A 57,671-nucleotide genomic window follows, 5' to 3' on the forward strand; every position below is an offset into this window, starting at 1 on the left:
TAAAATTTGTTGCTCCGCGAAAGGATAAAAAAGCATTTGATTCATACATATCACGAGTAGAATCCTCCATCATTGACCGATTTAATAGTCCACAAGGCGTTTTTTCAGAACAAATAAGATTGAAGCAATACAGCCATAACTCTCGTTCTATAAAATTTGATGCCGATATAGTCAATAATCAGGATCTGGATAAATCCTATCGTTTTTACCAAAAACGATTCTCAAATGCAGCCATGTTTAATTTTATATTTGTGGGTAATATCGATTTCTTACAAATGGAAATGTTGTTAAGCACCTACATTGCAAGCTTACCTACCATAGACAAATATGATAAAGCAATAATTCATGACAACCTGAGAACGAAAGGAAAATTAACGGTTAAAGTTGAAAAAGGCTTGGTTCCAAAAGCCACAGTGCTGATTAACTTTTATGGTGATTCACTCTGGTCACACAAGAACCAAATGAATTTAAATGCCTTAGAATATGTACTCAGTAGTATTTTACGTGAACGTATCAGGGAAGAAAAAAGTGGTGTGTACGGTATTAATGTAAAAAGTGCGTTTTCAAGATTGCGCAATCAATATTCTACTAACATATCCTTTACCTGTGATCCCAACAGGATTGAAGAACTAGTGGCTGAAATACATAAGGTAATCAAAAAACTTAAAGTGAGACAGACCGAAGATAAATATATTGATAACTACATCGCACAAAAATTAAAAAGCAGAGAATCAAAGCTCACAACCAATGGGTTTTGGAAACATTACTTACAATGGAATGCCGACGTTAACTACCAACAACTCGGGTTAAATGAATTTGTTTCGTTAGTACACAATATGCAGAAGGAGGATGTGAAAGATGCTGCCAATAGTTATCTAAATATCGACGATAGTTTGACAGCCACTCTGCTTCCCCAAACAACGACTAAAGCTAGTGAGAATTGATCGAGCTCCTAGCTCCATTTATCCTGAGACTTAAGAGATATTCTTAACCCGCAACTCTTTAGGCACTGCAAATTCAATGTTTTCTTCACGACCGGGTCTTTCGATGGCCGTGGTAGCTCCCCATTCTGTTAAACGGTCAACCACCCCCTGCACTAACACTTCAGGTGCTGATGCACCTGCGGTGACACCAATATTTTTTGCATTTTCAAGCCATGCCTGCTGGATACAATCGGCGTCTGCTATCAAATAAGCTGTGGCACCAATTTTTTCAGATAGTTCTCTGAGTCGATTAGAATTAGAGCTATTCTGTGCGCCTACGACTAACAATAAATCACAGTCAGAAGACAATTCTCTCACTGAGTCCTGACGATTTTGAGTAGCGTAACAAATATCATCTTTACGGGGCCCTTCGATGGCAGGAAATTGTAGCCTTAATGCATCAATCACATCAGCAGTGTCATCAACCGATAAGGTAGTTTGGCTACAATAATAAAGTGTAGACGCGTTTTTAACAGACAATGTTGCCACATCTTCAACCGATTCCACTAAATAAATACCGCCATTGGGATTATTATATTGTCCCATAGTACCTTCCACTTCCGGATGCCCATGGTGACCAATTAAAATACACTCAGTCCCTTTTTTACTGGCACGCATCACTTCCATATGTACTTTGGTGACCAAAGGACAAGTGGCATCAAACACTTTTAAACCGCGGGCATCAGCCTCGATGCGCACAGCTTGAGAGACACCATGGGCAGAAAAGATCACAATACTATCGTCTGGCACTTCAGATAATTGATCTACAAATACCGCACCGCGTTCTTTCAGGCCATCGACAACAAATTTGTTATGTACCACTTCATGACGCACAAAAATAGGCGCAGGAAACATTTCCAAAGCACGTTCGACAATAGTAATAGCACGGTCTACACCCGCACAAAAACCTCTTGGATTAGCAAGATGGATCTGCATATTTCTCCTTATAACCTATCAAAATTAGAGTTAATTGACTGACAGTATTTCTACGTCAAAAGTAATCACCTGACCTGCCAAAGGATGATTAAAATCTACTGTTACCGAGTCTCCCGTGACTTCTCGTATGATACCAGGCAACTCTGTGCCATCAGGCTGAGTAAAAGCGATAATCATACCTTCTTCGGCAGGCGTCTCTGCATTAAATTTACTACGCTCAAGGTGGTGCAAATTATCAGGGTTAGGCATACCAAATGCATCATCAGCTTCTAAGGTAAATGATTTTTTATCACCGGTTTGAAGACCTAATAAACAATCTTCAAAACTGAGGGTAAGACTGCCATCCCCCACCACTAACTTAGCAGGTTTATTATTCACTCGAGTACTATCTGCGGCAGAACCATCGGATAATTTCAAGTCAAAATGTAAAATCACTTCACTACCTTGTTTTATCAACTTTTGCTCTAGCTCAGCCATTTTTTTCCTCTTTGTTCTTAAACATATCAATAATCAATAAGACGGCACCAATACATATAGCACTGTCGGCTACATTAAATGCTGGCCAATACCAATCTTGATAATACACCACTAAAAAATCTATTACGTATCCATGGACTAATCGATCATAAGCATTGCCTATGGCACCGCCAATAATCAGACTAAAGGCGATGGGCAATATGATTTGTTGTTTAGTGGTTTGTTTTAACCACCACAGCACCAAAACACTGACAGCAAAGGCAATAATAGTGAAAAACCAACGCTGCCAGCCACCAGCATCATGTAAAAAACTAAAAGCAGCGCCGTAGTTATATACATGAGTAAGATTAAAAAACGGCAATATCTGAATGGCTTGATAGAGTTCAATATGCTCTAGCACCAAAACTTTAGTGTATTGATCCGTCACTAACACCAACACAGACAACCATAAAAATCGCCATCCTGTTTGAGTAAAAATCTTAAGCATAGGCGCGTTTTTCGCCTTCGCCTTCAACATTATCCACACAGCGATCGCACAGCTCAGGATGAGCAGCATGATTACCAATATCTTCACGGTGATGCCAACAACGACTGCATTTTTGTGCTGATGAAACAGACACCGCCACCGACACCCCCTGCACTTCCGTCGCCACCGCATTTTCTGGTGCAGCATGACTTTCGATGACTGTCGCCGCAGAAGTGATCAAAACAAAACGTAACTCATCCTCAAGTTTACTAAGTAAAGTAAACAAATCACTGTTTACGTACAAAGTGACTTCTGCTTGCAGTGAGCCTTTGATTTTCCCCTCTTTGCGAGTCAATTCAATACAACGGTTCACTTCATTTTTAACTGCTAGCACTTGTTGCCAAAAATCGTTGTTAAAATCACCAGATAAAGTGACTTCATCTAAACCGTCATACCATTTACCAGTAAAAACAAATTCGTCTTGTTGCCAAGGCATTTCTTGCCATAATTCTTGGGCGGTAAAGCTAGTAATAGGAGCCATCCAGCGCACTAATGCCTCGATAATATGATACAAAGCACTTTGACAAGAGCGACGAGCGAGGCTATCGCCTTTTGCTGTATATTGCCTATCTTTCACTATATCCAGATAAAAACTGCCCAACTCAATAGAGCAGAACTGCATTAACTTTTGGGTGACTACCAGCATGTCATATTTTTCGTACGCTTCAATGATTTCTTGCTGGATACTGTGAGCACGACCCACCACCCACTTATCAAGTTCCACCATATCTTCGATGGGCACTAAATCTTTACTGGGATCAAAACCATTTAAATTAGCTAATAAAAAGCGTGCTGTATTTCGAATCCGTCGATACGCATCAGCAGAACGATTTAAGATTTCATCTGATACCGCAATTTCACTGCGATAGTCGGTAGATGCCACCCATAAACGCAAAATATCTGCGCCTAGTTTGCCTGTCACTTGTTGAGGTGCAATAGTATTACCTAAAGATTTTGACATCTTTTTACCATCACCATCAACGGTAAAACCGTGGGTCAGGACTTGCTTATATGGTGCATGGCCTGTTGTGGCAACAGACGTTATTAGAGACGACATAAACCAACCACGATGTTGGTCAGAACCTTCTAAATATAAATCAGCAGAAGCTGGGATATCATCACGTTGGTCAACCACAAAATAATGGGTCACACCTGAATCAAACCACACATCTAAGGTGTCTGGTACTTTAACGAAGGTGTCTGCATCTTCGCCTAATAATGATTCTGGATCGATATCCCACCAAGCTTGAATACCTTTTTGTTCCACCAACTCGGCCACTTGCTCGAGTAACTCATTGGTGCGCGGATGTAATTCACCTGTGTCTTTATGAACAAAAAGTGCAATAGGAACGCCCCAAGTACGCTGCCGGGAAATACACCAATCAGGTCTTCCGGCAACCATGGTTTCAATGCGGCTTTCACCCCATTCAGGGATCCATTGAGTGTTATGAATTTCTTTTATCGACGCTGCACGTAAGCCATTTTTATCCATACTGATAAACCACTGCGGCGTAGCACGGAAGATAAGAGGTGTTTTATGCCTCCAGCAATGAGGGTAGCTATGGTTATACACATGGTGATGCAATAAGGCGCCATGCTCTCTTAACACTTCAACCACATGGTCATTGGCTTTAAATACATGTTCACCAGCAAACAACTCAGTGCCTTCTAAATATACGCCGTTAGCGCCAACAGGGTTAGCGACTTCTAGACCGTAGTTTTTGCCGACATTAAAATCTTCAACGCCATGGCCTGGAGCAGTGTGCACACAACCTGTACCGGCGTCGGTGGTAACATGCTCACCTAAAATCAGTGGCACTTGAAAGTCGTAAAAAGCATGGTGTAATGCTTTGTTTTCTAAGTCTTGGCCTTTACACACACCTAAAGTTTCATAGTTTTCAAAGCCAAAACGCTGCATACAATCTGCTAATAAGTCGGTAGCAATCACTAAACACTCTTGACCTTGCTCGCCACTGACCTGAACTAAACTGTATTCTAGCGTCGGATGGACACATATTGCGCGATTTGCAGGTAAGGTCCAAGGTGTCGTTGTCCAGATAGCGACCGATATATCACCAGAAACCTTAGCAGAAAAACATGCAGCAACCGCGTCAGCATCCACAGCCTTAAAACGCACATCGATAGAAGGTGAGTTTTTGTCTTGATATTCTACTTCGGCTTCAGCGAGAGCTGAACCGCAGTCAGTGCACCAATGTACTGGTTTAAACCCTTTCTCAAGATGACCTGAACGTACAACATGACCAAATTCACGAATAATGTTGGCTTCTGATTTAAAGTCCATCGTTTTATATGGATTATCCCATTCGCCCAAAATACCTAAACGGATGAAATCCGCCTTTTGACCGGTAATTTGTTTCTCAGCATAGTCTCGGCATTTTTGCCTAAACTCAGCAGCTGTGACTTTTTTACCCGGTTTCCCGACTTTTTTCTCCACCATTAATTCAATCGGCAGACCATGACAATCCCAACCTGGCACATAAGGCGCATCAAAATCAGATAAGGTTTTAGACTTAACAATAATATCTTTAAGAATTTTATTAACCGCATGACCAATATGAATATCACCATTTGCATAAGGAGGGCCATCATGCAAAATAAAAGGGGTATGGCCTTTTTTGGCGTCACGAATTTGCTGATAGAGTTTTTTCTCTGTCCATTGCGCAAGCATTTTGGGCTCACGTTGCGCTAAGTTACCGCGCATAGGGAACTCGGTTTCAGGCAAATTCAAGGTATGTTTATAATCACTCATTGCTGGTTAAATCCAAATTGGTCAATTGTTACATTAAAATGTTAAAAGGCTGTATTACACTTCATCCTTGAAACTGCACGTTCTTTGGCTGCACTCATTCACCCCTATCGCCAACCGCGTTGCACTTAGTGAACTAAGCTCATGGGATCTGATTCATTTGCCGCCGCCGCGCAATTCCAATGATTTTGCGTATAGCAGTGTTTTTGCCGCTAACGCATCTTTTTTTATTTGTTGATGAAGTAACTCAAAAGAGTCGAACTTCATTTCTTGTCTGATTTTACTCACTAAGGCCACAGAGATGAATTGACCATACAAATCACCGCTAAAATCAAACATGTGTACTTCTAACTGTGAACGTTGACCGTTCACAGTAGGCCTGTGGCCAATATTCGCCACGCCTGAATAACGTTTATCTGCCACGGTGACGGTGACCGCAAACACACCATTAACAGGGGCCTTACAACGTTTCAATAAAACATTAGCGGTAGGGAAACCAATAGTTCGCCCTCTTTTATCACCATGCAATACTTTGCCAGCAATGGTAAAGGGTCTACCTAACATCTGCTGAACAAGGTCAAAATCGTTATTGCTAAGGGCATCGCGAACCGCAGTTGAGCTAATACGACAATTTTTAAGACGAAAACTCTGGGTGCTGACGACGTCGAATTGGCATTTCTCACCTTCTTCTATAAGGGTGGAAAAGTCACCTACCCGGCCTTTACCAAAATGAAAATCATCGCCTACTACTAAGTATTTAATACCCAGTTTATCGACTAATAAACCTTTAACAAAATCAGTGGCACTAAAAGAAGCAAAATGTCGGTCGAATACTACGCACAACAAACGGTCAACGCCTAAGGCTTTTAACTGAGTATATTTATCGCGAAGTAAACTTAATCGGGCAGGCGCCTGCTCAGGGGTAAACAACTCTTCAGGTTGTGGTTCAAATAGCATCACCGTCGATGGCAAACCTAATTCTTTAGCTTTTTCAACGACTTGACTAAGCACAGCTTGATGACCTAAATGCACCCCGTCAAACTTACCTATTGTTAATACACAACCGCGATGTTTATCACGAAGATTATGTAGACCACGTATCAGTTCCACTGCACTCTCTTTAAGCTCAAAGGCTTGCTTTAAAAGCCCAAAGGCTTGCTGAAAATCAATTAAAGGCGCGGATTATAACTGACTATAGGCCGATTGAAAGCAGTAACCTTGATGAATGTTCACTTTTAAACAAAGGCACGCCTTAATAGCATTCGTTGCTGTTATTTTGTGACGACTTTCGACGCTGAGAAAGTCTGCTTTCTCACTCCTAATATTAAGAGGCTAATGACAAATACCACGGCCCCAAGTGAGATTAATTTTGCTAATTCAAATATTTTTTCGATTAGGGAGAAATCAACCCAGAAAGCGGCCACAGGGTTAAGCATGAAAATAACAATCCCCATTAAGGTGCTAGCAAACACAATTTTAATAATAAGAGTAACTGTCTGTGATGAGGCGATGTAAACACCGCGCTTATGCAATGCGCCATAGAGAAGTAAAGCATTCATCAAGGCCGAAAGAGACGTTGCCATAGCCAAACCTACGTAGTCAAATGGCCAAACTAGAATTAAGTTAAACAACATATTCGCAGCCATACACCAAATACCAAACTTCACAGGGGTTTTGATGTCTTGCTTAGAGTAAAAGCCCGGTGCCAACACTTTAACCAACATAAAACTCAATAAACCAAATGAATATGCCATCAAGCTATGTGAAGCATAAACGGCATCTTGTGGCGTAAATTCACCACGCTGAAAGATAGTCAATAACATAGGCTCTGCCAGCATAAATAACCCTGTAGCGGCGGGAATACCCAATAGACAGACCATTTTCACTGCCCAATCAATGTTAGCGCTAAACGCTTTATCATCCTTAGATACATGATTGTGTGACAAGGTGGGTAAGATAACGGTCGCTATGGCAATGCCAAATAATCCCAGTGGAAACTCTAGTAAACGGTCAGAGTAATACAGCCATGATATCGAGCCGGTTCCAAGAAAACTTGCAATAACAGTATCAAATAATAAGTTAAGTTGACCAACAGAGACGCCAAAAAGCGCGGGAATGATTAATGTGCGTACTTTGATAATATCAGGGTCAGACCATCCCCATTTGGGTTTAACCAATAATCCTGCTTTAAATAAAAACGGTAGCAAGAAAAGTAATTGAAAAAAACCACCCAAAAATACTCCCCAAGCTAAAGCAAATGCAGGCTCATCAAATCTTGGAGCTAAATAAATTGCGCAACTAATAATGGCGACATTGAGCAGTACGGGGGTAAAAGCGGCGACAGCAAACTTGTTTAATGTATTAAGAATGGCACCGGCTAAACCGGTTAAAGAGACAAATAACAGATAGGGAAAGGTTATTTTTAGCATTAACGATGCCAGTTCAAACTTTTCTCCTGCTGGCTCGTCATTAAGATACTCAACAAACCAACCCATTCCAAAAAGCGCTGCCAGTATTGGCGAACCAACCACACCAACAATAGTCACTATGGTCACTATTACGCCTAAAGTACCGCTGACTTTGGCAACAAACTGCTTAAGATGTGCTTCATCACCTTCATGCTTAACATCAGCTAAAACAGGTATAAATGCCTGTGCAAAGGCTCCTTCAGCGAATAAACGCCGCAGAAAATTGGGGATTTTGTTGGCGAACAAGAAAACATCAGCATTAGCACCTGCCCCCATTAAGTTGGCAATGACAGCGTCTCTTACTAAACCCAAAATGCGGGAGATAAATGTCATGGCGCTGACAATCATGCCTGATTTAAATAACTTACCTGACACCCAGTTCTTCCTAACCAACAAAAGCGTTATTATGCTTCAACAACTAACAAAGAGTCTAATGATTCAATCAGGCTTAGAAAGACTAATTTATGTCTGTAAAACAATTTGTTAATAATTAAATTTAAAAAAAAACATTATTTGCCTCTAAAACCCGCGAAACTAATTGACATAAACCGACTTGATCCTCATAATCCGCACCCTTGAATTTTGACTAGAATTTTTTTGGGAGTTCCAACTTGGCTAACATCAAGTCTGCTAAGAAACGTGCCATACAAGCGGAGAAGCGTCGCCAACACAACGCTAGCCGTCGCTCTATGACACGTACATCTTTGAAAAAAGTACTTTCTGCAATCGCCTCTGGTGATAAAGAAGCTGCTCAAGCTGCATTCACTGCAGCTACACCTTTAATTGACCGTATGGCAACTAAAGGTTTGATCCATAAAAATAAGGCTGCTCGTCATAAGAGCCGTCTTGCAGCACAAATTAAAGCCTTAGGTTAGATTTGTATTGTTTAAAAAAAAGCGCCTATGGCGCTTTTTTTATATCTGAAATTTAGAAATTCATCTTAATTCTGGCAGCAATTTTTCTGCCCATGCAACAACCTCCACTTCCGGTTCAAGAGTTTCACATGCATCAATTTGCAGTAATTCTGAAATCGGCTTGCCTTGCAATTCAGTTAATAATTCGAAAATTTGTCGCCCTGCACCGCAATATGTTTCACCATAACTACTATCGCCTAGACCTGCCACAGCAAAAGGTTTCTGCTCCATCAATGGAAATTGGTCACGCAGGTCTTGAACAAAAAACTCTAAATTAGGCGGTATATCACCCTGCCCTGTGGTTGAGCTAATAAATAACATAGACGAGACCTGTTTAAAGTCGTTCAGTGTGGGATCAGTGAACACTTCAGATCCCATCCCGTGTCCATTCAACATTGTATTCACTTCTTCTGCCACATGTTGTGCATTGCCATAGACCGTTCCTACAAAAATACCAATTTTACTCATATTAAAAATCCTAATGATGTTGTACTAATTTATGTAATTGGGTTTTAGGTGATGCCCTGCATAGCTACAATTTGTTTAAACTGTGTAATTGATGGTGACTAACTTGCCATTTTTCCAGTAAATTAAAAATATTATTATCTAAATCGCAACGTAAAACTAACGGAGCTTTTGATACAGGATGCATTAAAAGCATAGATTTGCAGGTCAAAGCTAATTGATGAAATTTAAATTGTTGCCGTACGAATGTATTGTGTTTACCGTCACCGTGGGCGGTATCTCCGACAATAGGATGGTTGATATGGGCTAAATGTCGCCGAAGCTGATGTTTACGACCTGTTTTGGGCGTTAATTGCACCAATGAATATCGAGCCGATGCGTATTTTCCCACAGCGAAGGGCAATTCAAATTTATCTAGTCGATTAAAACCTGTCACTGCCTGTTGCGCTGGTTTATCTAGCTTAGTCATTTTATCCGCTATTTTGTCGAGCTTTTCCTTGAGTGCATAATCTATTTCACCTTCATCCATAATATGACCTCGAACAATCGCCAGATAGGTTTTCTCAATTATTTGGGCGGCAAACTGCTCGCCTAATTTTCTAGCAATATCAGCAGATAAGGCAAACACCAACACACCTGAAGTGGGTCTGTCTAATCGATGCACAGGAAAAACATATTGACCGATTTGATCACGTAATAACTGTATCGCAAAGTGAATCTCTTGCTTATCTAGCATACTGCGGTGCACTAATAGCCCTGGTGGCTTATTAATGGCAACCAAATATTCATCTTGATAAAGAATAGAGAGCTGCATGTTATGAAAGGGCAGAAATTGAATCAATTTGTTTTATCACTTCCATAAGCTTTGGCTTATTATTAGCGGCGCCAAAACGTTGCTCTGCCATTGGCAGCAGCTTAAAATTATCCGGTAAAGCACTTTGGGAATGCACAATGACAGTCATTTTTGGAATAAAAACAAACTGTAACCATTGCTCGAAAAACAAAGTATCTAAAGCAAAAGGCAACTGACTTTTAAGGGCCTCGACTGAAGGAGCAGCACTCGACCACAACATCTCCTCACGCAGACTTTGTTCAAGTTTTATGATCAGAATTTCGACTTCTTTATGACTACGTGGCATGATCAACTATTACTACCTCAGAAAACAACCTATACGTTTATTTTCTGACCGATTTGAGTTAAATAAGCAATTTTACGTAAGAATAACATGAGTCAGATCAATACTATCAGCGAATTTTTACTCCAAGCAGGCACAGACTATCGCGTTTTTGACATGGCCCGTGGTATCAGGCCACTTGAGTCTCAATTTTTTTTAGAAATTGAAAGTGCCACCTTGCCAGCTCCCTATCCCAGACAACAGCATGCTTGGTTTGGTATTTTATTTTTTAACAAACAAATGAGTAATGAAAGCTATATTTGGTTTGTTAAATTACCTCTAGATGAACAAGGCTTAGTCATTGGGGCCGCAAGACAACAGTTTTTGCAAATAGTAGTAGAAGCTTTGGGGCAGACGCTAGACAAACAAAACAATACAACTAATCAGTTGCCTGAAAACCCTTTTACATTTGTTCCCAACCAACAACAACTGGCTGACTTTAATAGTATCGGGCGAATTGAATTAGATATCCCCCTGTCAGAGCACTTAGATTTAGTTGAACAATATTTAACACATCCTGAACAGCACGACTGGCGCAAGGTTCCTTTGCAGGGCATAGCTGATTTTACCGCGTCTTTAAAGCAAGGCGAACGCAGGCATCTGTTATTAAAACAATTCTCGACCTTAGCCCCTGACATGCAATATGCTTTGTGTGCATCGTTAGAGAATCATCAGATAGATGAAGATATTAGTTTGTTGTTAATTAATTGGTATCACCAAGATGTGAAAAATGAAAAAAGACTACACTGTGTACTCCGAGGACTGTGTCAAAGCCAAGCCAAGGCAGCAGTCAATTCGTTCATATCGTCAGTACTCAATTCCTCAAACGGGCTAAAAAGTGCAGTGTTAATGTTGATTGCCGCTAGGCATTGGCAATATCTAAAAGAATCAGCAACCCTGAGTATTTATGTCGAACGATTGGTAGTTTGCGAAAACGAGCCCTTCATTGGGTTGTATTCTGACTTAGTGCAAATACCAGAAATACGGGAAGCTATGTTAGGGGTTTTACGCTGGCCTGAAAAGAGCACAGAGCTCACGCAGGCTATCGGTCAGCTATTTGGTCAAAATACACCATGAATTTATATGATTTAATATTACTTATTGGCATTTTTCTAGTGGCAGCGATGTTTTGGCGTATTCGAGCCATATCCGAAGCTGTCAAAACACAGCTAGATGCCTATTGTGAAAGACAACAGTTGCAATTAATTAGTGTGGCTAGGGTAAAAACCCGTCTCGGAAGTTATAGAGGCAAGCTTGATATCCACAGTGACTTTGTCTTTGAGTTTTCTGGAAATGGAGAAGATAGTTGCCAAGGTCAAGTGAAGATGATTGGTCTAAAAGTACAGAATATCGATACACCAGCCTATCGAGTTGAGTGATTTTTGGGTGTAATGATAATGGACTATTTGTGTTGTGAAAAAGTGGGCAGAAATGAAAAAGGCATGACTTGAAATTTTCAAGCCACGCCTTTAAAGAATTTTGAGGGTCCTTCTCTGCTGTCCGTTGCAAAATCTATCCTGAAAACATCCGTATTACGCCCTTTCCCTCCAATCTCAATCATCCCGATGAGCCACTCATCCTGAGTGTGTCCTTATCCTTTTCATCCCATGCGTCCTAATGGGGCACCTTACTGGTGTATCCTTAATCCTTTGACTTGTTGTTCCTTCTCAAGTCTCACATCACTGTGTGTCCTAGTCCATAAGCTTTACATCCTAGCAAAGCGCTCATCCTGAGTTCCTATCCTTTATCTCGTATCCTATACGAGGCACCGTCCATTGTGTTCCTGATCCTTAAACCTTACATCCTTGCAAAGCACTCATCCTGAGTTCCTGTCCTTTTATACTGCAACCTTGCCGCATTTCCCTTCAATCCTGAAGCTGTCCAGATTCATCCTTAATGTCTTCCTGACTCGTCGTGTTTCCTTGTGACAAGAGTAAATATAGAGGATTTAGGAAAGTTTACGAGGGGGTAAAAAAAGAATTTAAAAAAATAATAAGGGCAGAAAAAAGGTCCAGGAGTTTATTTGTTATAAAACATATAGTTAAAAATTGTGTAGGTATAAAAATAAAGACAATTGACGACTTCACTTACGTCTTTGTACGAAATCTCTTACACGGAGAAAGAGATATGCTTACAATCTAGTTAATTATATTTCGCGAGGCCTGAACATCAAGTGCCCTTTAATATGGCCTATTTCTAATTCTTCAACCAAATTGTAGTGACCGTCTTCAAAAAAAGATAAACATTTTGGCAATGTCACATACATACCGACGCCTTGACTATTAGGGTCTTCGAGCATAATACCTTCAATTGCACTCATCAATACATGACCTAACCCATGATCTTGTTGATCAGGATGCACTCCAATGAGTGACAACATGTGAAAATGCTCTGCAGGAACACGTTCACGTACTTTAGTTTCTTTTTCAACCATTTGTTTGGTACCCAAATAACCTGCTGTCAATAGCATTTTCAATCGCCAGTGCCAAAATCTATTAGGCCCTAATTCGGCATCAGGACTCACTAAGCAAGCAACGGCGAGCAGTCGATCATCATCAAACAAACCAATCATAGGCTGCTTTGCTAACCAAAAGGCATTTAATTCTTCTCTAATCGCTGAACGTAAACGCGATTCATATCCCTCCTTTTCGTATTGAAATATATCAACAAATAATGGGTCATCATAATAAGCGAGGTACAAGATTGATGCGGCAATCTTTAGATCTTCGGCCACTAAGTAAACCGCTTTTATGTTGGCCACGTCTGCTATTTGTTCTTCTTGCAATTCCATCATGATTAACACCTATTCTTTTTGCAAACACTCTACCCTATGGATGTTGACTTGTTAATCGTTTGTTGCAAATCAAAAGGTTAATTATTGGAAAACACATGTATTTGGGAAACAAAGCGGGGGACTAAATGCTCACTAAACAAGTCAGTGAGCAAAATAACTAATCAATATTGCTGTTATAGGCGCTCTCGCCCCAACCTACCAATGCGGTATTTTTAAAGATCAAGGGAGTACATTCGTCTTTTGTAGTGACCCCATCACCATCTATGCGTTGCGTTCGGTAATATAACACCTGATATGTATCGTCACCTTTGGTATAAAACTCATTAAAATCTGCGATACCCATACGATTTAAAATTTGATCATAAGTGGCATCTTGTTGTAATCGCGAAATATGTTTACGGTTTTTCTGCTCTTTATCTTGCCAGTCAGAATGGTGACCATATTCGCCATCACCGTCTACAGAAATAACACACCCACTCAATCCTAGTGATAATCCCAATAATGCGGCCACTGCTAACTTGTTCATTAATAATTCCTTAATATTTTTTATTTTAAAAAACGTTGTGATAAACGACTAAAAATAGTCAATTTGGCTATAGGTATTCAAAATTGAGGCCAAAACGTTAACCTTATGTTTTATATAAATATATGGTGATTACAAGAACAAGTGGTTAAGATGAATTTAGTGTTTCAGATAAAAATTTAGGATTTTTGACCAACCGAATGAGTAATATCGACTACATTATCAATTTGTGTTTTGACATTTCTGAGCAGGGTAAAACCCCTTCTGTGGCTTTAATCAGGAATATGGCTCATCACCCTTTAGCTATTCCCGAGGTGATTAAAGGTTTACAACATTGGAAATCCAACTCAAACGTCCGCCCAAAAATCCACAATAAACACACAAATACTGGGTCAGAAACTAACCTATCATTACAACAACGCGTCACGAAGCTAGAGGCTCAAGTAGCGACACTAATGCAACAGCTGACTAGAATGTCGGATGAAATATCGACCAAAAAGAACCTTTAAGTCTTTGCAACTGCCGGCTGTAGAGACTGAATGAAGACCGCGATGTTCGCTGCCACCACCTCTTTTGGCAAAAGTCCGACTTGCTCAAGCATCACTTCGCCACTGGTGTTATCCACAGTTATGATGAAATCATCTTCGTCGGTTAAGGCAATAAAGAGTGTTTCTGGCTGCTTCAACCTTCTTTTCATTAATATGTGTCCAACCAAATTTTGCTGTAATCGTTCAAAATCGCCCTGATTCCATGGCTGTAACAATTGTAAATATCCTTTGCTTGTCTCAGCACTTAAATTATCGCTCCAATATGCAGAGTAATAACTAATAACATCTTGGTTAATTTTCATCTCTAAAGCTTTTTCTAAATCATTGAAGTTAACTACCCCAGAGCGCTTAACAGGCTGCCAAGCAACTTTATCACCTGTATTGCCTGAAGCTGTATAGCAGTCTGAAGGCCATTCGTTGTCATATTCAACCAATACCATTTCTGGATGCGTTTTTGATGCCATCAAATATTTTTTGACAAACTCATCTAGCGCAGCTGTTACTTGTTCACTCATTAACATTCTCTTTCAACGACATCTTTTAGCCAGCTAATCTAACATCATTATGAAAAAATGATATCTCAAGGTTTTGACGAAAGCAGTCATGAGGTAAACTAATTGAAACGAAGTAGACAGAACAATAAAGAGTGAATGTGAGCGAAACATTTGATAAACAAGCAACGCTTGCCGGATTAAGTTTAGGCAAAGCAACTGAGTACAGAGAAATATACGCGCCAAACTTGTTGCAAGCGGTGCCTAGAAGTATGAATAGAGTAGAACTCAATTTAACAGCTGAATTGCCTTTTTATGGAACTGATCGATGGAATGGCTACGAATTATCTTGGTTAAATTCCAAAGGTAAACCTCAAGTAGCAATAATGCGCTGTGAAGTACCGGTCTCATCACCAAATTTGGTCGAGTCAAAATCATTTAAATTGTACTTAAATAGCTTTAACCAAAGCCATTTTGACTCCATAGAGTTAGTCGCTGAAGCCTTAACAAAAGACTTATCTCAATGCGCGGGAGAGAAGGTTGAGGTTATACTATTCAAACCAGCAGCGTTTTCCCAAATGCAAATATCTAGCTTTGATGCGATGTCTATCGACGATTTAGATATAGAAGTGAAGGACTATCAACTTGAACCATCAAATTTAAGCTCAGGCGGTAAACAGATAGAAGAAACGCTGACGAGTGATTTGCTTAAATCGAATTGTCTGATAACCAATCAACCGGATTGGGGAAGTGTTTTTATTCGTTATCAAGGTCAACAAATAAACCATGAAGGCTTATTACGTTACCTTATTTCATTTAGACAACATAATGAATTTCATGAACAATGTGTTGAACGTATATTCTGTGACATTATGGCCCATTGTAAACCCAATAAATTAAGCGTCTACGCCAGATATACCCGACGTGGTGGACTCGATATCAATCCGTTTAGAAGTAACTTCGAACAAATATACCCAGAAGTAAGACTGGCAAGACAATAAAGTAACCTATATTCATGCAAACAACTCAATTCAGGTGGTTATGCACAAAATTCAACTCAATCCAGTAGGTGTTATGAGCCAACTATCTCAGCTAGAAGTTAACTTGCTTAGTGAATCTACAGATAGTGACTTACACAAATTGTTTCGAAACTGCTGTTTAGCTGTTTTATATAGTGGTGCTGAAATAGACAATAGTGAAAATATATTCACTCCCCACCATGACTTTGCAGTCAATTTGATCAGCCGAGAAAGAGGCGTGAAAGTAGAGTTGGTTAACCCACCCGCTCATGCTTTCGTGGATGGAGAGCTAATCATAGGTGTGCATGAACACATTTTTTCCGTTCTCCGTGATTTATTGCATCTGGGCGCAAAGTATTCGGCTCAGTCTTTACGGGTTACACCCGACTCTGATTACATTACACATAGTGTATTTGATATGTTGCGCCATGCCCAGACTTTAAAAAACACCGCGGAATTAAATATGGTGGTATGTTGGGGTGGACATTCAATCGGTACTGTTGAATACCAATACACTAAAGAAGTAGGCTATCAACTAGGTTTACGAAAACTCAACATTTGTACTGGCTGTGGTCCAGGAGCGATGAAAGGCCCAATGAAAGGTGCCACCATAGGTCATGCCAAACAACGTTACAAAAATGGCCGTTACTTAGGCTTAACAGAGCCAGGGATCATTGCCGCCGAACCACCTAATGCCATAGTTAATGAACTGGTAATAATGCCAGATATCGAAAAACGCTTAGAGGCTTTTATTCGCTTATCCCATGCAGTCGTTATCTTTCCCGGAGGAGCCGGTACGGCAGAAGAGCTACTGTATCTGATTGGTATCATGTTGGATGACAAAAACAAAGAACAAGTATTACCTATCATCCTCACTGGACCTGAGCAAAGCAAAGCTTACTTTGAATCCATTGATCATTTTATTGGTGAGGCATTAGGGGCTGAAGCACAGAAGTTATATGAAATAGTAGTTGGCGACGCGGCAAAAGTAGCGCAAATTATTAAGCAGAAAAATAGTTTAGTCAGGGATTATCGCAAACAAACCGGTGATTCATATGATTTTAATTGGTCACTAAAAATTGCTGCTGAATTTCAGAGCCCTTTTATTCCAAATCATAGCAACATGGCAGAACTCAACTTACACTTTGACCAACCCAAGACCGAACTTGCTGCGGCATTGAGACAAGTTTTCTCTGGAATAGTCGCGGGCAATGTAAAGTCAGAGGGCGTGGCTTTGATAAAAGAACATGGTCCTTTTCAACTTAAAGGAGAGCCAAAATTAATGAAGATGATGGACGAATTGTTAGAGTCTTTTGTTGAACAACAAAGAATGAAACTACCTGGAAGCAAATATGTTCCTTGCTATCAAATAACCAAATAATGAAATGATAGAATTAAGACAGCTAAAATAGCGTCGGTTAGCGAATGTATGTATCCAACGAACAGGCATAAGCAAGCATCAAAGTTATATTACGCTAGGTTAACGAAAATTTGCGTTCAACGCGCTGCAATCAAGCAACTATTTTTATATGATTAGATTGGGTCAACATTAGAAAGAAGCACATGAACAAAAAAGTAGTTAAGAGAATTGGTATTGGTGTAGGTTTGTATGCTGTTTTTGTGATGGCGGTCATCACGTTTTATCCAGATACCCCAAAAAATATGGACTGGAAAGACCGCGAAGAATATAACAAAATCCAGATATCTAAGCTTGAATTGGGCCTTCATAAAAAACAAGTATTAGAGTTGTTAGGTAGCCCAGATATAACTGAAGCTAAGCGGGACGATAATAAAGAACTACAGGTCATGTTCTATCGCACTCAGCACAAACAAGCAGATGGGATTACCACAGAAGACGAATGTACAGCACTACTTTTTGAGAACAACGAGCTGATTGCTTGGGGCGATAGTGCCTATCAATCCTATGTTGATGGCTAAATAAAGTGTTTATGCCAGCAGAAATAGTTAAGCAACACTATATTGCTCTGGCAAAATCACTTAAAATTTATCGCTCTGCGCCTTTAGACAGAGAGTTACTGAAAGCGTCACACCACTTTTACAAAAATCTTTATGCCGCAGCCAAGGCGCATCCCAATCTAATTTTTGCACAACCGCAATTGTATAAACCCCAATTACCCTTTGTCGTCAATCTCGCGTTCAATTCGGCTGTATTAACCTGCTTGTTAGCGGTTAGAAACAAGCTTGATCCGTCGGTCACAATTCAATTAATGTGTGGCTCGTTGAGTATCTATGCATTAGAACAAGCATCGATTGAAAAACACTACCAAACTGATAAAGACAATGAAAGTCTGTAGTAGAAAAAATCGGTCACATCAATTCTACATTTACTCAGTTATTAGAAACTAACCAACAACATATCTGGTTATGCAATTACCGACTTTGCTCGCATATTCATATAACTGATTATCCTCGTGCCAGTTTGACGAGCCCCATCACTGCCATAACGTATATGGCGAACAAGTTTGCTTTGTTATGTACACCCAATAAACAGACACCAGCGATGAGTTTTGCACACGCCATCAAATACTTAAGCATTCAGAGTTGTCAAAAATGGTATGCATTGCTGATCCCATTACTTCAATATCCAAGTGTAGTCTCAAGTTCAAACGTTTCATGTCAGCTAGAGCAAAGGTATGAAGGATAATTTACTGGGCATAAACTGATTACTTTACGAACTAAACTGTTTCTACTATGTTTATTTTGATGCACTTGCATCAAAATGGAAACAACTATAAGGAACTTATCATGAAAAAACTCATTTTTATTCTATTACTTTCCAGCGTATTTTTGACAACTTCAGCCAATTTAGCGATAGCCGACACGGCAAAAAGTAGCATTAGTCAAAAGCAGATGATGAAAGTCAATTTGAATACCGCGTCTTTAGAACAATTAATTTCTTTGCCGGGTGTAGGGAAGAAGAAGGCAGCCGCCATTATCGAATACCGTACAAAAAACGGAAAGTTCAAATCGGTAGAAGACCTGATGAACGTAAAAGGTGTAGGTGAAAAAATGTTTGAGAAGTTAAAAGAACAAGTAACAACAAGTTAGATATTAGATACAATTTAGGCCGCTCATTATCAATATGAGCGGCCTAAATATTAAAGTTTTAAGTTTTTAAGGAATGACTTAAAATCTGCACCCAATTCAGGATGACGCAACGCATACTCTACATTCGCAGTCATATAACCTAACTTGCTACCACAGTCATGGCTTTTACCTTTCATATAATAAGCATCGACCTGTTCTGTTTTCATCAAAGAAGAGATAGCATCAGTCAGTTGCACTTCGTCACCAGCACCCGGTGGGGTGAATTCTAGCATATCCCAAATTTTCCCAGATAACACATAACGCCCTACTACTGCCAAATCAGATGGAGCATCTTCTAGGTCAGGTTTTTCGACCATATTATGGATTTTACCCGACTCGCCTTGTTTTAACTTCAAGCCTTCCAAATCAACGATCCCATATTTACTGACATCTTCTTGAGGGACTCGCTCAACCATTATCTGACTAACACGGCTGGTATTAAATTTAGCCGCCATATCCGCCAAATTATCTTTTTTAAGGTTACTCGTGTATTCATCGATAATGACATCGGGAAGCACCACAGCAAAGGGTGCATCACCTATCATAGGACGTGCACAAAGTACCGCGTGTCCCAAGCCTTTTGCCACACCTTGACGTACATGCATGATGGTTACGTCCTTAGGGCAAATCGCTTGTACCGCCTCTAATAATTGACGTTTTACCCTTTTTTCCAAGGTTGCTTCAAGCTCAAAACTAGTATCAAAATGGTTTTCGATACTATTTTTACTGGCATGGGTGACCAAGATGATTTCTTTGATCCCCGCTGCAACACACTCAGCTACCACATACTGAATAAGAGGCTTATCCACCACAGGCAACATTTCTTTAGGAATGGCCTTAGTGGCTGGTAGCATTCTTGTTCCCAATCCCGCTACTGGGATAACTGCTTTTTTAACTTGACCCATATTACTGTTCCTTTACCGATAAACCGCGACCAATAGCATAATAATGCAATCCATATTCCATCATTAGTTTTGGCTCGAACAAATTACGCCCGTCAAACAACAAAGGCATAGACAACGTCTGCTTTATCAACTCAAAATCTGGGGCCCTGAAAGCTTGCCATTCAGTGCATATCACTAGAAAGTCTGCACCTTCTAATGCTGCCTCTTTAGTTCCCATCAAAGCCAAGTCATCACGACTACCATAAATCCGCTGGGTCTCTTCCATAGCCTCTGGATCATAAGCCTTGACACTAGCGCCTGCAGCCCATAATTTTTCCATAAGAACAAGGCTCGAAGCTTCACGCATATCATCAGTGTTGGGTTTAAATGATAACCCCCACAATGCCACTTTTTTACCTTTTAAATCGCCAGAAAAATGTCGAGAAATATACTCAAACAACTTTTCCTTTTGCGAATAATTAACGGCTTCAACTGCTTCCAATATTCGAGCCGTATAACCTGCAGCCGTTGCACTTCGAGCAAGCGCCTGCACATCTTTAGGGAAACAAGAACCGCCATAACCACAGCCCGGATAGATAAACTGATAACCAATGCGCGGGTCGGACCCAATGCCACGGCGCACATTTTCAATATCCGCACCAAAGACTTCCGCAAGGTTAGACATCTCATTCATAAAACTAATTTTGGTAGCCAACATACAGTTAGCCGCATACTTAGTTAGCTCGGCACTGCGAATATCCATCACTATGATTTTGTCATGGTTACGATTAAAGGGTGAATACAACTCGCGGAGTTTCTTCTCTGCCGACTCACTGTCAGTCCCTAAAATGATACGATCTGGACGCATACAGTCATTCACTGCCGCCCCTTCCTTTAAAAATTCAGGGTTAGACACCACATCAAAAGTCACAGATTTACCCGCATCAGATAAAGTACTCGCTATTTTAGCTTTCACTTTATCTGCGGTACCGACAGGCACAGTAGACTTATTAATTACAACCTTATGAGACTCCATATGTGTTGCTATTGTTTCTGCCACTGCTAATACATACTTAAGGTCAGCCGAACCATCCTCATCAGGAGGTGTTCCTACTGCAATAAAAATCACCTCCCCATGTTCTATTCCACGAGCTGCATCAGTAGTAAAATCTACTCTCCCAGCTTCGTAATTAGACTTAACTAAAGGCGTCAAACCTGGCTCAAAAATAGGAATGTTTCCTTCTTTTAATCGGTCGACTTTATTTTGGTCAATATCAATACACACCACTTCATGACCAACCTCAGCCATTACAGCAGCTTGCACTAAGCCTACATAACCAATTCCAAATACTGTTACTTTCATCTAATTAAGATCCTTTAACCAAATTTTCGGCATATTACGTTCGATTTTAAAATAAAATATGAGTAATAAGAGCAAAAACGGTATCTAAACGCAAGACCTGACTTAAATAGATGTTCAGATTTATAAAGTGTATGAGTGAAGCTCCAACCGACAACATCGTTTTATCGATAAATTGTTAACCTGTAAGTGGAATCAATTACCACAAAATGACCTTTTGCTAAAGTATGATGAATAATGCATTAATTTAACGACAGATCTAAAAATAACTATTGAGGTGGGCATATTATTCAACTAGTATAGACTTATTGGTTTTTATTTTATATAAGGGAAGCGTAATGAAAAAAATTCTTATTGTTGCAGCGGCAGCTCTATGTTTCGCAGGTAGTTCATTTGCTCAAGAAAAAACTGGCGGTCTTGATGCGCTTGGTTCTGCATTTGGGGCTGTTGCGACACCAGTTATTGTTGTTACTGCTGTAGGTCTTGGCGTATTGGCTGCTGTGGTTTCTAACAACCGTGGTAATTCAAAGATTGAACCTGGTCCAGGACCAGGTCCTGGACCAGATCCAACCTGCAGTGGTAGCGACCCATTAGTTGATGGTGTATGTACTGGCACTACGACCACTGTGACTGTTTCTGGCACTGGCACTACTACTGTTCCCGTTACTTTTACTTACCTGCCAACAGTGTAATCTAAACGTTTAATAAAAAAGCCGCCAGTAGGCGGCTTTTTTATTGTTGTTTTTTAAAATAATAATCTATCCGGATAGATATAAACCAACATGAATGTAAAAATCATAACGCTTATTGCACTGATATTGATTCTTATCAGTGGTTGCAGTGGTACTTACCAAGCTTATTACCAAACATTAAAAATCGCGTTCGCGGAACAAAACGATGCCAAATTGACACTGATGGAAGTGCAGCAATCAGATATTGATGTTATGTCGGTAAAACGCGGGAAACGACCTGCAGCTATCATGGCCTTAGCTTATATAGAAAATAGTCAACATAAGTGGGTATCTAGCGACAACACAATGCTTATTATGGATAAAGGCCGCATAATACGTACTATCGGCTTAAATGAAAATCTACTGTATTCATCAAACACCAATTTTGACCCTCTAAAATCACTCCCCAGTCACTCGAACGATAAACCAAAACAGCAAAGATGGTCGCGGATAGTAGATCGAACAGGCGATGAATATAGTTACCCCATAGAATCAATATTTAGCCAAGCATCACCGGATACAGTACAAGCGCTAAGCCTCAATATAGAAGCAATTTTATACGTAGAAACGTTGAATTATAAGGCCCCTGCAAACTATCTCCGACTCAACAATAGCTGGCAAAATTACTTCTGGTACGCAAAAAATGGTGAGTTAATAAAAAGTATACAAAAAGTGTCACCTCTTTCTGAATCCCTAGGAATCACTTACCTAAGTAGAATTGCGCGCCTAAATCAATAGTCACCGGATAAAACAATAATGAATAAATCAGTGTTAATGTGCTTATTAATATTAGACGGCTTAGTGTTAAATACCGTCATGGCTTCGGTAACTGTGACTGTGAAACAAAAACAATATGTATTTACTCACGAACCGCAATTGATCGAAGTATTAGCTCCCATTGCAAATCAGGAAAACTGGTACTGGCCAAGTGCTGTATTATATCAGGAGGAAGGTAATCAACTTGAAAAAATGCGTCAATTATTACTTAATAGCCTCACTACCCTGATCACAATTTACCAAAAAGAAGAGCCTGACATTGCCCTGTCATTAGAACAACTGCATGCGACTATTACCAACTGGCATTTGGCCCGAAGATTACCCATTAAAATAGATTACGATTTAGCTCGGTTTTCTGCTGCGGCAAACCCCCAACTCCCCGAAGGTGAATATATATTAGACATTGCCCTGCGAATGAATACTGTACAACTGTTTGGAGCCGTGAATAGAACGAATAATGTACCTCATCTGCCTCATGCAGATGTGAGCGAATATATCACTCGTCAAACCCTAACCGATGTGGCTGATAAAGACTATGTGATTCTTATTCAAGCTGATGGTCGCGAAATAACTACTCCTGTGGCTTACTGGAATAAAAATCATCAAGAAGTAATGCCTGGCAGCCAACTTTTTGTGCCATTTAAGGAATCACTATTTCACCCAGAATTCGCTCTTATCAATCAACAAATAATGACCTTAGCCCAAAATAGAGTCCAGCAATGAGATTAAACAAAGTAACAAACCGATGAGATTGTATTTATTACTTCTAAGCACGCTAGTGTTTTGTACGTCAATACAAGGTCAAGAATCCAGCCAAACTTGGAATCTCACGCCAAAGGGCAGTTCTTTGATGGTGCATGGTGGAACAGGGCTTATTCAAACTCCCACATCACGTATGTTGGCAGACGGTGATTTACGGGTCAGTTATACAGACAATGACCAATACCGCTTCTGGTCCGCAACCTTACAATTATTCCCATGGCTGCAGTCAACTGTGCGTTACACAGATGTTCGCACACGTTTGTATAGCCCATACCCGAGCTTTAGTGGCGATCAAACCCTAAAAGATAAAGGCATAGACGTTAAGTTTAGAATATCAGAAGAAAGTTACTATCTGCCTGAACTATCTATGGGATTTAGAGATTTTGGTGGTACCGGTTTTTTTGAAAGTGAATTCATTGGAATAAGTAAACGAGTAGGTGATTTCGACTTTCATCTTAATATGGGCTGGGGATACTTAGGCACAACGGGTAATACCTCCAATCCATTTTGCAACCTAAAAGATAGCTTTTGCGACAGGCCTGGTGGATTTACAGGCCTTGGTGGAAAAATAGATTACCAACGATTTTTTAAAGGGCCTGCGTCAATATTTGGTGGGATAGAATATCAAACACCATGGGCACCCTTGCGTTTAAAGTTAGAATACGAGGGTAATAACTACGTAAACGACCGCGCGGGATCATTAGAACAAGATAGACGCTGGAACATAGGCGCAGCTTACAGCTGGAATGACTTTGACTTTAGCCTCAACTTTCAACGAGGCAACACCATTGGCTTTGGTATCAATTACAATTTTAATTTGCATTCTGCTCGTCAAATAAAAATCGACACCCCACCCCGTGAATTATTGCCTGAAAAACAAAATACGTTCTCAATGGCGCAAATAGATCGCACTCGGTTGACCCAAGACTTATATTACCAAGCGGGTTTTGCGGTGAGCACCTCCCATTTAAGTGAGACAGATGTCACGCTATATGGTCGACAACTTAATTACCGAAATGAAGATGAAGCCATAGAGCGGGTCGGACGAATTATGGCATTTGAACTACCGGACACCGTTAAAACCTACCGTATAGTCAATACTGTTGGAGCGGTACCGCTAATTGAGACTGTAATTGATGCTGACAAATTTAAAAAACAAGCCAGATATCAAACCCTAGACCCAAATATCAAATCGACCTATCAACGAACGGGTTTGAGCACCGCCACGATTGACAGATACGCCCCTACCAATGCGTCAGGTTTTTTTACAGGTATTGAAGCTTTCTGGGTACAAACCTTCGGTAACCCTGAAGCCTTTTATTTATATCAAGCCGGAGTACTGGTTAATGGTGGTTACAGTTTTGATGGCAAAACCAGTTTTTTAGGCACCATCAAAGTCAATTTATTCGAAAATTATGATAAATTTAATTTCACCACTGATAAAGCGCCAAGTAGTTTGCCCAGGGTTAGAACTAATGTCAGGGAATATGTTTCAAACCGAGATGTGACCATGCAAAATCTAATGCTGCATTGGAACGACCGTATCGCACCGGATCTGTACGCACAAGTCTATGGCGGATATCTAGAGACTATGTATGGTGGTATAGGGGCCGAATTGCTCTATCGTCCAGTAGATAGCAACCTAGCCTTCGGGTTTGATATCAATTATGTAAAACAACGTTCTTACGAAAACGAGGTTAAATTCTTTGACTACAAAGTACTAACCGGACACGCTAATATTTACTGGCAACCGACATTCTTAAAAGACACACTTGTGACCATAAAAGCAGGGCAATACCTCGCTAAAGATAAAGGGGTAACATTTGATTTTGCAAAACGCTTTGACAGTGGAATTATTGTAGGTGCCTATGCTTCAATCACCAATGTCAGTGCTGAAGAGTATGGAGAAGGAAGCTTTACTAAAGGTTTTTACCTAACTATCCCTTTCGATTTATTCTCTCTTAAACCATCCAAAGGTAGCGGTAAGATCCCATGGGTACCAATCTCCCGTGATGGAGGGCAGGCATTAAACAGACCTATTGAGTTATATGGTGTAACTAACCAGCGCTCACCTTTTGCTAGGTAACATCAAATAATATATACCCCTGTGTCAGAATAGTTGTCACCCCTAAAATTTAATATATTTTAGAACGGGGAACGGTAAGCGCCCTTTCGCCAATGAAATTTGGACATAAAGATATTATTGGATGTGATATCGATTGAACGGTCGTCAGACTGGCGGTTCGAAGTCCATCCTAGCCAATCCCCTGAAGTATTACGTAGTATAAATTTGGCGACATTTACCAGTTATCGGAAAAAGCGCCATCGCGTTTTAGAAGACCATCCCAAAGCCCACAAAGCATAAACTTTATTCGTTCACGTTTGTTACTTTGCAATAATGCATTGGCAAAAAAACGTATGGGTAAGACTAAAATATTACGTGTTTTCCAATAGGTTGGCACATAGCCTCTTCGGGTAAGAATAAGAATGTTCCTAAACTGATAATATAACCTGACTGGTGATCCGACTTTATAGGTTATACCCGCAAACTTACTGCGCCCATCACCCAGTTTGTGCACCATCTCAACGTTTTTCGCAATGGCCACTAATAAATTTTGGGTTTTGGCTCGCCAACACCATTCATGGTCGACACCATCAATAAACAAAGTCTCGTCCTTAAAACCAATCAACTCAAGTTTGGACAAATCAATCATCATCCCCGAAGAAATAATCTGTGTAACACAAACTAAATTTTCGTAAAGGGAAATCTCACGCTGTACACGTGGCTTAACGGTTTTCTCAGAAAAAGAACAAATGATGCGTGGGCCAATAGCCACCAATGGCCTGTTTTCTACTTTCGACGCGACTAATAAGCTCGACAAACGAAACGCAAAATCACCATCTATCACACTATCCTGATCTAACAACATACCGAAGGTGCATCCTGCAGTGTGCAAATCCCTTAGACCAATATTATGTGCCGCAGCAATGCCAATATTATTTGGGAAATGATGATAGTGAAAGTTGTCATTATTAATAGAAAGCGGGGTGGGAACAGGAGAGTTGTCTACGATACAAATCACATCAACTTGTTGAGCAGTTGATTGGATAAGACTTTCAGTAAGGTCCATATCAGGCTTGTAAAGTATGATGGTAGCACCAATCACTCGTGTTTAACCTTCTTAGCAAGTAAATATCTATCGAGTTTGTAAGCTAACTTTACTACTTTCGAGGGCATTAGTCGCAAAAATAAAACAGCAAAAGCGTATACAATATTGCCAACAGTATAGCGCTTAAGTACTCTCATCGCATAAAAACGCGCTTTGAATTCGTTAAGTGATTTATTTAAACCACGTCTTTTATAAAAATCATTTACTCTTCTAAACTGTAATAATTTTTTACCCAGGTTAGCAAACTGATACCCGGCTGCGGCTAATTCGATCCATAAGAAGTAATCCTGAGTATTTCGCAGTGCCTCATTATAACGAAATCCATTTTTAAATACATCAAAACGAATGGCTACCGTAGGATGGTTAATTGAGCAACGCTTGGGCAGAAACTTTACAATATCACCATGTTTAAGTGGCAATTTCCTTTTACCAACGACGGCGCCAAATTCATTAATCTCTTTTAATGCACAGCCTAAAACCGATACGTTTTGATGTTTCTCGAGATAGTCAACTTGTGCAGCAAACCTATTCTCTTCAGAAATGTCATCCGCATCCATACGAAAAAAATATTTAGTCTCGTCGTTTTTAGCTAAGACCCAGTCGACTACAAAGTTCATACATGTACTTAAACCCAAATTGCTGCGATTCAGCACCAATATCATTTGCTTATTCTGCCTGCACACATCACACAAATAAGTATAAATTTTTTGGTTTATTTCACCGTCAATAACTATAACAAAAACATATTTTTGATAAGTCTGTTGAAGAATACTGTTAATCGCTTGTTCAACCCAGTCCAACCTATCTTCAATGTAAACAGCCATTCCCACCACTGATTCCGACGAGGCCTCTGGATTTGCGCTAGATATGATTTTGAATGGATTACTCAAATTGAAAGGCGACCTATATTTGTATTATTACTTTACCGCTAACCACTAATAATACAGCTTCGCGTGGGTATCAAAAAATTTGACGAGCGAGTATATCAAATTTATCTAACAAAGCACTAAGCCTTGATTATTAATGCTTGATAGTTAGGAATTGTTGACCAAGGTGATCACTCTTTAGCCATCTAGCTTAAGATTGGAATAACCTTCCATCGAGTTGACTTGCTTCTGATACTTTTCCATCGCTATTTTTTTAGTTGATTCATTCCCTGGTGTCAATTCTTTATAGTAATCATAGTAACCTTGTAAATCTCTTTCCACCGCCGCAGTAAAATCCCCTAAAACAAACTTCGCAATATCCACCTGTAAGCTGTTTTGCAAAAAAGTTACCAAAGCATCAATAGCTACAACACTGATGGCTGACCCGTGTGCAGTTTTATCGCTTTGTTCAGGAACAAATAAGGACGGTAAGGTCACGACCGATGTGAAAAATATAAAATTTTTAGCTCTTGCTTCAAGCATAGCAGTAAACACCCTCTGGGATTTCGGGCGCCTGGCAATCACATAAATATTAGCAGCGATATCGCCAAGCAATTCCAGAACATGCAAAGCACCACCTTCAGCAAAGACAATTTCTTTTGCACTTTTGTAAGTTTGTAATTGTTCAACTATCGAGTGATTTTCGGGATAAAATATATGGAACTCGTTTCGCTCTAAAAAAGATTCAAGATAAGACTCACCTGCGATTGCTCCTTTCAATGAAAAATTGGTTCGACTAACATAGACATTTTGATAGCCAGCTATACTTCCATTAATCCCATTTCTTCGCTCACAACGTGATAAAAATGCTTTGTATTCTTGCCCAATGGGTATTTGAGAGCGAAAATAACTTGCCTGTTGTGGAACATGCAATTGCTCATACGTGACAGCCGAAAACTGATACTTAATTTTACTTTTTGGGATCCCAAGATAATTAAGCGTTTCTATAAACACCGGTGGCAATTGATAGGTAATACGCCGCAACAATCCAGGTTTTTCGGCGCATTGAGGTAAAATAACCACTCCATCAAAATATATTTCATTTACTTTACTTTGATATTCAAATGCCCACAAACGATGAATACACTCAGCTAAAAAATGGCCAAAATTACTAAATAGCGGTCCTCCAAAAAGATAACAGCCTTTAATATATTTGCTTGTTTCGGCTGTTTTGTTCAAAAACACTACATCGGTTGCCAATTCTAACCCAGACTTTGCACTGTGAATAACTTCCCACCTGTGTTGATGGAAGCTCGTCGCTAGCGTCTGATTTTTTACGCCTCCTTTAACATTTCCTGGATTGCTATCTGGCTGAAGCGGAATAACCAAGGCATCTTGTAGTTCACACAATTTTGCAGACTTGCGGATAGCTTCATTGTTTAAAGCGTTACGCTTGTATTTCATCGCTGGCACTATCTACTACTCCCTTATCGAAAAATTCTCAAACCTAAGAGTTAAATTAGAGTTGTATGCCGAGTCTGAATCAATAATATCAGCCCAAGTGTTTTGTAAATAACATAACTCGTTTTCAAAGCGCTGACGTTTTTCAAGGGTGTCGTCCGTACCTCGAGACACAGATTCATGGTGAAATAACTCAGCTTCAGCACAATATAAATTTCGACGTCCCAGAGTCAGAATTTTCAAACAAAAATCAATGTCATTAAATGCTACCGTAAGATCGTTTTCATTGAGTCCATTGACCAATTCATAGTCAGATTTTTTGACTAATAAACAAGCCGCTGTCACCGCACTAAAATTGTTAGTCGCCACTAGGCGATGTAAATAACCGGAATGATAGCGCGGGAAATATTTGTGAGCATGTCCTGCGCCACCACCAAAGCCCATAACCACACCAGCATGCTGGATCCTAGTATCGGGGTACAGCAATTTAGCACCGACACAGCCGATATCTTCACGCTGCGTATGTCCGACCATATCACCTAGCCAATTTGGACTAATTACTTCAACATCGTTGTTAATTAATCCAATTATTTCGCCTTTTGCGTGTTTCACGGCAAAATTATTAATGGCCGAGTAATTAAATAAATATGGATACCTTAGCACTCTGATATTTGATTGAGACTTCTGCAAACTTTCAAAGTATTCAAGTGCCTCTGGGTCATCTGAGTTGTTATCGATTAAAAGAATTTCATAATGGGCGTAAGTCGTCTTCGATACGATGGAATCAATACACGTCTGCACGAGTAATTTGGCATTTTTAGTGGGAATGATTAGCGAAACAAGGGGGGTTGAAGCATGTTTCCAGCTTATTTTAGCATTCTGTGTTGATCCCCCTATCGAAATATTTATTGGGTGATGGGATAATTTGACCAGCTCACGTGTCCATTGCATAACAGGGGCTAAAGTCTGATGCACTAAGCAATATTCGATATGATTGACCTCAACACTACTTTTTGACAAATACAGTTCAGACATCCACAGCGCCATCATCGACGTTTGATTATGCTGCTGTGCAAAACAAAGCAAACGTCTAATGATTTGCTCACCCTCAATGACGATACCCGTTTTCACATATCCAGTGCTCAGTTGTAGGTCTGGGTTCCAATCTGGGTAAAACTCTGCCAAGTGACGTTTTCCTGATTTATCCATACTGTCTACATCACAATAAGTCACTGACTCCGCAGTTAGAATAGGCATTTTACTGGAAAACATGGCTAAGGCTTGAGGATGCAGGAGGTCGCCGCCTCTGAGCACTAATAATGCAGAGGAATATAGTTCTTCTGATTGCTGTTTGATATCATATACATGGTGTTCATTGCTCAGTGATGCTTTTTCACAGCACTGTCTCACTAAGACATCTTTCCCCGTGACAAACAGTTTCCCCTCACCCACAAGTAAAGAAACGTTACGAATCGTTTGAACGTCGGCATCTCGTTGCCCAGTTAAGACAATTAGACAGTTTATCTTACGTTGATTAGTGACGAGTTTAAGTTGGCTGGCCATATGGCGATGTTGCTCTGCAATATTCTTAACATAAAGTTTTTGTAATTTATGGGGAGGCGGAAACCCATAAAACAACCCGGATTTTTGCAGGCTTTTGCTATATAGATTATGCAGCCATAATTGTTGACGCATTCTTATGCGTGCCTCTTTGGGGAATAGACCAATTAAGAATTTAACCGCACGCATGACATGTTTCATTGATTTACTTTTAAATACTTCATAATTGCTGGTCTTGATAGATAGTAAATAAAATCGGAGGTTTCTAACAAATGCTTTGATAACGTTTTTTGTAACGTTACGCAGTTTACTGCGCCCAATTAACAATAGATGGATGTAACGATACTTCCTGTTGCACGATCTTATAAACAAATGTTGAAAATGTGCATTTTCAACATTACTAAACGACATCACGTCTTTAGTCATAAGATAATAATCAAACTGCAGGGATTTTTGAAGATATTGGCACACTGATAAAAATTGATTGTCCGATAGGTCCTGAACGAAATAGGGTTTTGGCAAGGCACTTTTCATGTCGGCAACAAGGGGATCGATATGAGATGTGTTTAAAACTTTAGCGTAATCTTCTAACACAGAAGCATAGTAGGTACTGTCGGCAATATATTGCTCTTTGGGTATAAGTGAGTAGTCACCATTACCTTCGATAAAGCCCTGTAAAGCTCTGTCAACCATAACTTGATAGTTGCCTAAATGAAATTGATTGAACCATCGTTTAAACTCTAACGCTTCAAATTGATAAGAACTATTAACTAAAGGTAAGTCAACTTCTAATTCAACTCCAAGTTGATTTAAGATATCACTCACTATGTTGCCATTTTTAAAATATCGAGAGCCATATAGACGAAGGATTAGATCATCAGCCCCATATTCATTCACGTAATTCACAAATCTATCAATGTATGGGAGTCGTTTACTTCGTCCTGCATTCAATACACGTTGTTGAAAATGCCGTTTTACCGATTGATTATAACTTGACTCACTTATCTCCATCGGGTTTCTTAAATATGCAATAAATTTTGCATCGGGTATGTGCCTTTTGAGGTCAATCATTCCTCTAAAAAAGAACTCTGAAGATAAAAAAAGTGTGTGATAGTGACTGTTATTAAAATCCATTAAAAGTGAACTTAATCGCTCACTGTTTAATTCAACCTGTTTTTCGCTATTTACGTCATAAATAGTACGCACATTCCCTGAACTGACACCATTGTCATCAATATCATGATTAGGATAATAGATACCCTTTTCCTTAAGCAATTTTTCGTTTTCACTAAACCACTTTTGTACCGCTGAAGTCCCTGTTTTGGGTGGGCCAACGTGAATGAATATGTTCTTAGTCAATACTTAACTCTACAGTAATAGTTTCCACTGATGCCAATTAATAACTCAACACAGTGAATCAACAAATATAACAAGCCTGATAGTTTGATCGATTAGTAAAAGACTTTATGAAAATTAAGCAATAGATGACTCTGAGGCTTGGCCTAAATAAGCTTAATGTGTTTGGATATACCGAAATAAAATTGGAATACCACAAATTAAGAATAATGTGGTATGTGTTGGTCAACAATATCACTTGCATCCCCTGAACTCTGAATATTGCCAACAAAATATGCATGATCGACATGTTTACTAAGTGAAAATGTAATAGTCTGAGCCAAATCGACCGCATTTCTTGCATCAAATTGTAAACCATCTATGCCGTGTTTAACTTTTTCTGCCAACCCGCCAATATCGCTGACAATAACTGGTACTCTTTGTTTGAATGCTTCTTGAATAACCATTGGGGAGTTTTCCCACCAGGTAGATGGAACGACAACCCAGTCAACCTTAGAAAGAATTTTTGGCATACGAACCTGTTCATATGAACCATGGAAAAAGACCGTATCTTTTAGTGAATCAATTGCATCTTTAAAGCGCTCTTGGAAAATAACAGATTGCTCTGATAAATTTGCACCATAGATGTCAAAGGCGACCCTTTTCTTTACTTTATTTGGCAATAATTGCACAGCCTCTAACAAGACTTCAATTCCTTTATGTGGGTTGATTTGTCCAAAAAAAGCAAATCTTGTCAGATAATCATCTCCTTTATTATTCGTTATGTTCATTTCAGATGAATTAACAGTATTTTCAATCACACTAATTTTGCTGTCTTCTAGGCCCCAATCCACATATCGTGATTTCAAAAAATGTGATGGGGATATAAATTTGTCAATGTTTACAAACAATCTTTTTATATATTTTTCACGTAAAAAGAAGTCTGCGGGGCTTTTTTCTGGAAAACAATTTGAGCAATCTCGTGAAGACGAACGATAACACAAAGCCCCATTTGATTTCACCATTAACCCTTTATTATGACATATCGCTAAATACTCATGTAGGGTTAATATAATCTTGGCATTAGGTAGCGTATTTCTAATCACTTCTAATATTTCAATACCCAATGATAAGTAGTGATGCAGATGAACGACTTCTGGATTTAAAAGCACTAACAAATCCCTGAACTCTTTCCATAAAGCTCTGGAAGCAAAATTAGAGACCAAAAAACCATCTTCTATGTTTGTATGAAACAGTATTTCTTTCGCTGAGTTTCGAGCAGAAAATGATGTCCCTCCATGAGGCACTTGAGGACAATGAGCCAAATAATAAACATCTTCTCCTCTTACTTTCAATTCCTTAAACATATTATAAGATGCAACTTCAGCCCCACCTTTTTTCAAATCAGGATGGCCATGGGAAATCAATAAAATTCGTTTATTCAACTTAGAACTCACCGGCTGACTACCTTATCAATCAAACTACGCCACTTGCTCTCTTGATAGGCTCCATTAGTCATGGATAACTTCCATTTCCAATCTCCTTTTGCCACAAGGTTTTGAGACAATCTTTCCAAGTGATAAAGCTTAACTTTATTAGAACAAAAAATTTCGCCACCTAAATCAACCACTTTCAAACACAAATCAGAGTCTTCAAAGTCACCCAGAATATGCATTTCATCGAAACCTCTTACTTGTTCAAACAACGATTTAGCCATGAGCATGCAAGCACCTGTTACAGCTTGAACAGAAAACATATCGTCTTTGTCGACTAAGTCAAAATGCAAACCTTTGTAAGGATGATGATTCATCCTAATTTCACTGTGACGATCTTCAGGCTGAAAATGCATGCCCATATGTTGTATTGTTTGATCCTCGTATAAAAGAGTGGCGCCTAAAATGGTAGGCACCTTTATACGCTCATATTGATCAATAAACTCAGAAAGCCAACCTGATGAAAAGGGAATAACATCAGAGTTAAGAAATAGGACTAAAGGGGATGAACAATATTCCACACCTAAATTATTTGCACCAGAAAAACCTCTATTGTTTTCTGAAAGTACTAACTTAAACGGATATTTAAACGTTTTAAATAACCCTCCAGCACTTACAGTTACTTCCTGTATTAAACTAGGATCATCAAGTACATAAACTAACTCAACACCCGACATATCTTTATCACCAGAAAAGTGTGCAATCTGATGTTGCATAAAATCATAACGACCATAAAGAGGAACAATTATGCTCACCCTAGCTACAGCATTTATGTCACCAAATTTTATAACCCTAGCGCCGCTATAATTGGCTATCCTTTTCTTCCAGATTTTATGGATCAGTGGAATAGTATTTTTTTCTAGCTGATTGACAAAATTAGGGCTATCAGAATTTACGTGATTGAGGATATCAGTGATTTTTTGAATGTCTTTATCTTTGTTTTTGCTATTTTGAGTGAAACTGCTCACTGCATTGCCTTTAGATTGTTGTAATAAAGTCGGAAGCCCACTGTTTTTTATCTCAACAGATACTGGCACTTGGCTCAATACTTTAGCAACAGAAGCGACTTCTTCATAGCGCATTTTCGCTAATGTAAACTTTCTACCTTCCCAAACTAATGTCAAATCATTGAGCGGCTCACTGTCGACGCTAACAGTTAAGAAAAAGCCAAAACAATAGTCCGACTGTACTAGCTGATACTTTTGAAAAACGTCTATACGCTCAAATGAATATAAGTCCGCATTTAGTTTACCGCTATCACTATACAAATCTATATTTGGGTCTGCAGGACGGCTTTTATTCACTACCCAACCAGACATGACTAGTTTACCGTTCTGGTGACATAAATAATCAACACAGATTATTCTATCTTTCTGAAATAACAGTTTAATTCTATTTTTTATCTTAATAAGCAACCCAAATTTCACTTATATCAACCTTACATATCGTTTATGAAGGTTTTAAATTTTGGGTTTACAGATAATTGAGGCCCTACCTCACCAGTCGGTAACTTGGGACACAATTTAATTTCTGAAACACCCAATTGTCGAATAACACCCAAAGGTACCTTAATAATATAACCAAATTTAGTATCTTTAAATCCAAAAAGGTTCGCTATATCAGCTCTAAATACGCTACTGTCTATTTCCACATCCAACTCACCATTTTCGCCTACCAAAACAAAATTCGTAATTGGCAATCTATTCATTTGCGAACTCCATCCATCAAACCTAATAAACTCACTTTCACATAAGATTTGGTCCACACTTCCTCTGAAACGATATTCAACAACTTTGTGTAAGGACTTTACTTCATCCAACTGCTCAGGTTTTGTTCCTGGACTAAATATTGATAATGAACCTTCCATTTTAATTTTATATGGCCATTCAATATTTAACTCTTCAAACTTAGCAGCTAAAGACTTAACATTACCGTAAGACGCTTTCAAAACAGCCTCTAAGTATTCTGCTTCTGACAATAAAAAATATTTTGTTAAATGTCTGCCATTTCCTTTATAGTTTGCTAAGTATTCCTTATCAAAACTATCAACGCGAAGTGCTAATTTATTACGAGCATGCTCACGGGCATCAACAAATGGCTTATTGTGGAAATGAAACTGTACAATGTTAGTCTTTTTTTCAAAGCTGGAATTTTTAACCTTACCCCAGTGAAATCCAACATCCATCGACTCAAAAGTATTTTTCATAAAAAAGCACTTCCTGTTCTCAAATCGATGAAACCAACTGTCGCTTATAGGTGAATTAAAAAATTGTGCATCAATAAGCAAAACATCTTGGCACTCTGAGTTACTTGCAAGTTCGGTGAAAATATCTTCAGCTTCACATGATATTCTTCCACTATCGAGCTGAACTGCGAGAAATTCATCACAATCCAGTGGAATGTAACAATCGAAGATATTTAGACACTCTAGGGATTGTATCTTATCTCCTAAAATTTTCCCTTTACTTTCAAAGTCCTGTTTAAAGGAATAAGCCCACTCAACCGACAAACCTTTATTCTGCCAATCTAATAGCAATTTTTTTGTTTGCTCATCATCACTGCCATTATCAAAAACATGCAAATTGGATAACCCAAAAATTTCTGAATGATAAATAATCCATTTATCCAGTAATTCTGATTCATTTTTCTGCATCATCAAGATGGCTGTATTTAATTTTACTTTAGTCATTTAAATTCAATTCTTTTAAAAAAATCAGTAAAACATCCATTACCAAGATGTTCCTTGTGTATAAACAGTCGTTATCTCATATCCACTATTTTCTACAACATGTGGCAATAAACGTTCGATTGCATGCATATATGAACCATCATATCCAAGGGGCTCTTGCTGAATGAAAGGTTGCATATCTAACTCAAACAAACGCGACAGTGCCTCAGGTTTAGCCCAAAACATAGTACCTACTGGAAAGTTAGCCGCTTTATTTAGGTGCTCAATTTGCATTGCACTGCATAAGTCATCTGCAAAGGGTTTATTTTTTCCATAATCTACAATGTGATGATCAGCGGCGAAAACTAAACCAAGATTAACGTTAGTAAACAGGCTGAAAATCTGATTTATCCCACTTGTACTAGGCAATAGGTTGTCGGTCAAATAATTTAACCAATTATCACCAAATCCAGTGTCATTATCTAATGATTTTTTACTGTGGAAGTGGCCTACCACATCATATTTTTCAGATTCAAACAAAGGTTTTTTTAAGCCAGAAAAAAACGGGATGATATCTCTCCCCTCGTTTTCGACAGCGACAACATCGATGAAGTCAAAGCCACTTTTCGAAAAAGCCTGCTTAACTTGCTCTATCGTATGTTTGGAACAAACAGTAATATATAAATCACAATTACGCGGCACATATGCAAATTTTTCTATGAAAAACTCAGCCATATCTAAGTAATACAAATGCAGATGAATTGCACACCTAATATCCACAGTGTCAAAATCACCATCTAACAAAGTATTGTTATGTGTAAAGTGCTGATTAGCAGCAATTGCTTCTGAGAGGGGCACAGAACACAGGTGTTCTGGATGACTATTTACCCATAACCCATCATGAAACGCAGGGTTTGGATTTGAAAAATGCATTCCCTTAAGGGCACATTTCACATAATGATCAAGCCCACGCGAATACGAATCAAGTAATGCATAATAGTGGTAATCAAACAGTCCAGACTGTGCAATAGATAATTCGTTATCACGCCTTTGAGCAACAATTCTATTCGCCTCTTCTATTTCTGTCAGAATGTACTGCGCATATTTTTCAAAGTCCAAATGCTGACTCACTAGATCTTGATTGGTACGAATAGTTTGCTCCACAACACCTGGCAGCCTAACAACATAACTTTCAATTTTATCGGCCATACCGCTGACATCTGCATAAGATGCAATGGATGAACTTGATTCATTGTTTTCTAAAAATTCTGCACATCCCGTACTGTTTGCAAAACAAGCGACATGGACTCCCGAAGCCAAAGCGTCAATTACTACATTTGGAAATGGGTCTAACCTAGATGTCAGCATAAACACATCTGTAATCGAGAGTAAATTACCTAAACTTCTTTGATGGGGTAAAAAGGAAAAATCATCTTCCAGATTAGATTCTATGATTTGTTTCTTTAGCCAAACTGAGTAAGCCAAATCATTATCAGGGTCATAACCATCACCAGCCCAAACAAATTTATATCTGCCAGGACTCTTGATGTTTAAATAGTTAGCAACCGCAATGAATAAATCGACGCCTTTCCTAATTTGCACATACCCTGCGCCAACAATCAGAACTTGCTCACTGGATAAATCAAATTTTTGTTTTAACTCGTCTGCAGTTAAATTGTCACCATAGATAGTAGGTATATAGGGTAAATGGCCCTGCGGCTGAACCGTTATGCTGTTTGGAATAGCATCAATACCAAAACACTCTTTTATCTCTCTTGTTATTGAATTTTTGATAATATTTGCAGGTACTATGGACCTATCTGCGAAACAAATAGCACTACTAATTTTACCTTTTGGCAAGGTATAGTCACTGAACTCATGGATCAGAGATACGGTAGGGACTTTAAGTTCACTTAACACATCAAGTATTTCAAAGGTTTCTACTGAATTACACACTGCTCCGATCAAGGGGTATTTTGCTATTATTGCTTCAACCAATGCTTTAGTAAAAAATCTCGGGTTGTCAGTTAAATTGGTAATGGTAAAACAACTACCAGCAAGAAAATCACCGTGAATTTGTTTTTTTCGCACTACAAAATGCATCACATTGTGACGACTATTTAAACTATTACCTAAATTTAACCCAACTAACGGCGCACCAGTTGCAGAAGACTCATGGCTAACAATAGCTATAGTGGGCAAGTTTTCGTCGAAACTTTGCTGACCCAGTTCAATATATTGAGCGATATCGAGAAAACCTTTACGTCCTTCTTCCATACCATTTGTGACAAAATGAAAAAGTGGATTCATACCTATCGCAGAAATATCTATGTAGTTTTTCAAATAAAAAGCAGAATCGAAAAACCCCTTAATTCTAAGGTTTTCGTAGTGCCAATTGTCTACATAATATTCAACAGGATCGCACTGCTTGTTATCGGGTATTAAATTAAACTCAAAAAAACCGTCCCAATTTATGTTTTGTGATCTGATAGTGCTTATTTCAAACTGTCTGTTTTCGTTTGTTAATTTCGATATTCTTTTTTCAGAGCTGCCGTGTTTAAAAAAATGTACGAGGGGATTTACCCCTTCCATTTTTACATCTTCATTCTTGGCAAGATACACATCAGAATCGTAAACCCCCTTGATAACAATACGATTTGTCTTCCAATCTTTCACTGCGTAACAAATTAAATCTATTTCGTCCCCACTAATATTACCAGACTGAAAATTAATCCAATGTATGGGACTGACATACAAATAGAAAAAATCCTCTAACTCTTGCCTTGAAAAAAGCACGCATTCCAAGTTTGTTTTATCGGGTCTTTTTGCAGTTTTACTTGCTCGTTTTTTAGTAAAAAAGGAAGGTCTGTTAACTGGCTTATTTAGCTTCTTTGACTCTTCATAATGCACTAATGGATGCAAATCTGATTCAAGCACTTCAGGATTCAAAGCCATATATTCTGCAGAATCAAAAAAACCTGGGATAACAACACTATCGAACTGTGCATTCTTGATACAATGCACAATAGGCTCTGAGTTGTGTTCTAATTGATTAACCTTTTTGTATTTCTTCCAGTTTATTTTTAGCGAGCGCACATACCCGTAATCTTTTAACTCTTGCTTAGTTAATTCGAACATCATTTTACCGCTGTTAATTTCATTAATCGTATATTGAACGTTACACGCTAGGGTCGCTTGCAGCCTCTTCACACTCAAGATCAACTAAAAGGGCCGAGGAATTTTTATCATTTTGAGATGGTTTTTGTGACCGTGAATGACTACTTGCCATTTGCTCGAGCATTTTTTCATCATACTCACAATTTGCAATTAATGCACTCATCACAGTGTCAATGGCTTGTTTGCTCACATCTCTTCTATTCTCTTCAAAGAAATTTTCTGGGGCTTGAGGTCCGGTCACAATCTCGTAAGATGGAAAATAGGTCGCATAAGGCAGAAGATTAACCACTTCTTGAGCGGCAACTCGCAGAACCGACTTACTGTAGACTGTTGCAGATACAACATGATTCGCTGTAGCCGTTGCCACAAGAGGCACGGGAGACACAGTTAAAATCACTTTTAAATTGGGGTTTATACCTCTCAATAATGCGAAGGTTTCTGTTAGGTCGTTTTTAATTTCTGAGGCACTGTAATTTTTGAAAACGTGCTGTTCACTATTAAACTCCCCAGAAATCGTTCCGGGGCAGGCAGGAAACACAGCACCATCTAGAGAAGAAACCCAAGCTTCGGTCAAACCAAGCGTAAATACAAAAACATCCATTTGTTTAAACGCGGCAATAACTGAAGCCAGATACTGAGAATTCAATTTGTCAAATTCAATGTCATTGGATGCCGTAAAGCGCAAACCAGGTCTAAAGGGATCGAGCACTTTTCCATCTACATACCAACGGTCTTCATGTGGTTTGAACAAACCCAAAGCCATTTGAATCAGTTGCAGCAGATGCCTCGCAGTATAAACATTGCCATATGCAGCTGAAAAAGTATGGTAGTTAAAGTTTTCTTGATAAGCGGTCTTCAAGCCTTCGGGGATAATGGTTTTTCTTACATAGTTGAATCCCGCATCTTCTAGATAAGGAATAATATTTCCAGCAAAACAACTACCCGCAGAGCCAACATTGTCTCCTTTTCGAATCAATGGAAAAGAGGATAGTAAGTCATTGACCTGCCAATCTTTTGCGACAGCTTTACTCCAGAAAGCCTTTCTTGGTGCATTCTTATATGGATGAGACATTATTCAATCGCTCCTTTATTACAGAGTGTGTTCCCTAAATACTTGACTACTGCCTTTCCGTACAGAGAATTTGCATGGGTCACATCATTAGCCCAAAATTCTTTTTTGAGCCCCCCTTCAGAAGATTGAAACTCTTCTGGAACAGAAATGTACTGTATGTTTGCTTCTTTTGCTATATTAGCGACTAATTCTTGTATTACCTGCCATAACTTCAATCGAAAACTCAAAGATGAAATTTTCAATGAGTCAATTTCAATATTGAGTTTCTGAGCCAATTCGATGAAATGTTGAGACGATTTAATAAAAGGTAATATGAACTCGCCATCACCTTTAGGTCGAGGCGTTTCTAATAACAAAATTTCCTTCGGGTTGCCTTTCTTTAAAATATCAATCACATGGTGTAAGCCACCCAGCGACGCTTTAAAATGTTCGACTAAAACCGATTTAGGCACTAAGGTTCGTCCTTCAGTAATCGTAGTACGCTCATTGTTATTTAAAACAAAATCGAAAGACTCTTCATTTGAAAATATAAATCCTGAGTTGTGCTGATTACCCGCCCAGGAAATGATGATATATTTGTCTTTTGCATGTTTGGCAACAAATTGCCAGTAAGCATCATCTCTGGTCCCATTCCAAGCCCCCATGACTCCGTAAACTCCCGGCACATCATTTTGGATGGGCTCAAGCCTAAGTTCTCCTGTAGGGTTAACGCCCATAGAAAAACAATGTGAGTGTCCAGTTATGATCATTTCCATTGGTTTAGCCTTTTCATTCTGTTTATCCGACAGTAAGTGTAAATCTTTTAGCCAGTTTAAAATCATAAAGGCACTGTTGAATTTATTTTGTAGGAAAGTGTTTTTTCTAAAATTTGGTCTATGTTTTTGGTTGTTTTCCAGTTCAAATCCATGAATACCTTATTACAATCAAGCACAGCAAAATCTGGGTCAACAGCACGCCTTAACTGGTATTGTTTAGTTGTAGTTTTGCCAACAATTTTTTCTATTTTTAACACTAAATCAATGGTTGATGTCGCCTGTTCAGAGCCAATATTCCAGGTCTTAAAATCAAAATCGGTTTGAGCCACGAGTAAAATTAACTGAGCAAGTTCATCAGCATCAATATAGTCTCGACACTCATTACCAGTGCCAAATATAGTCACTGGTTTATCACTGACTAAGGCCTGAAATACTACATTAACCATTCCCTGTCTTAACCCTGTTTGCCATCGACCAACAGGATTCGCCACTCTCAACATGGCAATCTTTGTTCCTTTGGTACGATGAAGATATGCTAAACTTTGTTCTACAATAAGTTTTCCATAACCATAAGGACTTACTGGACGACATGCCATTTTTTCTGAAACCGGAACCGAATATTCATTTCCATAAATTTGTCCACCACTTGACAGATAAATGATTTTTAAATCAGGGTTGAATTCAGTTAGTTTGTCAATCAATTGTACTGCTGGTTCAACATTTTCAGTTAACTCTCTTGTAAAGGACCCCGTGGCAGGTATCGATGAGGACGCCAAATAAACAATAACGCTATGTTTTTTTGCCAAGGTCGATAGGTCTTGTCCATCTAAGGTGTTATCTAATACATAGGGGTAAGACGACCATTTAATATCAGGGTCTTTTCGAGAAATAACGGTAAAATCATCATTGTTGACACATAAAGCTTCAATAAGGTGCTTCCCAATAAAACCAAAACCTCCAATTAATAAGTACGACATAGCGAACACCCTTGCACAAATATTGAATTGAAATAGTAACTTAGTCAGTTACTTTACCAAAGATGTCCTCAATTCAACAAGGAAAAAGGTATTCATGACGTTAGTAACCGCTACAGGGTAAGTAATATCGTTCAAACATTGCTCAAAGCAGGCATTGATTACCCTAAAAACTGGGATCAGTTTATGAACTGGTTTTACGATTAAAAATCATGCCTAAGTTATTTAAAAAAACTTCGCTGGCCTAATGGTTTTATTTGCCCAGACGTCAGGGGCTCAGAAAATGACTCATCCCGCAACGCATTACAGTTAATGAGTGCGATGGTGGTAAACAGTGGCCTTATTCTTTAGCAGCAGGAGGTGTCTGATAAAACCAATGAAATTCCTGTGATGCAGGCTATGTTGGGGCACCTGTCGATAAAGGCGCGATAGTCACCGCTGATGCTATGCACTGTCAGAACAAGACCGCCGAGATAGTACGGGCGGAAGGAGCTGACTATATGCTGCAGGTAAAAGACAACCAGCGTAACCTGCACAAAGAAATCTCGGCGTTTTTTCACAAGACATATCGGGATGATCCGCAGGCACTGGAAACGGGGTATTACCAAGAAATAGATAAGGCTCATGGTCGTATCAATGAGCGCTACTATCGTTTATTGCCTATCACCGACTTGAGGCAGGCATAGAGCTTTGGCAAGATAGCCAATCCGTGGTGGACGTGACATTCTCAGAAGGTGAAAGTCTGATATATGCTGAGGACAGGGCGAAGAACATGGCCTTGTTCAGACGCGCGCTGCTCAATTTAATTAAGGCTCATCCGCTTAAAGACAGCATTGCAGGTAAAATGATGCGGGCTGGATGGGATAGAAAATTTAAGGCGGAAATACGATTTGGTTAAAAATCAAACAAAATATAGTCCCACCCTAGTGTCGCCATAGAAAATTATCGGATAACTATTCTGAACACAATCCATAAATGGTACATTATAGCAGTTTTAATTCATTACATAAGTAGGAAAAGGATGGCTGTGACTGCACAATTCGTAATTGAGAATTACACCTCCGGATTTATTTCCGGTTGGTATTACGACAACACTTCTTCATTAAACTCATCTGACTTTCAGGTCCAAGTCAATGGAAATGTCATCGCAATAGGCGAAGCAAAGCTTTTTCGACAGGATCTAAAAGACGCTGGTTTCAGTGATGGATGTCACGCGTTTAGGGTGTTTATTGATGATAGTGTCAATCGGTTTGGCCAACTTCAAATTCGACTGCGTACCGCAAGCGGGAGTAAAGCTGAAGGAAATAGTTTCTCTACCCAAAGAGCGGAACCGATTATTGAAATGTCGTTGAAGTTCCAGGATCCGCTCAACTTTATCTTTGAAATTAGGGCAGAACAAGCCCATCAAAATATCCGCTTTCAAATTAATACTGGCACCAAAATACGTCACTATCAAAATATGGACATTGCTCAAGGTACAAGCCAAATCTCAATATCTGTTCCAACTGAGTTGATGGATGGAATAGAACGACTATTCACTATCGGGTTAGACGGTACTTCAAACGCCCTTTGGCAAGGTCATGCAAAGTTTGCTGCGGTGCTTACTCCCCGAGAACACCTTAAAAACCATCACAAGGCCGCCAGATTAATAAGCATTAGCGCACAATCATCTTTTAGATACGAGTCACTGAAATTAAACTTCGATCATGATTTGGATTTGACTACTCTGCAAAACTTGCAAACCGCTCACAGTGCATTGTGCGAAGGATGGGAAGCACGTAAGAATTATCCCAAATTGACGCTTCCTGAGTTTGAAAAACCATTGGTTAGCATCATCATTCCGGCTTACAACAAATTTGAACTGACTTACCACTGTGTCGCCTCTTTAATACTGGCATACAACAATGTGTCTTTCGAGGTCATATTAGCAGACGATTGTTCAGATGATGAAACTGCAGAAGCAGAGAACTACATTGAAAATCTACGTGTCTCAAGAAACGACAATAACCTTATGTTTTTGCGTAATTGCAATAAAGCGGCCGACATGGCTGAAGGTGAGTACATTATCTTTTTGAACAATGACACTGAAGTCACTTCTTACTGTCTGGATGAATTGATATCCGTAATTTCTGCAGATAATCAATGTGGCATAGTTGGCAGTAAATTGCTTAATGAAGACGGCAGTTTACAAGAAGCTGGAGGTATAGTTTGGTCTTCATGCAAACCGTGGAACGTGGGTAATGGCGACAACCCAAACAAACCTGAATATAATTATGTCAGACACGCAGATTACTTAAGTGGTGCGGCACTGTGTATCCGTAAAGATGTTTGGCAGCAGGTAGAGGGCTTTAGCGATTACTTAGCGCCCGCCTACTTTGAAGATACGGATATTGCATTTAAAGTTCGAGATGCTGGATTCTCAACACTCTACGTCCCCACTTCTGAAATATTTCATTTTGAAGGTATGACTCACGGAAGGGATATTTCCATAGGTGTTAAAAAGAACCAAGTAATAAATTTCAGCAAATTCGCCAAACGTTGGGCCGATGCAGTTCGATACAACGGACAAGAGGGATTTGAAAACCTTCAGCGAGAAAAAGATCGTAATATTCAAAAACGCATTTTAATGCTTGACTACACTACCCCAGATCCCAGCCAAGACGCTGGTTCGTACGCTGCTATTCAAGAGATCAAACTAATGCAGTCGTTGGGCTTCAAGGTTACTTTTGCGGCCGACAACCTTGCCCACCTTGGGGAACTTACTGTCAATCTTCAAAAAATGGGGGTTGAGGTACTGTATGCCCCGTTTTATATTTCTGTAGATCAAATGTTAAACTCTCGTCTGGCCGAGATGGATGCCATATATATCACTCGCTTTTATGTTGCTCAAAATTTTATAGATAAAATTAAGACCCTAAAACCATCAATTCCCATTCTGTTTAACAATGCCGACCTACATTTTCTTAGGGAGTTGCGTGCCGCTAAAACTAAAGAGGAGCAAACTAAAGCGCTGCAAACCCGTGAGCAAGAGCTTGAAATTTGCAAAAAGGTCGACGCAATCCTTTGCTATAACCCCACAGAACATGCAGTTATCAGCTCCCACTTACCCGACATGCTTAACTTGCAATTAACCCCCTGGGTACTAGAAGATAAAAACAATGGCCCGGACTTTAATCAGCGAGAGGGAATTGCGTTTTTGGGAGGCTTTGGCCACCTACCAAATGTTGAAGCGGTGGAGTACTTAGTAGAAAAAATAATGCCTTTGTTAGCCACCCAGAGACCTGACATAAATCTTTTCGTTTATGGCAGCAAAATGCCCAAATCATTCTCTGAATTTGAATGTGAAAACATTAAAATGGTAGGGTTTGCAGAACATTTGGACGATGTCTATCACAAGCATCGAGTATTTGTCGCACCTTTACTTTCTGGTGCAGGTATTAAAGGAAAGGTACTTGAAGCAATGGCATACAACATTCCATGTGTATTAACTGATACAGCAGCAGAAGGTACTGGCTTAATTGGCGGTATATCATGCCACATCGCAAACTCACCTGATGAATGGGTAAAGAAAATCATAGATTTATATGACAACGCTGAGGTGTGGTCTGAATTTTCTGACGCGGAAATGCGATTAGTAGAGGAACATTATTCGAAACAAAATGGTATAGATAAGTTTGCTAATATTTTCGCTAGTATCGGCATATACACAAGTCTAAAGCATCAATAAAAGCACAAACATGCGATACTTTAAGTTGAAAATTTTATGAGAAAAGTAATTTTACATTACCACCTGTTTAAAAATGCAGGCACGTCACTCGATGCTGCATTCAAAACGTATTTCACACAAAAAAAATGGGCTACTAAAGAGTTTCCAGGCAACAAAGACTTAAATACAAAACAGTTGACTCAATGGATCGAGAGCCAGCCTGAGGTTAATTGCTTTTCGTCTCATACTGCTTTTTTACCGGTTCCACAACCGAAAGATGCCATTGTATTGCCCGTTATTTATGTGCGTCATCCAATTGATCGAATTGTCTCTGCTTACTCCTTTGAAAAAAAGCAAATAAGTGATTCATTTGGTGCAGTATTAGCACGAAATACGACTCTGGCCGGTTACATTGAAACACGTTTATCAATGCCACATGATAGACAGTGCAGTAATTTTCAGTCCAATCGGTTTGCAATGATGTACCCTGCGAACGAAGGAAGTGAATTAAGCAGAGCAAAAGCAGCGTTAGAGAGTCTGCCGTTTTGCGGCATTGTTGATAATTATTCAGAGTCGCTAAATCGGCTCACAAAATGGTTAAACAAAGAGGGCTTCACTGGCATCGATTTAAAACATTCCTCCCAAAACGTGTCTCAAAATTCATCGCTTTCAATTGATGAAAAGCTAAACAAGTTAAGACAAGATATTGGCCAAGAACTTTATGAGCGTTTACTAGAAGTGAATGCTGATGATTTCGCTTGCTATGAACATGCTTGTAAAATCTGGAAATGAAGGAAATGGACAAACATAAAATCGTTATTGTAGGTAATTGTCAAGCAAGACCTCTAAAGCAGATCATAGATTCTATATCCGACGAAGTGGACGTTATTGGTACACCTATTGTTCATTTACTCAAAGATGAAAACGAATCAGAAACCAACGCACTACTGGATCAAGCTGACACAATTATTACGCAAGTAATTGCTGATAATTACCCGTGCAAGTATATCCAAACAAGTCGACTAAAAGCTGACTATCCTCATAAAGTAGTCACTATCTTAAATCTTTTTTATTCTGGCTACACACCTGATTGGTTATATGTCCGGATCCCCGGAAAAGGTACCCTCAAGGGGCCAATGGGTGACTATCATAATCTCACGATAATTGAAGCATGGTTAGCCGGTAAAAATATTGAGCAAACAACACTTTTGCTTTTTGACGAAAAGTTTAATCAGGATAAGTATCAGGATATGGTCGAGGCCTCTTTAGCAGAATTGTCCGACAGAGAATCCCAGGCAAATGTTCCTATAGTTGATTTCATTTTTGACAACCTAAAAAAGGAAAGACTTTTTTTTACGTTTAATCACCCCAGTGTATTTTTATTAAAAGAATATGCTCGACGCATACTTACAACTATAAATATTCACTACTCCAAAAGTAAACTTTTGGAGTCCATGCCGGAACCGTTAAATCAGTTTATCCCTGCATTAAACCCTGGGGTAGGCTTTGATTTTCCAATAATCAAAGAATTTAAAGGTCTAGAAGTAGAAATTCATGGTGATAACATTACCAATAAGGGGCTGTTTATATACACTCCGGTACAGTTAGTACAAAGCTACTTTGATATTTATAGTAGCAATGAAGATTTAATTAAGGATAAATATGGTTCCTAAGAAACTAATTCAGTATTGGGACAACCTACCGGTCCCCCCTGACATTGCCAGCCTCCATGCAACTTGGCCTGCCATCAATCCTGAAATTGATTGTGAAATCTTTAATTTCGATAAAGCGCTACAATTTATTTTATCCGAGTATGGAAGCGAGATAGCGGACTTATTTACACTGGCGGCCATCCCTGCAATGCAATCAGACATATTTCGCCTAGCCTATATTTTTGCTAAGGGTGGTATCTATGTTGATATGGCGACACGCTGCAAGACTCCTATTGAACCATTGCTACATCACTCTGACAAGGTCGTATTTATGCGGAAGTGGCATGGTGGGATTTGGAACGGAATGATTATTGCTGAAAAACAAAACCCTATTGTTAAGACTATTTGGGAAACAGTTTTGGATAATATTAAACATCGCAAATATGATGATGTTTGGAAAGCCACCGGCCCTTTATCATTCAATCAAACGATCGATCTTGCTGGAGATGATACCAACTACGTGATATATCCACAAAATGAAATGACACAATACTTTGAATTAGTTAACGATCTAGAGCACAAAAAAAATGCTCATTGGTCTGAAGTGCAAAAAAACAAAAATATATATTTAGACTAAATTGAGAAAAATCGATGGCTGTAATATCTGTATCAGACGCTCTTCTAGCGTTTCTTAATAAGAAGAGAGTTTACTTTTCACCATTTGGAAACGATAAGGTTGCAGGTAGATTTAGACTTGGAGAGAACTTACATTTTATCAACGAAGTAAAAATAGAACCTTATTGTTGTTATATTAATGGAAGCTTTCTGTTTTCAATGGGGTCATTTTCTTTCTCTCGAAGCGTGTTTCACCCTGCTACTAGAGTAGGAAGATACTGTTCAATTGGCGCTCGTGTGAGCGTGTTAGGCGTCAATCACCCTATCAACAGATTTACTACTTCAAATATTACTTACGATAAGCATACAATAACAAATGCTCAGTATTTTGAAGACCACTCTGAAGTTGAAAACTTCCAAGTAAATAATAATGAACCAGCGAATAACAAGAATGTAAGCATTGGTCATGACGTGTGGATTGGCGAAGATGTGAGCATTTCGCGGGGCATAACTGTTGGGGATGGTGCTATTCTAGCCGCTAAGGCAATGGTAACAAAGGATGTTCCTCCTTATGCAATTGTTGGTGGTAACCCTGCACGAGTTATACGTTATCGATTCTCAGAAACGCAAATTGAGCAGTTGGTAGACTTACAATGGTGGAATTATGACTTGAAAGATGTCATCAATGATAAAGCCGATGTCAGCATAGAAGACTTTATTGATTTCGTTAAATTCAAGCGTCAGAACAATGAGTTGCCAGTCTATTGCCCAGACGTTGTTAGCGCAAAGCATCTCTTGGAATTCTCTAAATAAGCAACTTCCGCATGTGTTAGTGCAATGAAAGACATGCGGAAATTACATTTAGTTGTGGTAGTTATGCCATTACCAAGGGAGACGCTTACTCACATTCAGATCAAGGTCTTCAATTTTGGAAAACTATGATCCAACATCCTCTTTATAGGGTGTTCCGATCTTTTCCGGGCCGCTTACTGCTTCACCCAAAGTGGCATTAACATCTTCAGGCTCCAATACTGGGAAGTCGACAAATTCCGGTTGTATTGTTTCATTCTCGGGTGACATGTAAGACAAGTCGCCTTCAGGCCTGGGCAAAAATCCCATTTCCTTTTCTATCTCAGCAATCAATTTTGCATCGTCAATAAATTGCTTAGATGACTCAAGGGATTGACTTTGAATAAACGCAGATTTTTTACTATCTGCATTCTCATTAACAATTCCGTTTGTAAAATTTTGCGCATTTAATTTAACGTCAGGCTGGGATTGTGAAGAAATCGATACAGTTTTAGGCGCTATTTTCTGGTCTACTTGATTTGTGGTGGGTAGAAAGTTTAACCAAACAATCCCAATCAAACTGATAGAGACAAGCCCTAAAAAAACGCTTAATATTTTATTTTTATTCATTGGCCTCTCCGTATTCTGCTGCAAAGTAAGTTTTGTCAATTTGTCTCAATGTGCTATGCGCTATAATATCACCAAAACCTTTTAAATTAGTACTAAAACACTGAAAGTGTCTGTTCATCTATTTGGCGAAAAATGACACCCAATTCGCCCAAGTTACTTGGTGGCAGTTACCATTGCTTAACACCGCTGTTTCGACCATCTAAACTATCTCACAAACGAGCCTACACCATCGATACTATAATTCCCTTGATCCTAGGCGATAATCTAGATGAACGATTCAGTAAGGAAAATTAAAGATTGTTCACTGGAAAACAATACCTAACAAAAGCACAAAAACTGTTTGTTGGATATTACTGTTAGCATATATCGCGTTCCAGCATTTTCATCAAATACTGAAACGCGTTTCAACAATACAGCAGATTACTTAGCCAACTGCCAAGTGTTGTCAGTAGGTCTGAGTACACCTTTGTCTTTGATTGTCAGGCCATCCATCAGGTGCACGATGTTTCTGGCCGTGCTTTCATTGCGCCATAACAAGTCTGCCTTACCATCGCCGTCATAATCGCCCATGTCAGCAATTTGCCAGCCCATACCGACCGTATTGATAAGCTCGCTGGTCTTGATTTGACCGTCTTCCATCAAATACGCCCAGTTTCGACCATCTACTTGGTTACGCAAAATAATGTCATCCGTGCCATCACCGTCCAAATCCCCGGCCCCAGCAATCGTCCAATCTGCGTCAATCGCGTTTAAAGTATAGCGGTCGGCTATCTGCCCATCTTGCATTATCCAGATGTAATTCACACCCGTCACTTGGTTACGCCAAATCACATCATCTGTGCCATCGCCGTTGATATCTCCTATCGCCGCTATCTTGTAGTTCAGGTCGGTGACCCATAACGAGGGTTGGTTAGTCCCAATACTGAGGCCGTCCATCATGTAAAACCAGGTATCGCCCCTGTCTACATTACGCCACAGCACATCCCCTTTGCCATCGCCATTAAAGTCACCGCTGCCTCGTAGCTCCCACTGGGGTGCATCGACATAATTCAGCACTTGTTTTGCCTTAATGTTAAGTCCGTCCATCAGGTAGATAAAGTTCAAGCCAGTTAAGGTGTTGCGCCACAAAATATCCGAATGACCATCAGCGTCGTAATCCCCCTGACCAGCCATTAACCAGCCATCATCCTGTACGACATTAATGGGTTTGGCTTGCTTGGTTTTTACACCATCCATCGACCACAGGAAGTTCCAGCCTTTGGCTTCACTACGCCATAACAAATCTGAATTGCCATCGCCATCAACATCGTTTTTGACTTTTTGCTGAGTTGTGTTTTTCGATTGAGTGACGTCAAGGGGATACGCATCATCTACATCCAAGACACCATCATTATCATCGTCGGTATCAGCTGCCATGCCAAGGGATATGCAAGCCGCATTACACAAATCCGGTGCACCGTCGTTATCGGTATCAACATAATCTCCAATGGCTATCAGCGGGTAAGCATCATTATTATCAAGAACGCTGTCGTTGTCGTCATCAGGATCAATAGCGTCAGCAATGCCATCGCTATCATTGTCATCACTACCTTGCTGTTGAAGCTCTACTGCACCTATATCTATGAACAATCCAGATATTCGCAGTAAACCTCGTTGATCAACAGAGGGTGTATTTTCTTGTGAAATTCCACTATTGATCAGCGGACTTCCTGTTAAAGGCAGCATAGTGTAAGTCGGGCCAGCATTATCACCAAAGTCACCCAGCATAGGATCCATTGGATTAGCAGCGCTACCCACTAGCTCACCTTCAGCAAACCAGCTTGCAACCGAACTGTTGTCTCCAATCAGGTTATGACCTGAGGTCTTGATAATTTTATTTTCGTCATAAACGTATATATCCGCACCAACATCTGCCGTATTTCCCGCTACAATCGTATTTTCCAGGCTGATAAACCATGGCGAGCCCAATTCATGATAAATCCCTCCACCAAATTTCCCTTCATTGCCTACAATAGTGGAATTCACAAGGGTCAAGTTACCCGCGTTATTGTATATTGCGCCACCAAATCCTCCATACCCCAAGGAACGGTTGTTGTAAAAAGTCGAATTAACCACCTTTAGTTCGCCTCCATTAAAAATGGCGCCCCCACCATACACAGCCGAATTATCATGCAGGGTTGAGTTGAGTAGGGTCAAATTGCCACTATTATCTATTCCCCCGCCAATCTCCCCAGAGCCACCAGTGATGGTCAGTGAATTGAAGGTAACATCTCCGTCTGTACTGAACACAGGCCCGTTGCCATTGCCGTCGATCGTCAGGCCATTGGCTAAATTAGAGGCATCAATAATCTCGCCTTCAGCAACTAGTCCAGAATCAAGCACAATGGTTGCTCCGCTTAGACTAGGATCGAAAATAATGGTTGTCCCCGGCGGGTAGGTATTTAACATCTCACGTAAGGACCCCGTACCTCTGTCATCGGTGGTTACTACTTTAACTATTTCGTATAGCCATTTATCGGGGTCAAGGGGATACGCATCATCTGCATCGGCAATACCGTCGCTGTCATCGTCGGTGTCAGCTGTCATACCAAGGGATACACAAGCGGCATCACACTCATCCGGTCTACCGTCGTTATTGGTATCGGTTAAGTCACCAAGGGCAAACAGTGGGAACGCATCGTTAACATCGGCAATACCGTCGTTGTCATCGTCGGTGTCAGCTTTCATACCAAAGAATTCACATTTGTTATCACACTCATCCGGTGCGCCGTCTTTATCCGTATCAACATACTCACCAATGTCAATAAGGGCAATAAGGGGATACTTATCGTCCCAATCGGCTATGCCGTCGTTGTCATCGTCGTAGTCTTCTGACAAACCAAAGGATTGACATTCGGCTTCACACACATCCGGTGCGCCGTCGTTATCGGTATCTGTATACTTCTTGATTTGGCATGACTGAACCTGTTCTTTCGAGCCAGGCTCAAACGTCGGCTCGCCTAGTTTGGTACAGGCAATCGTACAGGTTGCAATGGTAGCCGAAGCTTGGCCGGTTACACCCACTTGCCATTGATACATCTCGTTGTAGTCGTAAGTTTCGCGATCGACCACCTGATCGCAAGACCTTTCGGAAGCATTTTCGTAGTTTTTCGCAATTTCTGAGACATTTGTATTGATGGTTTCGTTAGTGCTTGTCACCGATCCACCGAGATTACCGGCGCCATAACTTATCCCAGCCTCTAGCGTTGCCGAAATTTCCTGGCGCGTTTGCGAACTCACGGTCGTTGTATCACTGCCGCCAACGTTAAACGAACTCTTCAGAGTCACGCTGGCGTCGGATGTTCCACCACTGAGAACACTTACCCAACGGCCAACCGCCTCACTTTTAACAAAGCCAGCAGCCGTTGTGAAGGTGTACTCAATGCCGTCCTGAGTGAGAGTGCCCGGAAAAGGATTTGGATATTCAGACCCCATTAGGTTTCCCTTCGCATGATCGGGATGAAACTCGAACCCTATCTTGTTAAATGTAACAGTACCAAGGGAGGGCGCGGGCGAAAATGTAACCGCGAATTTACCCCAAATGTCATCACAGCCCAACACATCACTAACGCCAGTTTGATTGATATGACTGAACCTAAACTCGTAACTTTCCCCCGCAGGAATTATTGCTGTGACCCCACTGGCACCCTTTCCATCCGAGTTGACGTAGCAATTATTCCACTTACCGAGCGTTATTTGGATAGGTATCGGTTCATCGTTGACAATTGACCAACCGTAAGCGTGAGCCTGAGTATTGAATAGCAATAAAAAGCCAACAAATATTGCGCTCCTTAATCCCGACATTGAAATATTATAAATGGACATTTTTATTCCCTTATTGTGTTGAAGTGTTGGCATGCGATTATTTTTTAAGTGAGTTATACAATTTCTAAATTAGACTTATCAGCCAGTGCCTTGAAATTCGCATTTACGTCAGTGGCGTACGCCACCTGACCATTACTAAAAACATGCAAGATAACAACCTCATCAGCAGACGCTAATGAAGGGGCTAGCAGTAAGACTAAAGGTAGAGCGCATGTATTGTACTCCTGATACATGAAATGAAATGAAATGAAATGTTAAGTCGTGAGTTAGAATAAGTGATGGTGTAAAAACTTTTATTATGAAAATCTTAACAGGATTTCAAGGATAATGTTTGCACACATCCCACAATAGTTTGCACTTTTCGGTCATACACAAAAATAAAAGGTGTCAGGTACAAATAAATTCCGTTTATCGGCTGCACCATACCGCTAGTCTGCCTGCTTTACTTTAACTCTGTTTCCACCATTTGAGGTCCTTTTACACATCGGTTAAGCCCCAAAAGCAATCCCTTTATAGCTCTGTAAGAGATAATACAAAGCAAGCTAGCATTATCGAAAACACCTACAACCTGGAGCTATGATGCTCCCAGCTTTTATGGGAATAACATGAATGGTTTAAGAAGAACGCATTAGGCCTTAATGTGAGCCTGTCGCTTACGTTTATTGCTAAGGCAAAAAAAACGGAAAAGTGAGTCACCTTTCCGTTTTTTTTATGCTTTGACCGTCTAACTTTCTATTGCGCCAACTGCCAAGTGTTGTCAGTAGGTCTGAGTACACCTTTGTCTTTGATTGTCAGGCCATCCATCAGGTGCACGATGTTTCTAGCCGTGCTTTCATTGCGCCATAACAAGTCTGCCTTACCGTCTCCATCATAATCGCCCATGTCAGCAATTTGCCAGCCCATACCTACCGTATTGATAAGCTCACTGGTCTTGATTTGACCGCTTTCCATCAAATACGCCCAGTTACGACCATCTACTTGGTTACGTAAAATCATGTCATCGGTACCATCGCCATCCAAATCTCCGGCCCCGGCTATCGTCCAATCCCCGTTGATAGTATTGAGCACATAACGGCTAGCTATCTGGCCATTTACCATTATCCAGATATAGTTCACACCTGTAGCTTGATTACGCCAAATCACATCATCTGTGCCATCGCCGTTAATATCCCCTATCGCCACTATCTTGTAGTTCAAGTCGGTGACCAACAATCCTGGTTGGTTAGTGCCAATATTCAGACCATCCATCAGGAAGAAATGGGTGCGCCCTCTCACCACATCACGCCACAATACATCCCCTTTACCGTCACCATTAAAGTCACCACTACCCCGCAACTCCCACTGCGGTGCATCGACAAAGTTGAGCACCTTACGGGTTTTAATCGTCAAGCCATCCATCAGATAGATAAAGTTCATGCCGGTGAGCGTATTGCGCCAGAATATATCCGAATGACCATCAGCGTCATAATCGCCCTGTCCCGCCATCAACCAGCCTTCATCTTGTACCACATTAATGGGTTTGGCTTGTTTGGTTTTTACACCATCCATTGACCATAAAAAGTTCCAACCAAGGGCACTGCTGCGCCATAACAAGTCAGATTTACCATCGCCATCCACGTCGTTTTTGACTTTTTGCTGAGTTGAGTTTTGCGATTTTGTAGGATCAAGAGGAAATGCATCGTCTACATCCAATACACCGTCATTGTCATCGTCAGCATCAGCTGTCATGCCAAGGGATATACAAGCTGCATCACACTCATCCGGTGCACCGTCATTATCAGTATCAACATAATCTCCAATGGCTATCAGTGAGAACGCATCATCTGCATCGGTAATACCGTCATTATCATCATCGCTATCCGTCGCGTTTGAGATGAAATCACCGTCCGTATCCAGCGGTAAACTGGTATTGCTCAAGGGGTTAGTGCCTGAAGCCAGTTCATCCGTGTCTGAATAACCATCACCGTCGTCATCGGTATCTGCATTGTTACCAATTAAGTCACCGTCAGTATCCAGCGTTTCAGTTGCATCCAGCGGGAAGGCGTCTGCAACATCCAAAACACCATCACCGTCACAATCGTTGACTGGTGTCACATTATCTATCGAAGGACCTGGCCAACCATTTGTATCAGAGCAATAGGTAATAGAGTTTAATGGATTCAGGTTAAAGGCATCAACTGCAATGGCCGGCCTATCGCCAAGAAATTGGACAATTGCCAAGTTATTAAAGTAAAAAGCATACTCATCAATGCTGGTTACACTATCGGGGATTGTGACGCTGGTTAATTGGTTATAAAAAAAAGTCTGTTTCCCAATACTGGTTACGCTATCGGGGATTGTCACGCTGGTTAATTGGTTTTGCCGAAAAGCCCCCTGTCCAATGCTGGTAACGCTATCGGGGATTGTCACTCTGGTTAATTGGTTAAAACTGAAAGCATAGCTCCCAATACTGGTTACGCTATCGGGGATTGTCACGCTGGTTAATTGGTTATCCTGGAAAGCAGTGTCCCCTATGCTGGTTACGCTATCGGGGATTGTCACGCTGGTTAATTGGTTATAACTGAAAGTCTGCAACTCAATGCTGGTTACGCTATCGGGGATTGTCACGCTGGTTAATTGGTTTCTGCTGAAAACACCCGCACCAATGCTGATTACGCTATCGGGGATTGTCACGCTGGTTAATTGGTTTCCAAAGAAAGCATATCCCCCAATACTGGTTATGCTATCGGGGATTGTCACGCTGGTTAATTGGTTAGAACTGAAAGCCCGCTCCTGAATGCTTGTTACGCTATCGGGGATTGTCACGCTGGTTAATTGGTTATCCATGAAAGCAAAGCTCCCAATACTGGTTACGCTATCGGGGATTGTCACGCTGGTTAATTGGTTTTGCCGAAAAGCCTCTATTCCAATACTGGTTACGCTATCGGGGATTGTCACGCTGGTTAATTGGTTAGAAATGAAAGCCTGGTCCTCAATGCTGGTTACGCTATCGGGGATTGTCACGCTGGTTAATTGGTTTTGCCGAAAAGCCCTCCGTCCAATGCTGGTGACACTGTAGCCATCGATAGTCTCAGGAATAACTAAATTCTGAGGACATGTCGCCACACAGCGCGTCACCGTGGCATTAGCGCCATTAATAGAATAAAACCAAGTCCCGTCATCAGCAGCGAAACTGTTAACAGTAAAAGATAGCGAACTTACAAGCAAAAGAGAGTTAAGCAAACGAACAGACAGACAATGGGGCATACGCAAGATTCCTTTTATACAACATAACAAGGAAACAACTTTTGAGAACGATACTGGGGAGAAGGTGGTGCGCCTATTCCATAACGGCTCAATTATCATCCTGATACATCTTTTAATGATATTGATTAAGTTGCAAACCGATTGAATGACAACTTTTAGCTTTTTTATACTATAAAGTTTCGATTAAATGTATTCGAAAATGAGTCAATAAGCAATAGGGCAATCGGAACATTAAAGTGCCTTATCTTTTATCCGCTCACTTCCTCTAAACCGCTACCGAAAATGACACCTTGACTAAAATAAAAAAGGCCAACTCATATGACTGAGATGACCTTTTCTGTTTACTTTATCGCTTATTGGCCTTACTTAGCCAACTGCCAAGTGTTGTCAGTAGGTCTGAGTACACCTTTGTCTTTGATTGTCAGGCCATCCATCAGGTGCACGATGTTTCTGGCCGTGCTTTCATTGCGCCATAACAAGTCTGCCTTACCGTCACCGTCATAATCGCCCATATCAGCAATTTGCCAGCCCATACCGACCGTATTAATGAGCTCACTGGTCTTGATTTGACCGCTTTCCATCAAATACGCCCAGTTTCGACCATCAACCTGGTTACGCAAAATGATGTCATCCGTGCCATCGCCGTCCAAATCCCCGGCCCCAGCAATCGTCCAATCTGCGTCAATCGCGTTTAAAGTATAGCGGTCGGCTATCTGCCCATCTTGCATTATCCAGATGTAATTCACACCCGTCACTTGATTACGCCAAATCACATCATCTGTGCCATCGCCGTTGATGTCGCCTATCGCCGCTATCTTGTAGTTCAGGTCAGTGACCCATAACGAAGGTTGGTTAGTCCCAATACTTAAGCCGTCCATCATGTAAAACCAGGTATCGCCCCTGTCTACATTACGCCACAGCACATCCCCT

50 protein-coding genes and 1 pseudogene (2 of these 51 cut by a window edge) are annotated in these 57,671 nt (G+C 40.0%); 22 read left to right on the forward strand and 29 right to left on the reverse strand.

Features of this window, described 5'->3' with window-relative positions:
* A protein-coding gene (locus CXF95_RS30250; RefSeq protein ID WP_232787573.1) for a pitrilysin family protein crosses the window boundary here: on the forward strand, positions 1-944 show its 3' portion. It extends 427 nt beyond the left edge of the window; the window shows 944 of its 1,371 coding nt (coding positions 428-1,371); its start codon lies off the left edge, out of view; it ends in the stop codon at positions 942-944.
* Between the two features lie 30 nt (positions 945-974).
* Here CXF95_RS30250 and ispH read toward each other — a convergent pair whose 3' ends face one another.
* The 6 genes from ispH to murJ all read right to left on the reverse strand — a co-directional run bounded on the left by ispH (position 975) and on the right by murJ (position 8,532).
* Positions 975-1,919 (reverse strand): 4-hydroxy-3-methylbut-2-enyl diphosphate reductase, encoded by a 945-nt coding sequence (gene ispH / locus CXF95_RS01600; protein ID WP_101197067.1) that lies wholly within the window; start codon positions 1,917-1,919, stop codon positions 975-977.
* Between the two features lie 30 nt (positions 1,920-1,949).
* On the reverse strand, positions 1,950-2,396 hold the full coding sequence (gene fkpB, locus CXF95_RS01605) for an FKBP-type peptidyl-prolyl cis-trans isomerase (protein ID WP_101197068.1): 447 nt from the start codon (positions 2,394-2,396) through the stop codon (positions 1,950-1,952).
* Positions 2,389-2,883 carry a signal peptidase II gene (lspA, locus tag CXF95_RS01610; protein WP_101197069.1) on the reverse strand — a complete coding sequence of 165 codons (495 nt, stop codon included), beginning with the start codon at positions 2,881-2,883 and terminating at the stop codon, positions 2,389-2,391. The genes fkpB and lspA overlap by 8 nt, the downstream gene beginning before the upstream one ends.
* The gene (gene ileS / locus CXF95_RS01615; RefSeq protein WP_101197070.1) at positions 2,876-5,692 is read right to left on the reverse strand and encodes an isoleucine--tRNA ligase; all 2,817 of its coding nucleotides are present in this window, start codon (positions 5,690-5,692) and stop codon (positions 2,876-2,878) included. The genes lspA and ileS overlap by 8 nt, the downstream gene beginning before the upstream one ends.
* Positions 5,693-5,845: 153 nt before the next feature.
* A complete protein-coding gene (ribF, locus tag CXF95_RS01620) occupies positions 5,846-6,799 on the reverse strand; it encodes a bifunctional riboflavin kinase/FAD synthetase (RefSeq protein ID WP_101197071.1) in 954 nt (317 codons plus the stop codon).
* 161 nt (positions 6,800-6,960) lie between these two features.
* The gene (gene murJ, locus CXF95_RS01625) at positions 6,961-8,532 is read right to left on the reverse strand and encodes a murein biosynthesis integral membrane protein MurJ (protein WP_101197072.1); all 1,572 of its coding nucleotides are present in this window, start codon (positions 8,530-8,532) and stop codon (positions 6,961-6,963) included.
* Between the two features lie 236 nt (positions 8,533-8,768).
* Here murJ and rpsT point away from each other — a divergent pair, with 236 nt between their 5' ends.
* A complete protein-coding gene (gene rpsT / locus CXF95_RS01630) occupies positions 8,769-9,032 on the forward strand; it encodes a 30S ribosomal protein S20 (RefSeq protein WP_101197073.1) in 264 nt (87 codons plus the stop codon).
* Between the two features lie 60 nt (positions 9,033-9,092).
* Here rpsT and CXF95_RS01635 read toward each other — a convergent pair whose 3' ends face one another.
* From CXF95_RS01635 to CXF95_RS01645, 3 genes are all read right to left on the reverse strand, one after another.
* On the reverse strand, positions 9,093-9,539 hold the full coding sequence (locus CXF95_RS01635; RefSeq protein ID WP_101197074.1) for a flavodoxin: 447 nt from the start codon (positions 9,537-9,539) through the stop codon (positions 9,093-9,095).
* 64 nt (positions 9,540-9,603) lie between these two features.
* The gene (truC, locus tag CXF95_RS01640) at positions 9,604-10,350 is read right to left on the reverse strand and encodes a tRNA pseudouridine(65) synthase TruC (RefSeq protein ID WP_101197142.1); all 747 of its coding nucleotides are present in this window, start codon (positions 10,348-10,350) and stop codon (positions 9,604-9,606) included.
* A gap of 1 nt (position 10,351) precedes the next feature.
* Entirely contained in the window at positions 10,352-10,675 is a 324-nt protein-coding gene (locus CXF95_RS01645; protein WP_101197075.1) for a YqcC family protein, read from the reverse strand.
* Between the two features lie 87 nt (positions 10,676-10,762).
* Between CXF95_RS01645 and CXF95_RS01650 the strand changes: the two genes are divergently transcribed.
* Entirely contained in the window at positions 10,763-11,788 is a 1,026-nt protein-coding gene (locus tag CXF95_RS01650; protein ID WP_101197076.1) for a DUF3549 family protein, read from the forward strand.
* Complete coding sequence (locus tag CXF95_RS01655) at positions 11,785-12,090, forward strand: DUF3301 domain-containing protein (protein WP_101197077.1); 306 nt, start codon at positions 11,785-11,787, stop codon at positions 12,088-12,090. Before CXF95_RS01650 ends, CXF95_RS01655 begins: the two co-directional genes overlap by 4 nt.
* Before the next feature lie 767 nt (positions 12,091-12,857).
* Here CXF95_RS01655 and CXF95_RS01660 read toward each other — a convergent pair.
* Together CXF95_RS01660 and CXF95_RS01665 are read right to left on the reverse strand one after the other, a co-directional pair.
* Positions 12,858-13,502: a GNAT family N-acetyltransferase gene (locus CXF95_RS01660; RefSeq protein WP_101197143.1), complete on the reverse strand. Its 645-nt coding sequence runs from the start codon at positions 13,500-13,502 to the stop codon at positions 12,858-12,860.
* A gap of 160 nt (positions 13,503-13,662) precedes the next feature.
* Positions 13,663-14,031 carry a DUF3192 domain-containing protein gene (locus tag CXF95_RS01665; protein ID WP_101197078.1) on the reverse strand — a complete coding sequence of 123 codons (369 nt, stop codon included), beginning with the start codon at positions 14,029-14,031 and terminating at the stop codon, positions 13,663-13,665.
* Positions 14,032-14,228: 197 nt separating this feature from the next.
* On the opposite strand from CXF95_RS01665, the gene CXF95_RS01670 reads away from it, so the two are divergent.
* Positions 14,229-14,537 carry a hypothetical protein gene (locus tag CXF95_RS01670; RefSeq protein WP_232787575.1) on the forward strand — a complete coding sequence of 103 codons (309 nt, stop codon included), beginning with the start codon at positions 14,229-14,231 and terminating at the stop codon, positions 14,535-14,537.
* Here CXF95_RS01670 and syd read toward each other — a convergent pair.
* On the reverse strand, positions 14,534-15,097 hold the full coding sequence (gene syd / locus CXF95_RS01675) for a SecY-interacting protein (protein ID WP_101197080.1): 564 nt from the start codon (positions 15,095-15,097) through the stop codon (positions 14,534-14,536). The genes CXF95_RS01670 and syd overlap by 4 nt on opposite strands.
* Positions 15,098-15,228: 131 nt before the next feature.
* On the opposite strand from syd, the gene queF reads away from it, so the two are divergent.
* The 5 genes from queF to CXF95_RS01700 all read left to right on the forward strand — a co-directional run bounded on the left by queF (position 15,229) and on the right by CXF95_RS01700 (position 19,155).
* Entirely contained in the window at positions 15,229-16,068 is an 840-nt protein-coding gene (gene queF, locus CXF95_RS01680; protein ID WP_101197081.1) for an NADPH-dependent 7-cyano-7-deazaguanine reductase QueF, read from the forward strand.
* 40 nt (positions 16,069-16,108) lie between these two features.
* Positions 16,109-17,467 (forward strand): nucleotide 5'-monophosphate nucleosidase PpnN, encoded by a 1,359-nt coding sequence (gene ppnN / locus CXF95_RS01685; RefSeq protein WP_101197082.1) that lies wholly within the window; start codon positions 16,109-16,111, stop codon positions 17,465-17,467.
* A gap of 182 nt (positions 17,468-17,649) precedes the next feature.
* Positions 17,650-18,024, forward strand: coding sequence for a DUF3192 domain-containing protein (locus CXF95_RS01690; RefSeq protein WP_101197083.1), 375 nt, complete (start codon positions 17,650-17,652; stop codon positions 18,022-18,024).
* A gap of 11 nt (positions 18,025-18,035) precedes the next feature.
* Positions 18,036-18,401, forward strand: coding sequence for a hypothetical protein (locus CXF95_RS01695; RefSeq protein WP_101197084.1), 366 nt, complete (start codon positions 18,036-18,038; stop codon positions 18,399-18,401).
* Between the two features lie 451 nt (positions 18,402-18,852).
* Positions 18,853-19,155, forward strand: a complete 303-nt coding sequence (locus tag CXF95_RS01700; protein ID WP_101197085.1) for a helix-hairpin-helix domain-containing protein — start codon at positions 18,853-18,855, stop codon at positions 19,153-19,155.
* 50 nt (positions 19,156-19,205) lie between these two features.
* Here the strand turns inward: CXF95_RS01700 and galU are convergent, their stop codons facing one another.
* Positions 19,206-20,099 carry a UTP--glucose-1-phosphate uridylyltransferase GalU gene (galU, locus tag CXF95_RS01705; RefSeq protein ID WP_101197086.1) on the reverse strand — a complete coding sequence of 298 codons (894 nt, stop codon included), beginning with the start codon at positions 20,097-20,099 and terminating at the stop codon, positions 19,206-19,208.
* A 1-nt stretch (position 20,100) separates the two neighbouring features.
* Positions 20,101-21,441, reverse strand: a complete 1,341-nt coding sequence (locus tag CXF95_RS01710; RefSeq protein WP_101197087.1) for a UDP-glucose/GDP-mannose dehydrogenase family protein — start codon at positions 21,439-21,441, stop codon at positions 20,101-20,103.
* 335 nt (positions 21,442-21,776) lie between these two features.
* Between CXF95_RS01710 and CXF95_RS01715 the strand changes: the two genes are divergently transcribed.
* The 4 genes from CXF95_RS01715 (at position 21,777) to CXF95_RS01730 (ending at position 25,794) form a co-directional block, all read left to right on the forward strand.
* Positions 21,777-22,130, forward strand: a complete 354-nt coding sequence (locus tag CXF95_RS01715; protein ID WP_101197088.1) for a hypothetical protein — start codon at positions 21,777-21,779, stop codon at positions 22,128-22,130.
* 90 nt (positions 22,131-22,220) lie between these two features.
* Positions 22,221-22,907, forward strand: a complete 687-nt coding sequence (locus CXF95_RS01720; RefSeq protein WP_101197089.1) for a YjbF family lipoprotein — start codon at positions 22,221-22,223, stop codon at positions 22,905-22,907.
* An 18-nt stretch (positions 22,908-22,925) separates the two neighbouring features.
* A complete protein-coding gene (locus tag CXF95_RS01725) occupies positions 22,926-23,669 on the forward strand; it encodes a capsule biosynthesis GfcC family protein (RefSeq protein WP_232787576.1) in 744 nt (247 codons plus the stop codon).
* Positions 23,670-23,691: 22 nt separating this feature from the next.
* Positions 23,692-25,794 carry a YjbH domain-containing protein gene (locus CXF95_RS01730; protein WP_101197090.1) on the forward strand — a complete coding sequence of 701 codons (2,103 nt, stop codon included), beginning with the start codon at positions 23,692-23,694 and terminating at the stop codon, positions 25,792-25,794.
* Between the two features lie 214 nt (positions 25,795-26,008).
* On the opposite strand, the gene CXF95_RS01735 is transcribed toward CXF95_RS01730, so the two are convergent.
* From CXF95_RS01735 to CXF95_RS01785, 11 genes are all read right to left on the reverse strand, one after another.
* A complete protein-coding gene (locus tag CXF95_RS01735) occupies positions 26,009-26,875 on the reverse strand; it encodes a glycosyltransferase family 2 protein (protein ID WP_101197091.1) in 867 nt (288 codons plus the stop codon).
* On the reverse strand, positions 26,872-27,768 hold the full coding sequence (locus CXF95_RS01740) for a glycosyltransferase (RefSeq protein WP_369809262.1): 897 nt from the start codon (positions 27,766-27,768) through the stop codon (positions 26,872-26,874). The genes CXF95_RS01735 and CXF95_RS01740 overlap by 4 nt, the downstream gene beginning before the upstream one ends.
* 174 nt (positions 27,769-27,942) lie before the next feature.
* A complete protein-coding gene (locus tag CXF95_RS01745) occupies positions 27,943-29,208 on the reverse strand; it encodes a DUF563 domain-containing protein (protein WP_101197093.1) in 1,266 nt (421 codons plus the stop codon).
* Positions 29,209-29,223: 15 nt separating this feature from the next.
* Complete coding sequence (locus tag CXF95_RS30255; RefSeq protein ID WP_232787577.1) at positions 29,224-32,124, reverse strand: glycosyltransferase; 2,901 nt, start codon at positions 32,122-32,124, stop codon at positions 29,224-29,226.
* Between the two features lie 197 nt (positions 32,125-32,321).
* Positions 32,322-33,545 (reverse strand): glycosyltransferase family 4 protein, encoded by a 1,224-nt coding sequence (locus tag CXF95_RS01755; protein ID WP_232787578.1) that lies wholly within the window; start codon positions 33,543-33,545, stop codon positions 32,322-32,324.
* Positions 33,546-33,553: 8 nt separating this feature from the next.
* Entirely contained in the window at positions 33,554-34,912 is a 1,359-nt protein-coding gene (locus tag CXF95_RS01760) for a glycosyltransferase family 2 protein (RefSeq protein WP_101197095.1), read from the reverse strand.
* 119 nt (positions 34,913-35,031) lie between these two features.
* On the reverse strand, positions 35,032-36,282 hold the full coding sequence (locus CXF95_RS01765; protein ID WP_101197096.1) for a glycosyltransferase family 2 protein: 1,251 nt from the start codon (positions 36,280-36,282) through the stop codon (positions 35,032-35,034).
* 39 nt (positions 36,283-36,321) lie between these two features.
* Positions 36,322-39,471 carry a rhamnan synthesis F family protein gene (locus CXF95_RS01770; RefSeq protein WP_157828036.1) on the reverse strand — a complete coding sequence of 1,050 codons (3,150 nt, stop codon included), beginning with the start codon at positions 39,469-39,471 and terminating at the stop codon, positions 36,322-36,324.
* Complete coding sequence (locus CXF95_RS01775; RefSeq protein WP_101197098.1) at positions 39,440-40,510, reverse strand: GSCFA domain-containing protein; 1,071 nt, start codon at positions 40,508-40,510, stop codon at positions 39,440-39,442. Before CXF95_RS01775 ends, CXF95_RS01770 begins: the two co-directional genes overlap by 32 nt.
* Positions 40,510-41,265: a hypothetical protein gene (locus CXF95_RS01780; RefSeq protein WP_157828037.1), complete on the reverse strand. Its 756-nt coding sequence runs from the start codon at positions 41,263-41,265 to the stop codon at positions 40,510-40,512. The genes CXF95_RS01775 and CXF95_RS01780 overlap by 1 nt, the downstream gene beginning before the upstream one ends.
* Before the next feature lie 62 nt (positions 41,266-41,327).
* Positions 41,328-42,242 (reverse strand): NAD-dependent epimerase/dehydratase family protein, encoded by a 915-nt coding sequence (locus CXF95_RS01785; RefSeq protein ID WP_101197100.1) that lies wholly within the window; start codon positions 42,240-42,242, stop codon positions 41,328-41,330.
* A 207-nt stretch (positions 42,243-42,449) separates the two neighbouring features.
* On the opposite strand from CXF95_RS01785, the pseudogene CXF95_RS31305 reads away from it, so the two are divergent.
* From CXF95_RS31305 to CXF95_RS01820, 8 genes and pseudogenes are all read left to right on the forward strand, one after another.
* A pseudogene (locus CXF95_RS31305) lies at positions 42,450-42,590 on the forward strand (transposase); the annotation flags it as partial.
* Between the two features lie 77 nt (positions 42,591-42,667).
* Entirely contained in the window at positions 42,668-42,925 is a 258-nt protein-coding gene (locus CXF95_RS01790) for an ISAs1 family transposase (protein ID WP_255418874.1), read from the forward strand.
* 86 nt (positions 42,926-43,011) lie between these two features.
* Complete coding sequence (locus CXF95_RS31065) at positions 43,012-43,137, forward strand: hypothetical protein (RefSeq protein ID WP_255418872.1); 126 nt, start codon at positions 43,012-43,014, stop codon at positions 43,135-43,137.
* Positions 43,138-43,266: 129 nt separating this feature from the next.
* Positions 43,267-45,966 carry a glycosyltransferase gene (locus CXF95_RS01800; protein ID WP_198556462.1) on the forward strand — a complete coding sequence of 900 codons (2,700 nt, stop codon included), beginning with the start codon at positions 43,267-43,269 and terminating at the stop codon, positions 45,964-45,966.
* A gap of 36 nt (positions 45,967-46,002) precedes the next feature.
* A complete protein-coding gene (locus CXF95_RS01805; RefSeq protein WP_101197103.1) occupies positions 46,003-46,737 on the forward strand; it encodes a sulfotransferase family 2 domain-containing protein in 735 nt (244 codons plus the stop codon).
* Positions 46,738-46,742: 5 nt separating this feature from the next.
* Positions 46,743-47,618: a WcbI family polysaccharide biosynthesis putative acetyltransferase gene (locus tag CXF95_RS01810; RefSeq protein WP_101197104.1), complete on the forward strand. Its 876-nt coding sequence runs from the start codon at positions 46,743-46,745 to the stop codon at positions 47,616-47,618.
* On the forward strand, positions 47,608-48,234 hold the full coding sequence (locus tag CXF95_RS01815) for a glycosyltransferase family 32 protein (protein ID WP_101197105.1): 627 nt from the start codon (positions 47,608-47,610) through the stop codon (positions 48,232-48,234). The genes CXF95_RS01810 and CXF95_RS01815 overlap by 11 nt, the downstream gene beginning before the upstream one ends.
* A gap of 14 nt (positions 48,235-48,248) precedes the next feature.
* Positions 48,249-49,025: a CatB-related O-acetyltransferase gene (locus CXF95_RS01820; protein ID WP_101197106.1), complete on the forward strand. Its 777-nt coding sequence runs from the start codon at positions 48,249-48,251 to the stop codon at positions 49,023-49,025.
* A gap of 123 nt (positions 49,026-49,148) precedes the next feature.
* On the opposite strand, the gene CXF95_RS01825 is transcribed toward CXF95_RS01820, so the two are convergent.
* The 4 genes from CXF95_RS01825 to CXF95_RS01840 form a co-directional block, all read right to left on the reverse strand.
* On the reverse strand, positions 49,149-49,631 hold the full coding sequence (locus tag CXF95_RS01825; RefSeq protein ID WP_101197107.1) for a hypothetical protein: 483 nt from the start codon (positions 49,629-49,631) through the stop codon (positions 49,149-49,151).
* Between the two features lie 420 nt (positions 49,632-50,051).
* A complete protein-coding gene (locus CXF95_RS01830) occupies positions 50,052-53,495 on the reverse strand; it encodes an FG-GAP-like repeat-containing protein (RefSeq protein ID WP_157828038.1) in 3,444 nt (1,147 codons plus the stop codon).
* Between the two features lie 732 nt (positions 53,496-54,227).
* Positions 54,228-56,741, reverse strand: coding sequence for a leucine-rich repeat protein (locus tag CXF95_RS01835; protein WP_198556463.1), 2,514 nt, complete (start codon positions 56,739-56,741; stop codon positions 54,228-54,230).
* A 362-nt stretch (positions 56,742-57,103) separates the two neighbouring features.
* On the reverse strand, positions 57,104-57,671 hold the 3' end of the coding sequence (locus CXF95_RS01840) for a VCBS repeat-containing protein (protein WP_101197110.1). Its footprint extends 4,373 nt past the window's final position; 568 of the gene's 4,941 nt are visible here — the last part of the coding sequence; the start codon falls outside the window, past its right edge; its stop codon occupies positions 57,104-57,106.

Origin of the sequence: Paraglaciecola sp. MB-3u-78, assembly GCF_002835935.1 — a bacterium.
GTDB lineage: Bacteria > Pseudomonadota > Gammaproteobacteria > Enterobacterales > Alteromonadaceae > Paraglaciecola.

Bases quoted from the DNA above. Each gene is read 5' to 3' on its own strand.
- CXF95_RS01760 (WP_101197095.1), bottom strand. From the start codon at position 34,912: ATGTCTGGTTGGGTAGTGAATAAAAGCCGTCCTGCAGACCCAAATATA.
- CXF95_RS01695 (WP_101197084.1), top strand. From the start codon at position 18,036: ATGCCAGCAGAAATAGTTAAGCAACACTATATTGCTCTGGCAAAATCA.
- lspA (WP_101197069.1), bottom strand. From the start codon at position 2,883: ATGCTTAAGATTTTTACTCAAACAGGATGGCGATTTTTATGGTTGTCT.
- CXF95_RS01645 (WP_101197075.1), bottom strand. From the start codon at position 10,675: ATGCCACGTAGTCATAAAGAAGTCGAAATTCTGATCATAAAACTTGAA.
- galU (WP_101197086.1), bottom strand. From the start codon at position 20,099: ATGGGTCAAGTTAAAAAAGCAGTTATCCCAGTAGCGGGATTGGGAACA.
- CXF95_RS01710 (WP_101197087.1), bottom strand. From the start codon at position 21,441: ATGAAAGTAACAGTATTTGGAATTGGTTATGTAGGCTTAGTGCAAGCT.
- CXF95_RS01635 (WP_101197074.1), bottom strand. From the start codon at position 9,539: ATGAGTAAAATTGGTATTTTTGTAGGAACGGTCTATGGCAATGCACAA.
- CXF95_RS01690 (WP_101197083.1), top strand. From the start codon at position 17,650: ATGAACAAAAAAGTAGTTAAGAGAATTGGTATTGGTGTAGGTTTGTAT.
- CXF95_RS01700 (WP_101197085.1), top strand. From the start codon at position 18,853: ATGAAAAAACTCATTTTTATTCTATTACTTTCCAGCGTATTTTTGACA.
- CXF95_RS01825 (WP_101197107.1), bottom strand. From the start codon at position 49,631: ATGAATAAAAATAAAATATTAAGCGTTTTTTTAGGGCTTGTCTCTATC.
- ppnN (WP_101197082.1), top strand. From the start codon at position 16,109: ATGCACAAAATTCAACTCAATCCAGTAGGTGTTATGAGCCAACTATCT.
- CXF95_RS01665 (WP_101197078.1), bottom strand. From the start codon at position 14,031: ATGAACAAGTTAGCAGTGGCCGCATTATTGGGATTATCACTAGGATTG.
- CXF95_RS01655 (WP_101197077.1), top strand. From the start codon at position 11,785: ATGAATTTATATGATTTAATATTACTTATTGGCATTTTTCTAGTGGCA.
- CXF95_RS01810 (WP_101197104.1), top strand. From the start codon at position 46,743: ATGGACAAACATAAAATCGTTATTGTAGGTAATTGTCAAGCAAGACCT.
- CXF95_RS01805 (WP_101197103.1), top strand. From the start codon at position 46,003: ATGAGAAAAGTAATTTTACATTACCACCTGTTTAAAAATGCAGGCACG.
- ileS (WP_101197070.1), bottom strand. From the start codon at position 5,692: ATGAGTGATTATAAACATACCTTGAATTTGCCTGAAACCGAGTTCCCT.
- CXF95_RS01830 (WP_157828038.1), bottom strand. From the start codon at position 53,495: ATGTCCATTTATAATATTTCAATGTCGGGATTAAGGAGCGCAATATTT.
- CXF95_RS01720 (WP_101197089.1), top strand. From the start codon at position 22,221: ATGAATGTAAAAATCATAACGCTTATTGCACTGATATTGATTCTTATC.
- CXF95_RS01780 (WP_157828037.1), bottom strand. From the start codon at position 41,265: ATGGAAATGATCATAACTGGACACTCACATTGTTTTTCTATGGGCGTT.
- CXF95_RS01775 (WP_101197098.1), bottom strand. From the start codon at position 40,510: ATGTCTCATCCATATAAGAATGCACCAAGAAAGGCTTTCTGGAGTAAA.
- CXF95_RS01835 (WP_198556463.1), bottom strand. From the start codon at position 56,741: ATGCCCCATTGTCTGTCTGTTCGTTTGCTTAACTCTCTTTTGCTTGTA.
- truC (WP_101197142.1), bottom strand. From the start codon at position 10,350: ATGCAGCTCTCTATTCTTTATCAAGATGAATATTTGGTTGCCATTAAT.
- CXF95_RS01765 (WP_101197096.1), bottom strand. From the start codon at position 36,282: ATGACTAAAGTAAAATTAAATACAGCCATCTTGATGATGCAGAAAAAT.
- CXF95_RS01785 (WP_101197100.1), bottom strand. From the start codon at position 42,242: ATGTCGTACTTATTAATTGGAGGTTTTGGTTTTATTGGGAAGCACCTT.
- CXF95_RS01815 (WP_101197105.1), top strand. From the start codon at position 47,608: ATGGTTCCTAAGAAACTAATTCAGTATTGGGACAACCTACCGGTCCCC.
- CXF95_RS01715 (WP_101197088.1), top strand. From the start codon at position 21,777: ATGAAAAAAATTCTTATTGTTGCAGCGGCAGCTCTATGTTTCGCAGGT.
- ispH (WP_101197067.1), bottom strand. From the start codon at position 1,919: ATGCAGATCCATCTTGCTAATCCAAGAGGTTTTTGTGCGGGTGTAGAC.
- CXF95_RS01820 (WP_101197106.1), top strand. From the start codon at position 48,249: ATGGCTGTAATATCTGTATCAGACGCTCTTCTAGCGTTTCTTAATAAG.
- CXF95_RS01725 (WP_232787576.1), top strand. From the start codon at position 22,926: ATGAATAAATCAGTGTTAATGTGCTTATTAATATTAGACGGCTTAGTG.
- syd (WP_101197080.1), bottom strand. From the start codon at position 15,097: ATGTTAATGAGTGAACAAGTAACAGCTGCGCTAGATGAGTTTGTCAAA.
- CXF95_RS01670 (WP_232787575.1), top strand. From the start codon at position 14,229: ATGAGTAATATCGACTACATTATCAATTTGTGTTTTGACATTTCTGAG.
- CXF95_RS01730 (WP_101197090.1), top strand. From the start codon at position 23,692: ATGAGATTGTATTTATTACTTCTAAGCACGCTAGTGTTTTGTACGTCA.
- CXF95_RS01650 (WP_101197076.1), top strand. From the start codon at position 10,763: ATGAGTCAGATCAATACTATCAGCGAATTTTTACTCCAAGCAGGCACA.
- fkpB (WP_101197068.1), bottom strand. From the start codon at position 2,396: ATGGCTGAGCTAGAGCAAAAGTTGATAAAACAAGGTAGTGAAGTGATT.
- CXF95_RS01660 (WP_101197143.1), bottom strand. From the start codon at position 13,502: ATGGAATTGCAAGAAGAACAAATAGCAGACGTGGCCAACATAAAAGCG.
- CXF95_RS01745 (WP_101197093.1), bottom strand. From the start codon at position 29,208: ATGAAATACAAGCGTAACGCTTTAAACAATGAAGCTATCCGCAAGTCT.
- CXF95_RS31065 (WP_255418872.1), top strand. From the start codon at position 43,012: ATGGCCTTGTTCAGACGCGCGCTGCTCAATTTAATTAAGGCTCATCCG.